The 57,024-nt window shown below is 61.9% G+C and carries 49 protein-coding genes and 4 tRNA genes (2 of these 53 cut by a window edge); 27 read left to right on the plus strand and 26 right to left on the minus strand.

Features of this window, described 5'->3' with window-relative positions:
* The 9 genes from AC1RBA_RS23345 to ahpF form a co-directional block, all read left to right on the plus strand.
* Positions 1-1,088: the 3' portion of a sugar ABC transporter ATP-binding protein gene (locus tag AC1RBA_RS23345; RefSeq protein WP_492419937.1), read on the plus strand. The gene continues 466 nt to the left of window position 1, outside the view; 1,088 of the gene's 1,554 nt are visible here — the last part of the coding sequence; its start codon lies beyond the left edge, outside the window; its stop codon occupies positions 1,086-1,088.
* Positions 1,089-1,105: 17 nt separating this feature from the next.
* A complete protein-coding gene (locus AC1RBA_RS23350) occupies positions 1,106-2,077 on the plus strand; it encodes an ABC transporter permease (RefSeq protein ID WP_070219453.1) in 972 nt (323 codons plus the stop codon).
* Between the two features lie 9 nt (positions 2,078-2,086).
* A complete protein-coding gene (locus AC1RBA_RS23355) occupies positions 2,087-3,145 on the plus strand; it encodes a LacI family DNA-binding transcriptional regulator (protein ID WP_492419938.1) in 1,059 nt (352 codons plus the stop codon).
* A complete protein-coding gene (gene rbsK, locus AC1RBA_RS23360; protein ID WP_492419939.1) occupies positions 3,142-4,050 on the plus strand; it encodes a ribokinase in 909 nt (302 codons plus the stop codon). Before AC1RBA_RS23355 ends, rbsK begins: the two co-directional genes overlap by 4 nt.
* A gap of 13 nt (positions 4,051-4,063) precedes the next feature.
* The gene (rbsD, locus tag AC1RBA_RS23365) at positions 4,064-4,456 is read left to right on the plus strand and encodes a D-ribose pyranase (protein ID WP_099666108.1); all 393 of its coding nucleotides are present in this window, start codon (positions 4,064-4,066) and stop codon (positions 4,454-4,456) included.
* A 133-nt stretch (positions 4,457-4,589) separates the two neighbouring features.
* Positions 4,590-7,433 carry an EAL domain-containing protein gene (locus AC1RBA_RS23370; RefSeq protein WP_492419940.1) on the plus strand — a complete coding sequence of 948 codons (2,844 nt, stop codon included), beginning with the start codon at positions 4,590-4,592 and terminating at the stop codon, positions 7,431-7,433.
* A gap of 168 nt (positions 7,434-7,601) precedes the next feature.
* Positions 7,602-8,000, plus strand: coding sequence for a DUF3597 domain-containing protein (locus AC1RBA_RS23375; protein ID WP_070219448.1), 399 nt, complete (start codon positions 7,602-7,604; stop codon positions 7,998-8,000).
* Between the two features lie 194 nt (positions 8,001-8,194).
* Positions 8,195-8,758 (plus strand): alkyl hydroperoxide reductase subunit C, encoded by a 564-nt coding sequence (gene ahpC, locus AC1RBA_RS23380; RefSeq protein ID WP_070219447.1) that lies wholly within the window; start codon positions 8,195-8,197, stop codon positions 8,756-8,758.
* A 98-nt stretch (positions 8,759-8,856) separates the two neighbouring features.
* A complete protein-coding gene (ahpF, locus tag AC1RBA_RS23385; RefSeq protein ID WP_070288837.1) occupies positions 8,857-10,452 on the plus strand; it encodes an alkyl hydroperoxide reductase subunit F in 1,596 nt (531 codons plus the stop codon).
* A gap of 68 nt (positions 10,453-10,520) precedes the next feature.
* Here ahpF and AC1RBA_RS23390 read toward each other — a convergent pair whose 3' ends face one another.
* The 8 genes from AC1RBA_RS23390 to AC1RBA_RS23425 all read right to left on the minus strand — a co-directional run bounded on the left by AC1RBA_RS23390 (position 10,521) and on the right by AC1RBA_RS23425 (position 15,750).
* A complete protein-coding gene (locus tag AC1RBA_RS23390) occupies positions 10,521-10,868 on the minus strand; it encodes a CzcE family metal-binding protein (protein ID WP_492419941.1) in 348 nt (115 codons plus the stop codon).
* Positions 10,869-11,001: 133 nt separating this feature from the next.
* Positions 11,002-11,628 (minus strand): ABC transporter ATP-binding protein, encoded by a 627-nt coding sequence (locus tag AC1RBA_RS23395; protein WP_070288839.1) that lies wholly within the window; start codon positions 11,626-11,628, stop codon positions 11,002-11,004.
* On the minus strand, positions 11,619-12,716 hold the full coding sequence (locus tag AC1RBA_RS23400; RefSeq protein ID WP_492419942.1) for a hypothetical protein: 1,098 nt from the start codon (positions 12,714-12,716) through the stop codon (positions 11,619-11,621). The genes AC1RBA_RS23395 and AC1RBA_RS23400 overlap by 10 nt, the downstream gene beginning before the upstream one ends.
* A gap of 162 nt (positions 12,717-12,878) precedes the next feature.
* Positions 12,879-12,955: transfer RNA gene (locus AC1RBA_RS23405), tRNA-Asp, on the minus strand.
* A gap of 57 nt (positions 12,956-13,012) precedes the next feature.
* A tRNA-Val gene (locus AC1RBA_RS23410) sits at positions 13,013-13,088 on the minus strand.
* A 217-nt stretch (positions 13,089-13,305) separates the two neighbouring features.
* Positions 13,306-13,382, minus strand: a tRNA-Asp gene (locus AC1RBA_RS23415).
* Between the two features lie 54 nt (positions 13,383-13,436).
* A tRNA-Val gene (locus AC1RBA_RS23420) sits at positions 13,437-13,512 on the minus strand.
* Positions 13,513-13,611: 99 nt separating this feature from the next.
* Positions 13,612-15,750 (minus strand): S9 family peptidase, encoded by a 2,139-nt coding sequence (locus AC1RBA_RS23425; RefSeq protein WP_492419943.1) that lies wholly within the window; start codon positions 15,748-15,750, stop codon positions 13,612-13,614.
* 162 nt (positions 15,751-15,912) lie between these two features.
* Between AC1RBA_RS23425 and dinB the strand changes: the two genes are divergently transcribed.
* Positions 15,913-17,067 carry a DNA polymerase IV gene (dinB, locus tag AC1RBA_RS23430; RefSeq protein WP_492419986.1) on the plus strand — a complete coding sequence of 385 codons (1,155 nt, stop codon included), beginning with the start codon at positions 15,913-15,915 and terminating at the stop codon, positions 17,065-17,067.
* Positions 17,068-17,184: 117 nt separating this feature from the next.
* Positions 17,185-18,081, plus strand: a complete 897-nt coding sequence (locus tag AC1RBA_RS23435) for a recombination-associated protein RdgC (protein ID WP_070291887.1) — start codon at positions 17,185-17,187, stop codon at positions 18,079-18,081.
* Between the two features lie 133 nt (positions 18,082-18,214).
* On the opposite strand, the gene AC1RBA_RS23440 is transcribed toward AC1RBA_RS23435, so the two are convergent.
* The 3 genes from AC1RBA_RS23440 to AC1RBA_RS23450 form a co-directional block, all read right to left on the minus strand.
* Positions 18,215-20,938, minus strand: a complete 2,724-nt coding sequence (locus tag AC1RBA_RS23440) for a TonB-dependent receptor (protein ID WP_070224810.1) — start codon at positions 20,936-20,938, stop codon at positions 18,215-18,217.
* A 476-nt stretch (positions 20,939-21,414) separates the two neighbouring features.
* Positions 21,415-22,092: a PEPxxWA-CTERM sorting domain-containing protein gene (locus tag AC1RBA_RS23445; RefSeq protein WP_070291889.1), complete on the minus strand. Its 678-nt coding sequence runs from the start codon at positions 22,090-22,092 to the stop codon at positions 21,415-21,417.
* 202 nt (positions 22,093-22,294) lie between these two features.
* A complete protein-coding gene (locus AC1RBA_RS23450) occupies positions 22,295-22,780 on the minus strand; it encodes an asparaginase domain-containing protein (protein ID WP_034781194.1) in 486 nt (161 codons plus the stop codon).
* Between the two features lie 178 nt (positions 22,781-22,958).
* On the opposite strand from AC1RBA_RS23450, the gene AC1RBA_RS23455 reads away from it, so the two are divergent.
* On the plus strand, positions 22,959-23,732 hold the full coding sequence (locus AC1RBA_RS23455) for a DUF3022 domain-containing protein (protein WP_230506458.1): 774 nt from the start codon (positions 22,959-22,961) through the stop codon (positions 23,730-23,732).
* On the opposite strand, the gene AC1RBA_RS23460 is transcribed toward AC1RBA_RS23455, so the two are convergent.
* Entirely contained in the window at positions 23,720-24,733 is a 1,014-nt protein-coding gene (locus tag AC1RBA_RS23460; RefSeq protein ID WP_492419944.1) for a D-2-hydroxyacid dehydrogenase family protein, read from the minus strand. The genes AC1RBA_RS23455 and AC1RBA_RS23460 overlap by 13 nt on opposite strands.
* A 357-nt stretch (positions 24,734-25,090) precedes the next feature.
* Here AC1RBA_RS23460 and AC1RBA_RS23465 point away from each other — a divergent pair, with 357 nt between their 5' ends.
* Positions 25,091-26,962: a phosphoenolpyruvate carboxykinase (GTP) gene (locus tag AC1RBA_RS23465; protein WP_492419945.1), complete on the plus strand. Its 1,872-nt coding sequence runs from the start codon at positions 25,091-25,093 to the stop codon at positions 26,960-26,962.
* Between the two features lie 150 nt (positions 26,963-27,112).
* Positions 27,113-27,679, plus strand: coding sequence for a hypothetical protein (locus AC1RBA_RS23470; RefSeq protein WP_139143177.1), 567 nt, complete (start codon positions 27,113-27,115; stop codon positions 27,677-27,679).
* 67 nt (positions 27,680-27,746) lie between these two features.
* Here the strand turns inward: AC1RBA_RS23470 and uvrA are convergent, their stop codons facing one another.
* Complete coding sequence (uvrA, locus tag AC1RBA_RS23475) at positions 27,747-30,596, minus strand: excinuclease ABC subunit UvrA (protein ID WP_121670684.1); 2,850 nt, start codon at positions 30,594-30,596, stop codon at positions 27,747-27,749.
* A gap of 381 nt (positions 30,597-30,977) precedes the next feature.
* Between uvrA and ssb the strand changes: the two genes are divergently transcribed.
* A complete protein-coding gene (gene ssb / locus AC1RBA_RS23480; RefSeq protein ID WP_034754418.1) occupies positions 30,978-31,493 on the plus strand; it encodes a single-stranded DNA-binding protein in 516 nt (171 codons plus the stop codon).
* Between the two features lie 194 nt (positions 31,494-31,687).
* Positions 31,688-32,167, plus strand: coding sequence for a DUF1203 domain-containing protein (locus AC1RBA_RS23485; protein ID WP_492419946.1), 480 nt, complete (start codon positions 31,688-31,690; stop codon positions 32,165-32,167).
* Here the strand turns inward: AC1RBA_RS23485 and AC1RBA_RS23490 are convergent.
* Complete coding sequence (locus tag AC1RBA_RS23490; protein ID WP_070291905.1) at positions 32,164-32,580, minus strand: hypothetical protein; 417 nt, start codon at positions 32,578-32,580, stop codon at positions 32,164-32,166. The two genes, AC1RBA_RS23485 and AC1RBA_RS23490, sit on opposite strands and share 4 nt — an antisense overlap.
* Before the next feature lie 288 nt (positions 32,581-32,868).
* Between AC1RBA_RS23490 and AC1RBA_RS23495 the strand changes: the two genes are divergently transcribed.
* The gene (locus tag AC1RBA_RS23495; RefSeq protein WP_070291911.1) at positions 32,869-33,648 is read left to right on the plus strand and encodes an acetoin reductase; all 780 of its coding nucleotides are present in this window, start codon (positions 32,869-32,871) and stop codon (positions 33,646-33,648) included.
* Positions 33,649-33,800: 152 nt separating this feature from the next.
* Complete coding sequence (locus AC1RBA_RS23500) at positions 33,801-34,307, plus strand: GNAT family N-acetyltransferase (RefSeq protein WP_141749994.1); 507 nt, start codon at positions 33,801-33,803, stop codon at positions 34,305-34,307.
* A 6-nt stretch (positions 34,308-34,313) separates the two neighbouring features.
* On the opposite strand, the gene AC1RBA_RS23505 is transcribed toward AC1RBA_RS23500, so the two are convergent.
* The gene (locus AC1RBA_RS23505) at positions 34,314-35,162 is read right to left on the minus strand and encodes a porin family protein (RefSeq protein ID WP_083287919.1); all 849 of its coding nucleotides are present in this window, start codon (positions 35,160-35,162) and stop codon (positions 34,314-34,316) included.
* A 165-nt stretch (positions 35,163-35,327) separates the two neighbouring features.
* Here AC1RBA_RS23505 and AC1RBA_RS23510 point away from each other — a divergent pair, with 165 nt between their 5' ends.
* The gene (locus tag AC1RBA_RS23510; RefSeq protein WP_230506450.1) at positions 35,328-35,894 is read left to right on the plus strand and encodes a GNAT family N-acetyltransferase; all 567 of its coding nucleotides are present in this window, start codon (positions 35,328-35,330) and stop codon (positions 35,892-35,894) included.
* Positions 35,891-36,628 (plus strand): metallophosphoesterase family protein, encoded by a 738-nt coding sequence (locus AC1RBA_RS23515; protein WP_492419947.1) that lies wholly within the window; start codon positions 35,891-35,893, stop codon positions 36,626-36,628. The genes AC1RBA_RS23510 and AC1RBA_RS23515 overlap by 4 nt, the downstream gene beginning before the upstream one ends.
* On the opposite strand, the gene AC1RBA_RS23520 is transcribed toward AC1RBA_RS23515, so the two are convergent.
* From AC1RBA_RS23520 to AC1RBA_RS23540, 5 genes are all read right to left on the minus strand, one after another.
* Entirely contained in the window at positions 36,629-37,972 is a 1,344-nt protein-coding gene (locus tag AC1RBA_RS23520) for a sigma-54-dependent transcriptional regulator (protein ID WP_070291921.1), read from the minus strand.
* Positions 37,965-39,872, minus strand: a complete 1,908-nt coding sequence (locus AC1RBA_RS23525) for a sensor histidine kinase (RefSeq protein WP_230506448.1) — start codon at positions 39,870-39,872, stop codon at positions 37,965-37,967. Before AC1RBA_RS23525 ends, AC1RBA_RS23520 begins: the two co-directional genes overlap by 8 nt.
* Before the next feature lie 245 nt (positions 39,873-40,117).
* Entirely contained in the window at positions 40,118-41,110 is a 993-nt protein-coding gene (locus AC1RBA_RS23530; RefSeq protein WP_070291925.1) for a porin, read from the minus strand.
* Between the two features lie 108 nt (positions 41,111-41,218).
* Positions 41,219-42,532 (minus strand): dicarboxylate/amino acid:cation symporter, encoded by a 1,314-nt coding sequence (locus AC1RBA_RS23535; protein WP_070224793.1) that lies wholly within the window; start codon positions 42,530-42,532, stop codon positions 41,219-41,221.
* A 384-nt stretch (positions 42,533-42,916) separates the two neighbouring features.
* Entirely contained in the window at positions 42,917-45,247 is a 2,331-nt protein-coding gene (locus AC1RBA_RS23540) for a catecholate siderophore receptor Fiu (protein WP_492419948.1), read from the minus strand.
* A gap of 296 nt (positions 45,248-45,543) precedes the next feature.
* Between AC1RBA_RS23540 and nudC the strand changes: the two genes are divergently transcribed.
* Both nudC and folE read left to right on the plus strand, forming a co-directional pair.
* Positions 45,544-46,383, plus strand: a complete 840-nt coding sequence (gene nudC, locus AC1RBA_RS23545; RefSeq protein WP_492419949.1) for an NAD(+) diphosphatase — start codon at positions 45,544-45,546, stop codon at positions 46,381-46,383.
* 74 nt (positions 46,384-46,457) lie between these two features.
* Positions 46,458-47,024 carry a GTP cyclohydrolase I FolE gene (folE, locus tag AC1RBA_RS23550; protein ID WP_034781250.1) on the plus strand — a complete coding sequence of 189 codons (567 nt, stop codon included), beginning with the start codon at positions 46,458-46,460 and terminating at the stop codon, positions 47,022-47,024.
* 45 nt (positions 47,025-47,069) lie between these two features.
* Here the strand turns inward: folE and AC1RBA_RS23555 are convergent, their stop codons facing one another.
* Positions 47,070-47,888, minus strand: a complete 819-nt coding sequence (locus AC1RBA_RS23555; RefSeq protein ID WP_070224821.1) for an AraC family transcriptional regulator — start codon at positions 47,886-47,888, stop codon at positions 47,070-47,072.
* A gap of 194 nt (positions 47,889-48,082) precedes the next feature.
* Here AC1RBA_RS23555 and AC1RBA_RS23560 point away from each other — a divergent pair, with 194 nt between their 5' ends.
* Positions 48,083-48,490 carry a hypothetical protein gene (locus tag AC1RBA_RS23560; protein ID WP_492419950.1) on the plus strand — a complete coding sequence of 136 codons (408 nt, stop codon included), beginning with the start codon at positions 48,083-48,085 and terminating at the stop codon, positions 48,488-48,490.
* A 130-nt stretch (positions 48,491-48,620) separates the two neighbouring features.
* Here AC1RBA_RS23560 and AC1RBA_RS23565 read toward each other — a convergent pair whose 3' ends face one another.
* Positions 48,621-48,986: a hypothetical protein gene (locus AC1RBA_RS23565; protein ID WP_034781254.1), complete on the minus strand. Its 366-nt coding sequence runs from the start codon at positions 48,984-48,986 to the stop codon at positions 48,621-48,623.
* 325 nt (positions 48,987-49,311) lie between these two features.
* Here AC1RBA_RS23565 and AC1RBA_RS23570 point away from each other — a divergent pair, with 325 nt between their 5' ends.
* Entirely contained in the window at positions 49,312-50,958 is a 1,647-nt protein-coding gene (locus AC1RBA_RS23570) for a methyl-accepting chemotaxis protein (RefSeq protein ID WP_230506444.1), read from the plus strand.
* Between the two features lie 4 nt (positions 50,959-50,962).
* On the opposite strand, the gene AC1RBA_RS23575 is transcribed toward AC1RBA_RS23570, so the two are convergent.
* Positions 50,963-51,388: a hypothetical protein gene (locus AC1RBA_RS23575; protein WP_070224787.1), complete on the minus strand. Its 426-nt coding sequence runs from the start codon at positions 51,386-51,388 to the stop codon at positions 50,963-50,965.
* 189 nt (positions 51,389-51,577) lie between these two features.
* Between AC1RBA_RS23575 and AC1RBA_RS23580 the strand changes: the two genes are divergently transcribed.
* Entirely contained in the window at positions 51,578-52,276 is a 699-nt protein-coding gene (locus AC1RBA_RS23580; RefSeq protein ID WP_070291933.1) for a glutathione binding-like protein, read from the plus strand.
* 3 nt (positions 52,277-52,279) lie between these two features.
* Here the strand turns inward: AC1RBA_RS23580 and uraH are convergent, their stop codons facing one another.
* Together uraH and AC1RBA_RS23590 are read right to left on the minus strand one after the other, a co-directional pair.
* Positions 52,280-52,687: a hydroxyisourate hydrolase gene (gene uraH / locus AC1RBA_RS23585; protein WP_121670675.1), complete on the minus strand. Its 408-nt coding sequence runs from the start codon at positions 52,685-52,687 to the stop codon at positions 52,280-52,282.
* A gap of 11 nt (positions 52,688-52,698) precedes the next feature.
* Positions 52,699-53,193: a GlcG/HbpS family heme-binding protein gene (locus AC1RBA_RS23590; protein ID WP_070224784.1), complete on the minus strand. Its 495-nt coding sequence runs from the start codon at positions 53,191-53,193 to the stop codon at positions 52,699-52,701.
* Between the two features lie 138 nt (positions 53,194-53,331).
* Here AC1RBA_RS23590 and AC1RBA_RS23595 point away from each other — a divergent pair, with 138 nt between their 5' ends.
* Both AC1RBA_RS23595 and AC1RBA_RS23600 read left to right on the plus strand, forming a co-directional pair.
* A complete protein-coding gene (locus tag AC1RBA_RS23595; protein WP_492419951.1) occupies positions 53,332-54,042 on the plus strand; it encodes a heavy metal response regulator transcription factor in 711 nt (236 codons plus the stop codon).
* The gene (locus tag AC1RBA_RS23600) at positions 54,039-55,439 is read left to right on the plus strand and encodes a heavy metal sensor histidine kinase (RefSeq protein WP_492419952.1); all 1,401 of its coding nucleotides are present in this window, start codon (positions 54,039-54,041) and stop codon (positions 55,437-55,439) included. Before AC1RBA_RS23595 ends, AC1RBA_RS23600 begins: the two co-directional genes overlap by 4 nt.
* A gap of 355 nt (positions 55,440-55,794) precedes the next feature.
* Here the strand turns inward: AC1RBA_RS23600 and AC1RBA_RS23605 are convergent, their stop codons facing one another.
* Positions 55,795-57,024: the final stretch of a DEAD/DEAH box helicase gene (locus AC1RBA_RS23605; protein ID WP_492419953.1), read on the minus strand. 1,995 nt of this gene lie beyond the right edge of the window; 1,230 of the gene's 3,225 nt are visible here — the last part of the coding sequence; its start codon lies beyond the right edge, outside the window — the gene reads right to left on this strand; it ends in the stop codon at positions 55,795-55,797.

Consider the following 57,024-nt stretch of genomic DNA (forward strand, 5'->3'; position numbering starts at 1 on the left):
ACCAGCAGATGATCGAAATCGCGCGCAATTTAATTGGCGCCTGCCGTTTGCTGGTGTTAGATGAGCCGACGGCCATGCTGACGCACCGCGAAGTGGAATTGCTGTTCCTGCAAATCGAACGCCTGAAGGCCGACGGCGTGTGCATCATCTACATTTCCCACCGCCTGGAAGAACTCAAGCGCGTGGCCGACCGCATCGCCGTGCTGCGCGATGGCCAGCTCGTGTGCGACGACGATATCGCCGGCCACTCCGCCGCCGACCTGGTCAGCCTGATGGTGGGCCGCTCGGCCGACGATGCCGTCGACCTGAGCGGGCGCACCATCGGCGCGCCGTTGCTGCGCGTGCGGGGCTTGGCGCGCGGCAAGGTGGTCAACCCGACATCGTTCGACTTGCGCGCCGGCGAAATCCTCGGCATCGCCGGGCTGATCGGCTCGGGCCGCACGGAATTGCTGCGTTTGATCTTCGGCGCCGACCGCGCCGATGCCGGTGACGTGTTCCTCGGCGACAGCGAGGTGCCCGCCGCCTTGCACTCGCCGCAGGCGGCCGTGAAAGCCGGCATCGCCATGATCACGGAAGACCGCAAGGGCCAGGGTTTGTTGCTGCGCCAGTCGATCGCCGTCAACACGACCCTGGCCTCGCTCGACACGGTCAGTGGCGCTGGCTGGCTCAACGACGCGGCCGAAGCGACGGTGGCCGACGACTATATTCAGCGCCTGGGCATCCGTTCGCGCAACAGCGCGCAAACGGTGGCCGAGCTGTCCGGCGGCAACCAGCAAAAGGTCGTGATCGCCCGCTGGCTGTACCGCGATTGCCCCGTGATGCTGTTCGACGAGCCCACGCGCGGCATCGATATCGGCGCCAAGTTTGATATTTATCAGGTGCTGGCCGAACAGGCGCGCCAGGGCAAGGGCCTCGTCATCGTCTCGAGCGACTTGCGCGAACTGATGCTGATCTGCGACCGCATCGCCGTCATGAGCGCCGGCAGCATCGTCGACACCTTCGAGCGCGGCGCCTGGAGCCAGGACGCGCTGCTGTCGGCCGCCTTCTCCGGCTATTTGACCCCCAACTCCACTCCAGCTGCGGCCTGATCGCCGGAAAGATTCCCATGACCACCCACTCCTCTCCTTCGTATCTGCAGCGCAGCCTGGCCGACCTGAAAAACTATGCGGGCCTGATCGGCGCTTTGCTGGCCATGTGCGTGCTGTTCTCGTTTGCCAGCGAAAACTTTTTTACTTTGGCCACCTTGAGTACCCTGTCGAATAACATCCCGACCCTGGTCGTGATGGCGGTCGGCATGACGTTCGTGCTGATCATCGGCGGCATCGATTTGTCCGTCGGTTCCGTGATGGCGCTGGCCGCGTCCGTGCTGTCGCTGGCCGTCGTGCACTGGGGTTGGCCCGTGTGGAGCGCGGCCCTGCTGGGCATGTTCGTCGCCGCCCTGTGCGGCGCGACGACGGGCCTCATTTCCGTCGGCTGGCGCATCCCCTCGTTCATCGTGTCCTTGGGCGTGCTGGAAATGGCGCGCGGCATGGCTTATCAGGTGACCAATTCGCGCACGGAATACATCGGCAGCGCCGTGGACGGCATCAGCTCGCCGATTGCGTTTGGCCTGTCGCCCGCCTTCATCGCCTCGATCGCCATCGTCGTCATCGGCCACCTGGTGCTCACGCGCACGGTGCTGGGACGCCACTGGATCGGCATCGGCACGAATGAAGAAGCCGTGCGTTTGTCCGGCATCAACACAAAACCGTCGAAAGTGCTGGTCTTTGCCTTGATGGGCTTTCTTGCCGGCGTGGGCGCGCTGTTCCAGGTGTCGCGCCTGGAAGCGGCCGACCCGAACGGCGGCGTGGGCATGGAATTGCAGGTGATCGCCGCCGTCGTGATCGGCGGCACGAGCCTGATGGGCGGACGCGGTTCCGTCATCAGCACGTTTATCGGCGTATTGATCATTTCCGTGCTGGAAGCGGGCCTGGCGCAGGTGGGCGTGTCGGAACCCGTGAAACGCATCGTCACGGGCCTGGTGATCGTCGCCGCCGTGGTGCTCGACACTTACCGCCGCCGCGGCGAGCGTTCATAATACCGGCCCATGGCAACCATCAAGCAAGTGGCGCAGGCGGCGGGGGTATCGTTTACCACCGTCTCGCACGTCCTCAACAATACCCGCCCCGTCAGCGACGAGGCGCGCCGCGCCGTGCTGGCGGCGGCGGAGGCACTGCATTACGTGCCCAGCGCGCTGGCGCGCTCCTTGCGCAGCCGCAGCACGGGCACCATCGGCCTGATCATTCCGAACAATACGAACCCGTATTTCTCGGAAGTGGCGCGCGGCATCGAGGACAGCTGCTATGCTGCCGGCTACAGCGTGATTTTGTGCAATTCCGATGACGATCCCGCCAAGCAGCGCGACTACCTGAACGTGCTCTTGACCAAGCGCTGCGACGGCCTGATTTTGTCCGCGCTGGCCGACAGCGATGGCGAATTGCTGCGCAAGATGAAGGTGCCGGCCGTGCTGCTCGACCGCGCGCCCAGCGACCTGGCCATCGATGCGGTGGCCGTCGACAACCGCGCCGGGGGAGCCCTGGCCGCGCGCCATTTGCTGGAGCTGGGGCGCCGGCGCCTTGCCTGCATCGCCGGTCCCCGCGAAGTGAGCATTTCCAATGAGCGCATCGCCGGCGCGCGCAGCGCCATGGCGGACGCGGGCGTGGTCCTGGCCGACGCCCTGTGCGTGCATGGCGATTTTACGAGCGCGGGCGGTTATGCGGCCGCGCTGGACTTGCTGGCGTTGCCCCAAGGCCAGCGCCCCGATGCCCTGTTCTGCTGCAATGATTTGATGGCCTTTGGCGCCCTGCGCGCCGCCGCCGAGCGTGGCATTGCCGTGCCGGCGGAACTGGCCGTCGTCGGCTTCGACGATATCGACCTGGCCAGCTTCGTGCATCCGGCCTTGAGCAGCGTGGCGCAGAACACGCGCGAGCTGGGCCACATCACGGCGGCCTGTCTGCTGGCGCGCATCGCCGACCCCGCCTTGCCGCGCCAGCAGCGCAGCATCGCCCCCGAGCTGCACGTGCGCGGCTCCAGCGTGGCCGCCACCGTACCTTCTGCTGTACCTACTTCTTCTCCTGCAACTGAACTGATGGGAATGACATCATGATCGTGGTTATCGGCAGCATCAATATGGACCTGGTCTTGCGCGTGCCGCGCATGCCCCTCCCCGGCGAAACCCTGACGGGCGGCGCGTTTAGAACTATTCCTGGCGGCAAGGGCGCCAACCAGGCCGTGGCCTGCGCGCGCCTGAGCGGCAAGGTGGCGGGCGCCCAGCAAGTGGCCATGGTCGGCTGCGTGGGCGACGACGCCTTCGGCGCGACGTTGCGCGCGGCCCTCGTGGGCGACGGCATCATCGACAGCCACATCACGACCTTGCCCGGCGTGGCGTCCGGCATCGCCTCGATCCTCGTCGACGACAACGGCCAGAACAGCATCGTGATCGCCGGCGGCGCCAACGATCTGCTCAGCCCCGCGCATATCGACGCGGCGAAAGAGCTGATCGAGCAGGCGGACATCGTCGTGCTGCAGCTGGAAACGCCGATGGCCACCGTCGTGCACGCGATCAAACTGGCCCGCTCGCTGGGCAAGACCGTGGTGCTGAACCCGGCCCCGGCGGCCAGCTTGCCGCAAGGCGTGCTGGAACTGGTCGACTACCTGATTCCGAATGAAATCGAAGCGGCCATGCTGGCCGGCGTCAGCCCGGAAGGCGCCGATGCCCAAGCGCTGGCGGCCGCGCTGCAAAAGCTGGGCAGCGACAATGTCATCATCACCTTGGGTTCCAAGGGCGTGCACGCGGCCCTGTATGGCGGCGATTACACCTTTCCGGCCGAAGCGGTGCAAGCGGTCGACACGACGGCCGCCGGCGACACCTTCATTGGCGGTTTTGTGGCGGGCCTGGCGTCCGGCATGGACGAGGCGGAAGCGATTCAACAAGGCCAGCGCGCGGCTGCCTGGAGCGTCACCAAGCCCGGCGCGCAAACCTCGATCCCCCACTTGCACGAGCTGTTCTAACGACACCACGCCCATGAAAAAATCACCGTTGCTCAATATTGCGCTGTCGCAATTGATCGCGTCGCTCGGTCATGGCGACATGCTCGTCATCGGCGACGCGGGCTTGCCGTCGCAGCCTGGCGTGCCCCTGATCGACCTGGCCCTGACGCGCGGCATTCCCGGCTTCATCGATACCGTCAATACGGTATTGACTGAAATGCAGGTGGAATACCATTTGCTCGCCAGCGAGTTGCCGCAGCATAATCCGGCCATGGCGGCCCAAGTGGCGGCCTTGTCCCTGCCCGATGCGCGCCAGGTGACGCACGAGGAGTTCAAGCAATTGAGCAAGGGCGCGCGCGCCATCGTGCGCACGGGCGAGTGCAGTCCGTATGCCAACATCATTTTGGTCGCCGGCGTCGTGTTCTAGCGCAAACAAAGGCGAATTGTTTGCCAAAAACATCAACGCTATTGTTCTCACTGAAATAATTATCCAATGGCAAAAGGGGCGGCTACAATAGCCTTACCCCTGCCAGCTCGGCAGCTTCCTGTGGTGTTCCGCCATGCCGATGAAAGCCCCCGATGCTTTCCGCTTTGTCTTGCCGCTCGCCGGCAGGCTGGCGCGCGGCTGGCGCGGCCTGTTCTTCCTGCTGCTGTGCCTGGCCACACAAGCCCGGGCGCTGGAACCCGTCTCCCTGCAGCTCAATTTCACGCACCAGTTCCAGTTCGCCGGCTATTACGCGGCCATCGAGCAAGGCTATTACCGCGAGGCGGGCCTCGACGTGACGCTGCTCGAAGGCAGCGGCGCGCCGCGCGCCGAGGCGGCCGTGCTGGCGGGCCATGCCGAATATGGCGTGGGCAACAGCACCTTGTTGCTCAGCCGCCTGGCCGGTAAACCCGTGGTGGCGCTGGCCGTGGTGTTCCAGCATTCGCCCAGCGTGCTGCTGATGCGCCAGCAAGGCGGCGCGCCCGACGTGCGCAAGCTGGCGGGGGCGCCCGTGATGATAGGCGCGCCCGCCGACGTGGCGTCCGCATCCGATGAAGTGTCGCTGTTCCTGCGGAAAATGGGCGTCGCGCCGCAGCAGATGCGCCACTTGCCGCCCAGCTACCGGGTCGAGGATTTGATCGAGGGCAAAGTCGATGCGATTGCCGCGTATTCCACCAACGAACCGGACTATCTGGACCGGGCGGGATTTCCCTATTACCAGTTTACGCCGCGCACGGCCGGCATCGATTTCTACGGCGACAACCTGTTTACCAGCGAGCGCGAACTGCGCCGCCATCCCGAGCGCGTAAAAGCGTTCCGCGCGGCCAGTTTGCGCGGCTGGCAATACGCGATGGCGCACCGCGAGGAAATGGCGCAATTGATCCATGTTAAATACAGCCAGCGCCACGACCGCGCGCACCTGCTGTACGAGGCGCAGCAAATGGATTTACTGCTGCAGCCTACGCTGGTGGAGCCGGGCTACATGAATCCCCAGCGCTGGCAGCATATCGCCGATACGTATGCCGCCATGGGCGTGCTGCCGCGCAATGCCACGGACAGCCGCGCCTACCAGGGTTTTTTGTATCGCCCCGTGCCAGGCGCGGACCTGGGCTGGCTGTACCTGTCGCTGGGCGTGGCGGGCAGCCTGTTGGCCGTGTCGGCCGCCTTTCATTTCAGCAATCTGGCGCGTGAGCGCCGCCGCACCGAGGACACCATCCGGCAAGGGGAATTGCGCTTTCGCACCATGTTCGAGCAGGCGCCCATGGGCATCGCCCTGATCGATACCGTGAGCGGACAGTTTCTGGATATCAATCCGCGCTATCTGGCCATCGCCGGGCGCACGCTGGAGCACATGAAGCAGACGAGCTGGATGGAAATCAGCCATCCCGACGACGTGGCGGGCGAGCAGGCGCACGTGGTGCAGCTGCTGGCGCGGCGCATGCAGGGTTTTCGCCACGCCAAGCGCATCGTGCGTCCCGATGGCGGCGTGGTGTGGGTCGACGCCTCGGTGACGGCCATCGCCACGGCGCGCCATGGCGGCCCGCAGCACCTGTGCATGCTGGAAGACGTGACGGACAAGCGGCAAACGGAAGCGCTGATCTGGCAGCAAGCCAATTTCGATACCCTGACGCAATTGCCGAACCGCCGCATGTTCCACGAGCGCCTGCGCCTGGCGCTGGCCCAGGGGCGGCGCGACGCAAGCCGCGTGGCCATCCTGTTTATCGACCTCGACCACTTCAAGGAAGTCAACGACACCCTCGGCCACCACCAGGGCGATATCTTGCTGATCGAAGCGGCGCGGCGCATCCGCGTGGGCGTGCGCGAGACGGATACGGTGGCGCGCCTGGGCGGCGATGAATTCACGGTGATCCTGTCCGACCTCGACGACCTGCAGCAAGTCGACCGCATCGCGCGGCAAATCCTCGACGGCTTGCTGGCGCCGTTCCTGCTGGGACAGGAGCAGGCCTTCGTCTCCGCCTCGATCGGCATCACCCTGTATCCGGACGACGCGGGCACGATCGAGGACTTGCTCAAGCATGCGGACCAGGCCATGTATGTGTCGAAAGGCGCGGGGCGCAACCGCTACAGTTATTTCACGCCGGCCATGCAGGTGGCGGCCGTCAACCGCATGCGCATGGGGGCGGACTTGCGCGCGGCCCTGCACGAACAGCAGATGCAGCTGCATTACCAGCCCATCGTCGAGCTGCGTAGCGGCAAACTGGCCAAAGCGGAAGCCTTGCTGCGCTGGCACCATCCGCAGCGGGGCGTCGTGTGCCCGCCCGATTTCCTGGCGCTGGCCGAGAGCAGCGGCTTGATTGTGGAGATCGGCGACTGGGTGCTGCGCACGGCGGCCGCGCAACTGCTGCGCTGGCGCGCGCAGGGCCAGGCCATCGGCTTGCCGGGGCTGCAGCTGTGCCTGAACCAGTCGTCGCTGGAATTGCAGCGCGAAGTCGAGGCGCCCGGCACCTGGCTGCGCCAGCTGCTGGCGCTCGATGTGCCGCCTTCGGCCATCGTGCTCGACATGCGCGAAGATGTGCTTTTACCTAGCGGCAATAGCATGGCGCCACGCCTGCAGCACTTGCGCGAGGCGGGCTTGCAGATCGCCCTCGACGACTTTGGCAGCGGCCATGCCTCGCTGACGCAATTGCAGCAGTGCGGCATCGATTACCTGAAGCTCGACGGCGTGCTGGTGCGCAAGCTGGCGCCCGGCGCCAGCGAACTGGTGCTGTGCGAAGCCATCGTCACCATGGCCCACAAGCTGGGTTTGCAAGTCATCGCCGAAGGGGTGGAGACCGAAGAGCAGCGCGCGCTGCTGCTGGAGATCGGCTGCGATTTTGCGCAAGGCGAGCTGTTTGCGCCGCCGCTGGCCATCGACGCGTTCGACGCGCTGCTGCACGCCCGGCGGCCTTTGCATCCTTGAAACGGGCGCGTCCGCCACCAGATTTCACGCAAGCCTGCGGGACGGGGCTCCCGGCCCGAACGGGCTTATACTCGACGGGCTGGCGCCTGCGCCCGGCATTGCTGTCACGGGTCCTGGACCTGGTGCGCAGGCAAACCTTCTTCCATTCACTCAACTCGAGGTGACCTCATGGGCATTTTCAGCAATATCTATAACAAAATCTTCCACCATTCATCCGACGCTGCCCCGGCAGCCACGCCGGCTGCCGCTACCGAAGCGCCAGCGGCAGCCGCACCGGCGGCAGCGCCTGCACCGGCCGCCGCCGTGCCGGTCGTCGACGTGGAAGTGGTGCTGGTCGACCTGGCCAGCAAGAACGCGGAAAAACTCAATTGGCGCACGTCCATCGTCGACCTGATGAAACTGCTTCAACTCGACAGCAGCCTGGCCGCGCGCAAGGAACTGGCGCAAGAGCTGCACTTCACGGGCGACACCAACGATTCGGCCAGCATGAATATCTGGCTGCACCGCCAGGTGATGATCAAGCTGGCGGAAAACGGCGGCAAGGTACCGGAAGAGTTAAAGAACTAGGAGTGAAACACCTGGCGGCGGCAGGGGTATCCACTGTCACCGCTATCCAATCCTGTGGGAACTGCCTATCATGGAGTTCCCATGGCGTCATGATAGCTAAAACTAATTGAAACTATTGTGACAATCAATTTTGAATATGGGTTAAAACCCCTTACACTAGAGTCTTACTGATTCACCACACGAGAGGAAATGACATGTCGCTGATCAATACCCAAGTTAAACCATTCAAGGCAACCGCATACCACAATGGCAAATTCGTCGACCTGACGGAAGCGTCGCTGAAAGGCAAGTGGTCGGTATTCGTCTTCTACCCAGCCGACTTCACCTTCGTTTGCCCAACCGAACTGGAAGATCTGGCCGATCACCACGCCGAGTTCCAGAAGCTGGGCGTCGATGTCTACGGCATCTCGACCGATACCCACTTCGCGCACAAAGCCTGGCACGACACCTCGGACGCGATCAAGAAAGTGCAATACGCACTGATCGGCGACCCGACCGGCGCCCTGTCGCGCAACTTCGAAGTCATGATCGAAGAAGAAGGCCTGGCACTGCGCGGCACCTTCGTCATCAATCCGGACGGCTTCATCAAAGTGCTGGAAGTGCATGACAACGGCATCGGCCGTGACGCATCGGAACTGTTGCGCAAAGTCAAAGCCGCCCAGTACGTGGCGAATCACCCAGGCGAAGTGTGCCCGGCAAAATGGACGGAAGGCGCCGCAACGCTGACCCCATCGCTGGACCTGGTCGGCAAGATCTAAGTCTCGATGCACGACGTAGCAAACAAGTAGTTACCGCGATGCCGGACCGGGCGTCCGGCCCGGCATTCGCCTAAATATTTGTAAAGGAAGAAAAAATCATGTTAGATGCAACCCTCAAAACCCAACTGAAATCCTACCTGGAAAAAGTGGTGTATCCGCTTGAGCTGGTCGCTTCTCTCGATGACAGCGCAAAAGCCCGCGAGATGAAGGAATTGCTCCAGGAGATAGTCCTGTTGAGCGACAAGATCACGCTGGTCGAGCGCCTTGACGCTGGCGTACGGACCCCGTCGTTCAGCATCAACCGTACCGGCTCCGACATCGGCGTGCGTTTCGCCGGTGTGCCGCTGGGCCACGAATTTACCTCGCTGGTGCTGGCGCTGCTGCAAGTGGGCGGCCACACCATCAAGTTCGACGATGCCGTGATCGAGCAGATCCGCAACCTCGACGGCGATTACGAGTTTGAAACGTTTATTTCGCTCTCCTGCCATAACTGCCCGGAAGTGGTGCAGGCCTTGAATGCCATGGCCGTGATCAACCCGCGCATCAAGGTCACCACCATCGATGGCGGGGTGTTCCCGCAAGAAGTGGAAGAACGCCAGATCATGGCCGTGCCGATGATGTTCCTCAATGGCCAGCATTTCGGCCAGGGACGCACGAATGTCGAGGAAATCCTCGCCAAGCTCGACACCAATGCCGGCGCCCGCCAGGCGGCAGCGTTGAGCAAGAAAGACGTGTTTGACGTGCTGATCGTTGGCGGCGGCCCAGCCGGCGCGGCAGCGGCGATCTACGCGGCCCGCAAGGGCATCAACACGGGCGTGCTGGCCGAGCGTTTCGGCGGCCAGGTGCTCGATACCCTGGCGATCGAGAATTTTATTTCCGTCAAGGAAACCGATGGTCCGAAGTTCGCCGTGGCGCTGGAACAGCACGTCAAGGAATACGACGTCGATATCATGAACACGCAGCGCGCCGCGAAATTGACTCCAGGCAAGCTGATCGAGATTGAAACGGCGAATGGCGCCGTGCTCAAAGCCAAGACCGTCATCCTGGCCACCGGCGCCCGCTGGCGCGAAATCAATGTGCCGGGCGAGAAGGAATACCGCAACCACGGTGTCGCCTACTGCCCGCACTGCGATGGTCCCTTGTTCAAGGGCAAGCGCGTGGCCGTGATCGGCGGCGGCAACTCGGGCGTGGAAGCGGCGATCGACCTGGCCGGCCTCGTGAAACACGTGACCCTGATCGAGTTCGGCGCAGAACTGCGCGCCGATGCGGTGCTCCAGCGCAAGCTGCACAGCCTGCCCAACGTGACCGTGATCACCTCGGCGCAAACCACCGAAATCCACGGCGACGGCAAGATCGTCAATGGCCTCAGCTACACGGACCGTATCAGCGGTACGTCGAACAAGGTCGAGCTGGAAGGCGTCTTCGTGCAGATCGGCCTGGTGCCGAACACGGAGTGGCTCAAAGGCACGGTCGCCCTGTCGCGCCACGGCGAAATCGAAGTCGATGCCCGCGGCCAGACCTCGATCCCCGGCGTGTTCGCGGCCGGCGACGTCACCACGGTGCCGTACAAGCAGATCATCATCGCCACCGGCGAAGGCGCCAAGGCAGCTTTGTCCGCCTTTGACCACCTGATCCGCTCGGATGACGAGGAAGTGGTCGACGAGTCCGCAGCGAAAGAAGCATTGACGGCGTAACTCTTCACGCTGAAAAAAAACCGGAACGGCCGCGAGGCCCTTCCGGTTTTTTTATGCGTTAAAGAAACTTAGCTGCCCGCGTACAGCGGGTTGGCGGCGACATACACCTGCACGCCATCGACGGGCATGTCTTTCGGCGCGATCTCGGCCAGGGCGAATGTCGTTTGATGGTTAAAAGTTTGCACGTGCCACGTAAAACGCTGGCCGGCGCGCGCGATGGTGACGGTTTCGCCGTGCGTGACGTTGATGTGGCGCGTGTCGGGCTGCAGTTCGATGCTGCGCTGGGCGGCGGCGTGGGGCGCGCTGCTGCCATAGTCGGCGGCCGTGCCCGTGGGGCCGGCGGCGAGGGCCGAGGCGGTGCAGGTGGTGATAGCGGCGCACAGGATGGCCAGGGCGCTGCGGTGGATGTTCAACATGATTTCTCCAAGAATAAGCCGGGCGCGGTGAATAACCGTGCCGTGTTGTTGTCGTGGCTGCACCGGGATCGCCGGTTTTTGCAACACGGCATCCTAAGCGGTTCTTGCCGATCTGCAAAGCTGTATTTCCTGTCTATATTTCCACCGTCGCCGCCAGCGGCACGTCCGGCGCCAGATGGCTGGTCAGCACGATGCACTGGCGCGCCAGGCGGGCCGGGTCGGCCAGTCGCTGGCGCAAGTACGCCATGGCGGCCGCGTCGAGGCCATTGAACGGCTCATCGATCAGCAGCAGGCGCACGGGCAAGGCCAGTGCCAGGGCCAGCTGCAGTTTTTTATGCTGGCCCAGGGACAGGGCGGTGATGCTTTGCTGTAAGGTCTGCAGCAGGGAAAATGCGCTCAGTTCGTCGTTCAGCAGGGCCTGGTCGCTGCCCGGGTACAGGGCCAGGTGCAGGTCGAGAAACTCGTGCACTTGCAGCCAGGGCAGGGCGGGCGCATCGCCGCCGCAATAGAAGGCCTGGGCGCGGTAGGCCAGCGGCATGAAGCCGCTGTCGATTTCGTTCAGGCGGATGGCGCCGCGCGCGGGCAGCAGGGCGCCGCCCGCCAGCTTCAGCAAGGTCGTCTTGCCGGCGCCGTTCGCGCCGCGCAGCCAGGTGACGCCGGGGCCGAATTGCCGGTTGAACCCCTGGAACACGCTGTGCGTGGGGAAGTGAAAATCGAGGTGCTCGATATACAGCACGGAAGAAGGCAGGTTCAATTCCATAATTCGCTTCCGATGGCGCTCAAGGCAAGGATGGACAGGACGACGAGGGCGACCCTGCCGCGCGCCGTCAGGCGGGGCAGGCCGACGATGGCCAGCAGGGCGACACTGGCGGTGAGGGCATACACGCTGGTGACGCGCTGTTGCAAGGCGGCGGGATCGGTGGCGTACAGCAAGACAGCACCGGCCAGCAGCACGGCGAAGGCGGGCAGCAGGCTGGCCGCGCAGGCCAGGCGCAGCAAGGGCGCGCTGGCCAGCGGCCAGGCGTTCAGCGCTGGGCGCAGCACGGCGATCTGCTCGCGCACGGCCTTGTCGCCCCGGTCCGTCACAATGACCAGGCTGGCGCTGGCCAGCAAACCGAGCAGCGGCGCGGGCAGCAGGGGCGCGCGCAGCAGCCAGGCCAGCATGCTGGCGCCCGCCGTGGCCAGCAAGACGCTTTGCTGCAGGCCGATCACATTCTCATTGCGCCAGAACGGCAGCCAGAACAGCTGGCGCCACAGGAACAGGATAGGCCAGCGGGGCCGTTGCGGCACATAGGCCGTCATCGTGGGCGGGCGCGCCCTTTGTGCGGGGCGCGGCGCGCGCAGGCGTTGCGCCACGATGAGCGTCGTCAGCAGCCAGGCCAGCAGCCAGGCACCGGCGGTGGCGGCAATGCCGGCCGCCGCAATGGGGCGCAGCCACGGCGGCGACTGCAGCAGCCAGATGCCGGCCGAGACGGCATACGCAAGGTCCAGCGGCAGCATCAGCAGGCCGGCGACGGCGATATCGGCTTGCCAGCGCAGGCGCGGCGGCAAGGGGAGCTGGCGCAGCCAGACGGCGGTACTTGCCGGCAGCAGCCGTTTGCGCAGCAGCCAGGCGGGCAGGCAAGTGAGGACCGTCTGCGTGACGATGATACTCAGTGCGGCGGGCCAGGGCTGGCTCACGGCGAGAAAGCCGGGCAGGGCGATGACGCTGAGCAGGCCCAGCAGGACGGGACCGGCCAGGAAAAAGAAGATTTCCATGGAACTCGTCAGGCTGGCGGCAAATTGCAGCAAAGCATGATGGGCCAGGCGCAGCCGCAGGGCGATATAGGGAGGAGTACTACGGGGCAAGCGCATGCGGGCAGGGGCGGAGTCAGGGTAGCGCTGATTCTAACAGCCGGGGTCAGACCCCCGGGCAAGTTAGCTTTGGGGTTGACGTTGGTGGTGTTGTGGGTCTGACCCCACAATGGGAAAAGCCCTTCGGTTCCAGGAACCAAAGGGCTTTTCTTTTATTGGCGGAGCGGACGGGACTCGAACCCGCGACCCCCGACGTGACAGGCCGGTATTCTAACCAACTGAACTACCACTCCAAGCTCGTATGATCTGTGTTGCTGATCCATGAAGCACTGGATAATTTTCTGTATTGGTGGTGGGTGCTGAGAGGCTCGAACTCCCGACCTACGCCTTGTAAGGGCGCCGCTCTACCAACTGAGCTAAGCACCCGCATACCCAGAAAACTATCCCGACGTTTGTCACCACGTCTGGAAGAGGCACTATTATAGGGGGCGCTTTCGCCCTTGTGCAACTATTCTTGAGGGGGAATGGCAGTTTTTTTGCTGAAAAGCGCAAAAATGTTCAGGGGAGCGGGTAATGACGTGTTTTTGGCTTCTGAAATGGGAAAAGCCCTTCGGTTCCAGGAACCAAAGGGCTTTTCTTTTATTGGCGGAGCGGACGGGACTCGAACCCGCGACCCCCGACGTGACAGGCCGGTATTCTAACCAACTGAACTACCACTCCAAGCTCGTATGATCTTTGTTGCTGATCCATGAAGCACTGGACAGTTTTCTGATTTGGTGGGTGCTGAGAGGCTCGAACTCCCGACCTACGCCTTGTAAGGGCGCCGCTCTACCAACTGAGCTAAGCACCCGTTGCTTGTCTCAGAAAACCATCCCGACGTTTGTCACCACGTCTGGAAGAGGCGCTATTATAGGATGGCTAAAATCCTTCTGCAAGCGCTTTTTTCACATTATTGCGTGATGTTCCACTGCGACAGCATCCAGGCCATGTTGAAGGCGTTTTCGGCAATCGCGTTGTAGCGGCCCGACGCGCCGCCGTGGCCGGCGCCCATATTCGTTTTCAGCAGCAATGGATTGCCGTCCGTTTTATACGCGCGCAGCTTGGCCACGTATTTTGCCGGTTCCCAGTACATGACCTGGCTGTCGTTCAGGCCCGTCGTCACCAGCATGGCGGGATAATTCTTGCGCGCGATGTTGTCGTAGGGCGAGTAGCTGAGCATGTAGTCGTAGGCCGCCTTCTGGTTCGGGTCGCCCCATTCCAGGTATTCGCCCGTCGTCAGGGGCAGGCTGGCGTCCATCATGGTGTTCATCACGTCGACGAATGGTACGGCCGCGTGCACGGCGTGGAACAGCTCGGGACGCATGTTGACGACGGCGCCCATCAGCAAGCCGCCGGCGCTGCCGCCCTGGATGATCAGGCGGTTCGGGCTCGTCCATTTTTCGCGCACCAGGTAGTCGGCGCTGTCGATGAAGTCATGGAAGGTGTTTTTCTTCTTCATCAGCATGCCGTCTTCATGCCACGCTTCGCCCATGTCGGTGCCGCCGCGGATATGCGCTTGCGCATAGATGACACCGCGTTCCAGCAGGCTGATGCGGCTGATGGCAAAACTGGCTTCCGTCGAGATGCCATACGAGCCATACGAATACAGCAGCAGCGGCGCGGAACCGTCGAGCTTGACGCCCTTCTTGTAGACGACCCACAGCGGCACTTGCACGCCATCGCGCGCTGTCACCCACAGACGCTGCGTCGTGTAGCGGCTGCCGTCAAAGCCGCCGACGATTTCCTGCTGCTTCAGCACCGTGCGCTGGCCATCCTTCATGCCGACATCGATGATGGTGGGCGGCGTGACGGGCGACTGGTACGACATGCGAAATTGCGTGGCCGAAAACTCGGGTGTGCCGACGGACGTGGCCAGGTAGACGGGGTCGTCGAACTGCACGGTTTTCCAGTTCTTTTGCGCAAAATCAAGGATGCGCGCGCGGTTCAGGGCGCGCGCCTTTTCCATCACCACCAGATAGCCCTGGAAGACGTCGATGGACTGGATCACGGCATCCTTGTTGTGCGGCACGACGGGTTTCCAGTGTTTCGGCTGCGGGGTGCTCAATGGCGCGCTGACGACGCGGAAATTCTTCGCATCCTTGTTGGTCAGGATGTACAGCTGGCCGTCGCGGTGTTCGACGACGTAGCGGTGGCCTTTTTCGCGTTTCAGTACGCTCTGGAAACTGCCTTGCGGCTGGCTCGTTGGCAACAGCAGCACTTCGCTCGTATCCGTGCTGCGCGCCGTGAGCACAAAGTAGCGCTGGTCGCGCGTGCGGCTCACGCCGATGGCGAATTGCTCTACCGGCTCGTGATAGACCTGCTGCGGCATGCCGCCCAAGGCCAGGCGGAACAAGCGGTCAGCGCGCTTGGTGGTGGCTTCTTCCTGCGTCAGCATCAGGGTGGCGTTGTCGGCCGCCCAGGCCAGGGATGTGACGCGCGGCATGCTGTCGCCCAGCAACTTGCCTGTCTTCAAATCCTTGACATGCAGCGCGTACTGGCGGAAACCCGTCGTGTCGGTGGTGTAGGCCAGCAATTGTTCGTTCGGGCTGATGGCAAACGCGCGCACGGCAAAAAATTTGTGGCCTTCGGCCAGTTGATTCTGATCCAGCAAGATTTCTTCAAGCGCCTGCGCATCGTAGGCGCCGCTGGTGCCGACGGGGCGGCGGCAGTGAATCGGATACTGCTTGCCCGCTTCCGTGCGCGTGTAATAGTAGAAATTGCCCTGGCGCGCAGGCACGGACAGGTCCACTTCCTGCATGCGTCCCTTGATTTCCGCAGTCAGCTTGTCGGCCAGCGGCTGGATCGGGGCCGTGACGGCCGCCGTATAGGCGTTTTCCGCATTCAGGTAGTCGATCACGGCAGGATTGGTCTTCTTTTGCAGCCAGCGGTAGTCGTCCGTAACCACGGTGCCGTGGCGCGTTTCCTGCCAGGCCGTCTTGGTGGCGATGGGGGCGGTGGCGTCGGCGGCCAGCGCGGATGCCGCCAGCGTGGACAGCAGGATGGATGAGCAGACGGCCAGGCGGCGCAAAGCTTGATGTGCTGTAGACAAGGCAACTCCTTTTATAGTCGTGTCAGGATTGTAATCTTGCTATTGAGAAAAGCAACTGCGGAGCGCGTGCGTTTCAACTTGCATCCATGGGCATTTCCAGCGATACTGTATATAACTACAGTATCCCGCCGCGAGGTGTCCTTGACCACATCTGCCCCTACATTGCCTGAACCGCGCCGCTGGATAGCCCATCTGGACATGGATGCCTTTTTCGCCTCCGTGGAACTGTTGAAATATCCGGAATTGCGCGGCGAAGCCGTCGTCATCGGCGGCGGGCGCTTGCAGCAACCGGTGCTGCAGGAAGACGGCACGCGGAAATTCGCGCGCATGCGCGACTACGTGGGGCGCGGCGTCGTCACCACGTCGACCTATGCGGCGCGCAAGTTTGGCGTGTTTTCCGCCATGGGCATCATGAAGGCGGCGAAACTGGCGCCCGACAGCATCCTGCTGCCGGCCGATTTCGAGGCTTACCGCGAGTATTCGGCCCGCTTCAAGCAGGCAGTGGCCCAGCTGTGCCCCATCATCCAGAACGTGGGCATCGATGAAATCTATGTCGACCTGACCGAATACGGCGAGCAGGCACCGGCCATGGCGGCGCGACTGAAGGCGGCCGTGTTCGAGGCGACGGGCCTGTCGTGCTCGATCGGCCTGGCGCCGAACAAATTGTTGGCAAAAATCTGTTCCGATCTGGAAAAGCCCGACGGCCTGACCATTTTGTCGCCCGAGGATGTGGAAACGCGGGTCTGGCCCTTGCCGGCGAAAAAGATCAACGGCATCGGCCCGAAAGCCACGGCCAAGCTGGAAGCGCTGGGCATTATTACCATCGGCGAGCTGGCGCGGGCCGACATGGCCATGCTGCGCACGCAGTTCGGCGACCTGTACACGGGCTGGCTGCGCCAGGCGGCGCTGGGCATCGACGAGCGGCCCGTGCAGACGAGCCGGGAAACCAAGTCCGTCAGCCGCGAAACGACGTTCGAGCGCGACTTGCAGGTGGTGCGCGACCGCGCCACGCTGTCGGAAAAGCTGGAAAGCCTGTGCACGCGCGTGGCGGGCGACCTCGACAAGCAGTCGCTGGCGGGGCGCACGGTGGGCATCAAGCTGCGCTTCGAGGATTTCAGCACGGTCACGCGCGACATCACCCTGCCCAGTGCCACGGCGGACGCCGCCGCCATCCTGCGCGCCAGCCGCGACTGCTTGCGGCGCGTGCCATTTGACAAGAAAATCCGCCTGCTGGGCGTGCGCATCTCGACCTTGTCCGATCCGGCCGTCGTGACGCGGCAGGCGCCAGCCCAGGCGGAGCTGTTTCCCGCCCTGTAGCGGCATTCCCCATACATCAACAACCCGCGCCAGTCCGCGTTTTTGACGGCATTCCCGTGTCGAAAGTGTAGAATGGCGTTCCCCTGGCACTACTGAAACAAACGGAAGACAAAAACTATGTGGTTCAAGAATCTTCAGATTTACCGCCTGCCCGCACCGTGGGCTTACACGCCAGAACAACTGGAAGAGGCCTTGTCCTCGAACAAATTTACGCCGGCGACCAGCATGGATCTGATGCGCCAGGGCTGGGATACGCCACGCCCGAACGGCGGCCTGGTCCACGTGGTCAACAAGCAGATGCTGATCTTGCTGGGCACGGAAAAGAAACTGCTGCCGGCCACCGTCATCAACCAGGTGGCCAAGGCCCGTGCCGCCGAGATGGAAGAAGCGCAAGGCTTTGCGCCTGGTAAAAAGGCCATGAAGGAATTGAAGGAACGCGTGGCCGACGAGCTGCTGCCGCGCGCCTTCAGCATCCGCAGCAATGTCTGGACGTGGATCGACCCCGTCAATGGCTGGCTGGTGGTCGATGCCGCCAGCCCGGCGAAAGCCGATGAAGTCATCAAGCTGCTGCTGAAAGCCGTCGATAAACTGCCGCTGGAAAGCCTGCGCGTGCAGCGCTCGCCCGTGGCGGTGATGACGGAGTGGCTGCAGGCGGACGACGCGCCGTCCGGCTTCACGGTCGACATGGATACGGAATTGCGCGCCACGGGCGAGAGCAAGGCCACCGTGCGCTACGTGCGCCACACCCTGGAAGCGGACGACGTGCGCCGCCACATCGCGGCCGGCAAGCAGTGCACGCGTCTGGCCATGACGTGGAACGACAAGATCTCGTTCGTGCTGACGGAGTCCTTGGCCATCAAGAGCGTCAAGCCGCTCGACGTGATCAAGGAAACGGAATCGAGCACGAAGAACGACGAAGAGCGTTTCGACGGCGACGTGATGCTGATGACGGGCGAGCTCTCCAAGCTGATGGCCGACGTGGTCGAAGCATTGGGCGGCGAAGCGACGGCGTAACAGCCGTCATGCTGGTACGAAAAGGAGCTGCGGCTCCTTTTTTTTCGCCTGTGCAATTTGCCGGCGCATAAAAAAAGCGCCTTGCACGGTGAAGTGCAAGGCGCTTTCGGACAAGCTAATTCAACACGTCAAATTAGAACTTGTAGTTGCCGGTGACGTAGAACGAACGCATCATCGGATCGGCGTAGCGTGGGTCGAAACCGATCTGGTGGCCCGACGAAGCGCGCAGCGACAGCGGCGGTGCACGGTCGAACAGGTTTTTGATGCCTGCGCGGATCGTGGTTTGCTTGTCAAAGGCGAAACGTGCTTGCCAGTCGAACGTCGTGTACGACGGTACTTGCAGGCGGAAGTTTTTCTCTTCTTTTTGGGTCGCCAGGTTGTACACGGTAGCGGGAGCATCGGTGTAGCCGTTACGGTAGTTGACCGTGACCGTGTTGCTCAGGCGGCCCGTGTCCAGAGTCGTCGTCAGCTTCATCAGGTTGCGGAACGTGACTTCGTTGGTGTCGCCGAAGAAGTTCATGTTGCTGGTGAACACATTGTCGCTACCGGCTTTGGTGTAGTTGGCGTGCAACATGTGCGTACCGCTCAATTGGGCGGTCAGCTTGCCGAAAGAAAACTTGTGGTTGGCGGACAGATCCCAGTCGATACCACGGTATTCCTTCTTGCCGATGTTGACCGACAGTTTCTTGAACGCGTAGTAAGCGATGCCGGTCGATGGTTCGATGTATTCACCGAAGCTCGATGCATACTTGACCGGATCGGCAAATGCTTGCTCTTCGGATACTTCCGACACGGCATTGCGCAATTTCACATCCCACAGGTCGGCGCCGAACGAGAATGCCGAGCTAGGCTCGACACGGAAGCCCAGGGTGAACTGCTTCGATTTTTCCGATTGCAGATCCGGGTTGCCTTGCGATACCGCGTTGTATTGCGTTGCTTCCGCGCGGCACAGTGCGTTACCTGGGTATGGGCAGTCAAATTTCTTGGCGGTAAAGCCGGCGTTGACCAGTGGCTGAGCGATGTCCAGCATGCTTGGCGCCTTGAAGCCCGTGCCGTAGGAACCGCGGATCAGCACGGTCTGTACCGGCTGCCAGCGTGCCGATACCTTGTAGGTATTGGCGCTGTCTTTTTTGCCGACAGTTTTGTTGTTCAGCTTGTCATCGATCGCCTTGACAGCATCGTAACGGCCGCCGACGGTCATTTCGAACGACTTGGTCAGCGGTGCCAGCAACTCGACGAAGGCGCCGTAGGTGTCGCGGCTCATGTCGTAGGCTGGCTTGGTGTTGAAGCTGTAGATGTCGTCGCCGGTGGCGCCTGGCGATTGCTCATACGTATAGGTGCGGTAGTCGCCACCGATACCGAGGCTGGCCTTGCCGCCTGGCAGGCTGAACAATTCACGCGAGCCGTGCGTGTCGATGCCGCGCATCGTGGTCGATGCGGTGCGCACGGAGCCGACGAATTGCGCGCCAGCGACCTGTGCTTGCACGGATGGCTTTTGTGTCGCAGCAAAAGGATTGAAGTCCGGATTGGCCAGGATATTCTTGAATTCCTGGCTCTTCTGGTAACCGCCCGTGTAGCGCTCGTCGATCGAGTTTTGCGACCAGGTCAGGCCGCTTTCGAAGTTCCACGCGCCCAGTTCGCCTTCCACACCGACGACCATGTGTTTGGTTTCGGTGATGGTGTTGCTGGCACGCAGGCCGAAGTCGGTGCTGCGGTAGTTGGCCGTCACGGATTTGACGTCGGCACGTTGCGCTGGCGTCAGGTAGGGCGACACATAGGTGTTGTACAGCGCGCTGTCCTTGGCGATTGCGATCGGGATCGGATTGGCGGCGATACGCGCCGTCAGGTCGTAGCGCGAGTAGGCCAGTTCGGCGAATGCATTCAGGTTGTCGTTCAGCTTGTACGTCGCTTTGGAAAACAGGCTGTCGCGTTTCGATTGCGGCACGATTTCCACGGTGGAACCCGTGTCGAAGCCGCAAGCGCGTGCATTGGCGGTGGTGACGTCGAAACCTTCAGGGCAATTGCCATTTTTAGCCAGGTAAGGCGAAAACGCGGTCGATGGCGCACCGCTCTTGTAGGCAACCGTGGCGCCTGCTGGCGAAGCCGATGTGCTGGTGCGGTCCCAGATGTAGTTATTGCCGTTGCGGCTGAACGGCACGTACGAGGTAGCGGCGAACGTGCGGTCGGTGGCGCGCAGTTTCGATTGCTCGTCATGGCGGTACGACAACAGCACGTTGAAACGGTCTTCGTCCAGGTCGCCGAAACCGTAGGTGACGCTGGTGTTCCAGGCGTTGCCGCCCTTGTCTTCCGGACCGCCGTAGGTGGCTTCCAGGGTGGCGCCTTGCTGGTTTTTCTTCAGGATGAAGTTCAGTACGCCGGCGATGGCGTCCGAGCCGTACAGTGCCGAAGCGCCGTCGGTCAGGATTTCGACGCGTTCAACGGCGCTCATCGGAATGGCGTTCAGGTTGACCGTGGTGCCGGAACCTTGTGGCGCGATGCGGCGGCCGTTCAACAGCACCAGGGTGTAGGTTTCGCCGATACCGTGCAGCGAAGCACTGGTATTGCCGCCCGAGTCGGAACCGGCGGCGACGGCGCCGATGGTGAAGCCTTGCATCGCCGGCAGGGCCTGGATCAGGTCGGCAACCGAAGTGGCACCCGATTTGGCGATCGCTTCTTGCGACAGGCGCTGTACAGGCAAGGCGCCTTCGACAGCGATACGCTTGATGCTCGAACCGGTAATTTCAACTTTTTGAATTGCTTCGTCCGCCATGGATTGGCCGGAGAACAAAACGCTGCCTGCCAGGACGGTCAGGGCCAGGCGTACGCTGCGTACGCCAATCTTTTCTTTAAATGCCATTGTAACAATTACTCCGTAGTAGTTTTAATAACGACAAGCAGTACACGAGCACCGTTCTGGTCATCGGGTAGATGCCCAGCGGTGCTCGTGTACGGTAGGCGGAACCACGTCGGTGGGAGGTGGAAGACTACTTAGCGCAATATTGTTATAAATGCACTTTTGACTTGTCGAGGCAAACATTATGTCGTCTCAGCAAGAAAAAATGCACCTCAACCGTGTCGGATTTGGCAATAAATTCGAGATACTGAAGAATATTTGATTTAAATGTTAAATATAGATTTTATATTTATAAATATCTGCGTTTTTAAAAATGATCAATGGCGTTTTTTTGCAACATAAAATTATTGTATTGGCAATTCGATGTTTTGCCAGCAATAATTAGATGAAAAATGTTGTATTGCAGAATTTATGCAAAGTAAAAAAATGTAAAAAAAGCCCGCTGAAAGCGGGCTTGTCGAGGTGCTGCAGAGTGGAAATCAGGCGCTGTGCTTGCCTGTTTTTCTGCGGCGTGCCATGAAGCCGACCAGGCCGAGACCGGCCAGCAGCATGGCGTATGTTTCCGGTTCAGGCACTGCGGCCACCGGTGAAGCGAAAGTACCGGTAAAGGTAGAGTAATTGCCATACTGGTTGCTGGCAGATTGTGCAGTAGCGGCGCCATAGCCGAAATAGGTGCTGATGCCGACCGTGTTGGCGCCGACGGCAACATTGCTCAGGGTAATGCTGAAGTTGGCGGTCGAGCCTGGCGTGTACACGGACTGCGTATATTGGCCCCACCAGGTGTAGGCCGCGTAGCCCGATGGCGCCACCAGGTTTTGCGAGCCGTCGCCGCCCAGATCGAGCTGGGCGCTGGCACCTTGCGACCAGAAGCCGGGGGCGCCGTTCAGTGGTGCAGGGGCGGTGGAACCGACCAGCGTGGCGGAGACAGGAACGAAAATCGTGAAACCGTCCAGGCCCGTCTGGCCGCCGATGCCCTGGTTATTGTTCAAGACGCTGTAATCGAAGGTCCACGTGTTCGCGCCTGCGGCCGTGGCCGATGCCGTTACCGTATATTCATTGGTGAGGCTGGTCGTCGCGTGGGCGGTGCCGCTCAGCGCAAACGCGGCGGCAATGGCGCCCAGTTGGAACAGTTGTACAGCCGATTTGCGCTTGGTCATGAGGAATTCCCGAAAAAGGGTTAGTCGATGAGCCAAATATAGCATTGAAGCATGAGAAATAATTGTAATTATGAACAAATATATTGCTTTTTTTGCTTGCAATATTTCCACGCGGGAATTAATGTGGGTATTCCTTATCCTCGTAGAAATATTGCCATGCCATTTTGTTGTTGCGCTGCGACGTTGCCGCAGTGCAATTGCATCACAGCGGCTGGAACACCCCGGCGGCGCGGTTCTTTTGCACATTGTCCCATGCAAATATCTGGCCATTCATGGCCACGTAGACGCCGGCTGGCAAGGTTTGCGCCACGCCGCAGGCAAAGCCCAGGTTGAACAGGGCATCGGAGTTGTCGATTTCGTAGGGAATCATGGCGCCCGTCAAAATGACCGTTTGCTGCAGATTCGCCGCGCCCAGCACTTGCGCCGTTTCGCGCATGGTGTCGGTGCCGTGGATGATGACGATGGCTTTTTCTTGTGCCGCGCGGCACGAGGCGAGCACGCGCTGGCGGTCCGCATCCTGCATGTCGAGCGAGTCCAGCAGTGGCAATTGCTCCAGCGCCACGGGCGCCGTCATGCGCGCGCGGGCAATCGCTGCCGGCAAATGACTGTCGGAAAAGCCCAGGGTACCGTTCAATTCGTTGTAGTGCTTGTCGAAAGTGCCGCCGGTGGCGAGTATGCGCAATGTCATGATGTGGTCACGATGTCAGTGGAGAATGACGCGCATGATATCGTGGATTGCCGCCCTTGCGTGAATGACGCTGCGGATGGGACGGCGTGCTTGCCGCCTGCGCTTGCGCCGCATCTGGAAAATTTGGCCATCTGTGAGTACACTGGTTTCTTTGTTTGCCAGCCACCCCCGACTCCGTATGAAAGCGCTCGCTCCCGGCACCGTCATTTTTCACCGCCACCGCGGTTACGGGGTGATCACGTCCGTCAATTTGCTGACGGGCTGGATCGCCGCCCGTTTCGGCAGCGAAGCGCGGACCCTGGACCTGAACCTGTCGACCGACGACGTGCAGTTTGCCGATGGCGAAGCGATCCTGTTTCGCCGCGCGCCGCCCGACCGCATGCCGCATGCGCGCCTGATGGCCATGGTGCGCGCACTGCACCAGGCCGGCTATCAAAAACTGTATCTGTATTCCTGGCCCAAGCCATCCGGGCTGCACTGGCGCTGGCATTTGTTTACGGGGCCGCGCGACTGGATGCAGCGTCCCTGGCGCGAAGGCTGGTATGGCTCGGGCGCCGATTACAACGTCAATCCCGTGATGGGCTGGGGAGACTCTCCCGGCGCTTCCACTGGCGAGCTGATCGATGCCCTGGCCCGTTTCGATCCGCAAGGCCTGGCGCAGGCGCTGGGGCGCGACGACGACCATAGCGAGTGGTTTGGCCGCGTCTGCGACGCTTTATTACCCGATTACATGTACAGCCTGGACATGCAGCGCGCGCCAGGCGAGCCCTTGCAAGACATGCCGCCCGTGCCGGTGGTCGCCGTGCGCGCCGGCGTGGCGCCGTACAGTGGACCTGACATCGCCTGGCCGCCCGGCTGGACCGGCCTGTGGCGCGGCCGGCACGTGCTGTCGGCGCCCGCCATCCGCATCACGGGCGAGCCCGACCTGATCAAGGGCTTTCAGCGCTCCTGAGGGGCTTGGCGCGCATGCTGCAATGCTTCGGGATTGAGCAGGCGCGTGCATTGATTCTGCGTAAAATCGACGATGTTTTGCAAGGCGTAGCGGAAATACAGCTCATAGCTGTCACGCTCGACGTAGCCCAGGTGTGGCGTGGCCAGTACGTTCGGCAGCAGCAGTAGCGGCGAGCCTGGCGGCAGCGGCTCGTCCGTAAACACGTCGAGCGCGGCGGCGCCCGGATGCCCTTGTGGCAACGCCGCTTCCAGCGCGCCCTCGGCCACCAGCTCGGCGCGGCTCGTGTTGACGAACAGGGACGTCGGCTTCATGCGCGCCAGATCCTCGCTTGTGACCAGGCCGCGTGTCTTGTCGGACAGGCGCAGATGCAAGCTCAGCACGTCGGCCTGTTCAAAGAACGCCGCGCGCGAGACCGCCGCCGTGTCGCCGGCCGCCACGGCCGCTGCGCGGCTCGCTTCGCTGCCCCACACGAGGATGGTCATGCCGAAGGCGCGGCCATAGCCGGCGATCAATTGGCCGATCTTGCCGTAACCCCAGATCGCCAGGGTGCGCCCTTTCAATACCGTCCCGAGCGTGTTGTGCTTTGGCTCCAGCGACGACGTCTGCCACAGCCCCTCCTGCAAATGTTGCGCGTACGGCACGATCTTGCGCTGCGCCGCCATGATCAGCGCCCATGTCAGTTCGGCCGGCGCCGTGGGCGAGCCGATGCCTTCCGCGATGGCGATGCCCAGCTCGGTGGCGGCCGCCACATCGATGTGTCCGCTGACCTTGCCCGTTTGCGAAATCAGTTTCAGGTTCGGCAGTTTCGACAGCAAGGCACGGTTGAAACTGCTGCGTTCGCGGATCAGCACCAGCGCGTCGAACGGCGCCAGGCGGATCGCCAGCTGGCCCAGGCCCCGCGCCGTATTGCTGAACACTTTGACCTCGTGGCCGTCGAGCAATTGGAAACAATCGAGGCCGCGCACGGCATCCTGGTAATCATCGAGTATGGCAATTTTCATGGTGGATGGCCGATTTTAGTAAGGATTTGGTAGGGAAATAACAGGATACGGGAAATGCTGAATAGCCTACTACATTAGTCAAGCTATTCTCCTACATTTTTGCGAGAATAGCCGTTACGCGGGTGTACAATCGCCGGCACTTTTGAAGCTTCGTGATTATAGTGATAGCGCAAACTGTTCCTGCAGCCCGGGAGCATGATCCAGGTAAATGCCGCTGGCGCGAACGCCGCGGCGGACACGACACCAGAGCCCTGCCCGCGTGAACACACCGCCCGCAGTGAGCCGCAGCCACCTCTCAACGATGCTGCCTGTCTTGCCGGAACGACCAGAATTTCTTTTATTGGTATTGGAGGTAATATGAATCAGCCCGTCATGGGTGGCGTCGCCGCACTCAACGTCCCAGCTTATATTAAACAACAGAAACTGATCAACTGGGTGGCCGACATTGCCGCGCTGACCAAGCCAGACCGCATCTACTGGTGCGATGGTTCGCAGGAAGAGTACGAGCGCCTGTGCGCCGAGATGGTTGCCAGCGGCACCATGAAAAAACTCAATGCCGACAAGCGCCCGAATTCCTACCTGGCCTGCTCCGATCCGAGCGACGTGGCCCGCGTCGAAGACCGCACGTATATTTGCTCGGCAACGAAAGAAGCGGCCGGCCCGACGAATAACTGGACCGAGCCTGGCGAAATGCGCCACACCCTGAATGGCCTGTTCGACGGCTGCATGCGCGGCCGCACCATGTACGTCGTGCCATTCTCGATGGGCCCGCTGGGTTCGCCGATCGCCCACATCGGCGTGGAACTGTCCGATTCGCCGTATGTCGCCGTCAACATGAAGATCATGACCCGCATGGGCCGTGCCGTGTACGATGTGCTGGGCACCGATGGCGAATTCGTGCCGTGCGTGCACAGCGTGGGCGCGCCGCTGGCGGCCGGCCAGGCCGACGTGAAATGGCCGTGCAACAGCACCAAATACATCGTGCATTTCCCGGAAACGCGCGAAATCTGGTCCTTCGGTTCCGGCTACGGCGGCAACGCCTTGCTGGGCAAGAAATGTTTCGCCCTGCGCATCGCCTCGAACATGGGCTACCAGGAAGCGCAAGCATCGGACAACAACCCGGGCTGGCTGGCCGAACACATGCTGATCCTCGGCGTGGAATCGCCGGAAGGCAAGAAGCATTACGTCGCGGCAGCATTCCCGTCGGCTTGCGGCAAGACCAACTTCGCCATGCTGATCCCGCCGGCAAGTTTTAACGGTTGGAAAGTAACCACCATCGGCGACGATATCGCCTGGATCAAGCCGGGCGCCGATGGCCGTTTGTACGCGATCAACCCGGAAGCCGGCTACTTCGGCGTGGCACCGGGCACCAACGAAAAAACCAACTACAACTGCATGGCCTCCATGCGCGACAACACGATTTTCACCAACGTGGCGCTGACGGACGATGGCGATGTGTGGTGGGAAGGCTTGAGCAAGGAAGCGCCTAGCCACCTGATCGACTGGCAGGGCAAGGACTGGACGCCGGCGTCCGGCACCAAGGCCGCGCACCCGAACGCACGCTTCACGGTTGCGGCAACGCAAAATCCCGTGATCGACGCGGCCTGGGACGATCCGGCCGGCGTGCCGATCTCCGCCTTCATCTTCGGCGGCCGCCGCTCGACCACCGTGCCGCTCGTCACCGAAGCGCGCAACTGGGTCGAAGGCGTGTACATGGCTGCCACCATGGGTTCGGAAACGACGGCTGCAGCCGTGGGCCAGATGGGCGTCGTGCGCCGCGATCCGTTTGCCATGTTGCCGTTTATCGGCTATAACATGAGCGATTACTTCCAGCACTGGCTGGACATGGGTGTCAAGGTGGGCAAAGTCAACGCGGCGGCCCTGCCGAAGATCTACTGCGTCAACTGGTTCCGCACGGACGAGGCAGGCAAGTTCGTCTGGCCTGGCTTTGGCGACAACATGCGCGTGCTGAAATGGATGCTTGAGCGCATCGAAGGCAAGGCGGGCGGCGTGGAAAACCTGTTCGGCACGACACCGCAGTATGGCGATCTGAACTGGGATGGCTTGCCATTCACGCAACAACAATTCGACACCATCACCTCGATCGACAAGGCCGCGTGGGTGGAAGAATTGAAATTGCATACGGAATTGTTTGAAAAACTCGCGTATCATCTGCCGCAAGAATTGGCAGATCACAAGGCTGCGCTGGAAAAGCGTCTGGCTGAGTAAGCGTTTAGTAGTGGGGGAGAAACACGCCGGCAAAGACTGGCGTGCGATAAACGACACGCCGGCAATGACTGGGGTGCTATCAAAAGAGAAACGGCGCGGATTGCATGAGCAATCCGCGCCGTTTTTTATTGCCGGTATAATAATTTCGATATGGAAATTATTGCTGTCATGCCTGCCCAAAAAATGAAAAACACGCTCATCATTATTAGTACCTTGGCTGCCTGCCTGCTCGGCAGCGGCGCTCATGCCGACCACCGCCAGGATTGTGAAAGTGCGGACTATGCCAAGCGATATGACGACACATTTGCTGCAGGCATGAAGAACAATGTCGAGCGCCTCAGGCAGCAGCAGGCCGGACATCAAAAAAAGCTGGACGGCATGGTGGCTGCCTTGAAACAACGCGGCGTGTGGTCGGACGACGACTCCGTGACGTTCTTTACGAATATATGGGCGGATGAGAGCGGGAAGGCTGTGGAGGCTGGCCGGAAGAAGGCGACCGAGCGATGGAAGATTCAAGTGCTGACGGTGCAGTCCTGGGATGCCACCATGAGCGACCACCCAGCGCAGAAGACGCGCGGCATGTGTTTGCTTGCTCCCCGTGTACTTGATGAGGCCATTGTCTTTTATGATGCGCTGGAAAAGGTCTGGAGCTATATGGAAATGAAAGTTGCGGAAGTAGCCAAGGACAAAAACGTGACCCTGCCGGCATTGCCGTAGACTCGGGAATAAAAAACGGCGCGGATTGCATGAGCAATCCGCGCCGTTTTTTATTGCGCTGCTGTTGTTACTGCTTGAGCAGCGGTCCCAGGTACTTGCCTGTCACGCTGGCCGGGTTGACGGCCACGTCTTCCGGTGTGCCCGTGGCGATGATCTGCCCGCCGCCGGCGCCGCCTTCGGGACCCAGGTCGACGATCCAGTCGGCCGTCTTGATGACGTCCAGGTTGTGCTCGATGATGACGAGCGTGTTGCCCTGGTCGCGCAGGCGGTGGATGACTTTCAGCAGCAAGTCGATGTCGTGGAAGTGCAAGCCCGTCGTCGGTTCATCGAGGATGTACAGGGTGCGGCCCGTGTCGCGCTTGGACAGTTCCAGCGACAATTTCACACGCTGCGCTTCGCCGCCGGACAGGGTGGTAGCGCTCTGGCCCAGCTTGATGTAGCCGAGGCCCACGTCGAGCAGGGTTTGCAGCTTGCGCGCGATCAAGGGGACCGGTTTGAAGAATGCATGCGCCTCTTCCACCGTCATGCCCAGCACTTCCGTGATGTTCTTGCCCTTGTATTGCACTTCCAGCGTTTCGCGGTTGTAGCGCTTGCCGTGGCAGACGTCGCACGGCACGTAGACGTCGGGCAGGAAGTGCATCTCGACCTTGATCACGCCATCGCCCTGGCACGCTTCGCAGCGTCCGCCCTTCACGTTGAACGAGAAGCGGCCCGCGCTGTAGCCGCGTTCCTTGGCCGTCGGCACGGTGGAGAACAAGTCGCGGATCGGCGTAAACAAGCCGGTATACGTGGCGGGATTCGAGCGCGGCGTGCGGCCGATCGGTGCCTGGTCGACGGAAATGACCTTGTCGAAGTGTTCCAGGCCGCTGATCGATTCGTGCGGCGCCGGTTCCGTCTGCGAACCATACAGATGGCGCGACAGGGCCGGATACAGGGTATCGTTGACCAGCGAGGACTTGCCCGAGCCGGACACACCCGTGACGCACGTCATCAGGCCCACCGGCAAGCTCAGCGAGACCTTTTTCAGGTTGTTGCCCGTCGCGCCAGTAATCACCAGCTGCTTTTCCGGGTTGCTCGCATGGCGCTTGGCTGGCACGGCGATCTTCAGCTTGCCGTTCAGGTACTGCGCCGTCAGCGACTTCTTGTTCTTGAGAATGTCGGACAAGGTGCCTTCGGCGATGATCTCGCCGCCGTGCACGCCCGCGCCGATGCCCATGTCGACGATGTAGTCGGCCGTGCGGATAGCGTCTTCGTCATGCTCGACCACCAGCACGCTGTTGCCGATGTCGCGCAAGTGTTTCAAGGTTTCGATCAGGCGGTCATTATCGCGCTGGTGCAAGCCGATCGACGGCTCATCGAGCACATACATGACACCCGTCAAACCGGAGCCGATTTGCGACGCGAGGCGGATGCGTTGTGCTTCGCCGCCGGACAGCGTATCGGCGCTGCGGTCCAGGGACAGGTAATCGAGGCCCACGTTGTTGAGGAATTTCAGGCGCGAAATAATTTCCTTGACCACGCGGTCGGCGATCTCTTTCTTGGCGCCCGTCAGTTTCAGCTTTTCAAAGAATTCCAGGGTCTCGCGCAGCGGTTTTCCCGCCACTTCATAGATGGCGCGCTGCTGCTTGCCGGTGCCGACCTTGACGAAGCGCGCTTCCACGCGCAGGCGCGCCCCATCGCAGGACGGGCAGCATTTTTCATTGATAAACTTGGCCAATTCTTCCTTGACGGCCATCGAATCCGTCTCGCGGTAGCGGCGCTGCAAATTATTGACCACGCCTTCGAACGTGTGTTCCTTGATGACGGTGCGGCCCCGTTCGTTGACATAGGTAAACGGAATCACTTGCTTGCCGGAACCGTACAGCACGGCTTGCTGGGAATTCAAGTCCAGCTGCTCGAACGGCATGTCCAAGTCGAACTCGTAATACGCGGCCAGGTTCGACAGCATCTGGAAGTAAAACTGGTTGCGGCGGTCCCAGCCCTTGACGGCGCCCGAGGCGAGCGACAGGTTCGGGAACGCGACGATGCGTTTCGGGTCAAAGAATTCAATGTGTCCCAGGCCGTCGCATTCGGGGCAGGCACCCATGGGGTTGTTGAACGAGAACAAGCGCGGTTCCAGTTCCTGCAGGGAATAGCCACACACATTGCAGGCGAACTTGTTCGAGTAAACATGTTCCTGGGCGGTATCCATTTCGTAGGCAATGGCGCGGCCATCGGCCAGGCGCAGGGCTGTTTCGAAACTTTCCGCCAGGCGCTGCTTGATCTCCTGGTTCACCTTGACGCGGTCGATGACGACGTCGATCGTGTGTTTTTCCGTTTTCTTTAATTTCGGGAGGTCATCGACTTCATAGATCTTGGCCGCATGCGTGCCGCTCTGCACGCGAAAGCGCACGAAGCCCTGCGCCTGCATCTGCTCGAACAGATCCACGTGCTCGCCCTTGCGGTTGGCGACGACGGGCGCCAGTATCATCAGCTTGGTGTCTTCCGGCATGGCCAGCACGGCATCGACCATTTGCGATACGGACTGGGCGGCCAGTGCGTTTTCCGGATGGTCGGGGCAGTACGGCGTGCCCACGCGCGCATACAGCAGGCGCAGATAATCGTGGATTTCCGTCACGGTGCCCACCGTCGAGCGCGGGTTGTGCGACGTTGCCTTCTGTTCGATGGAGATGGCGGGGGATAGCCCCTCGATCAGGTCGACATCGGGCTTTTCCATCAGTTGCAGGAACTGGCGCGCATACGCCGACAGCGACTCGACATAGCGACGCTGGCCTTCCGCGTACAGGGTGTCGAAGGCCAGCGACGACTTGCCGGAGCCGGACAAGCCGGTAATCACGATCAGCTTATTGCGCGGCAAATCGAGATTGATATTCTTGAGGTTATGCGTGCGAGCGCCGCGAATGCGGATCTGTTCCATGTGATTGCCTTGCTTTCAGTGAGTGGTGCGGCCGGCGCATTGTGCCTGGGTGCAGATGAGGAGCCACAACGGGTCAACCTGTAACTATAGCCGGGTTTTGCTCTGCATGCCTGAGGCGTCCATGGGCGGATTGCGCCGCCGGGCGAACGTGCCCTGACAAAGTTTGATGCAGATGCGTACTGACGTTTGAATACTGTATATAATACCAGTATTCAAGTTTCTTGTTTTCCTCTGCCGTGAAAAAAACGTGCTGCCGCACGGGAGATGGCGTCCGCCAGAAAGCGGGTGCTTTGCGTCGCGTGGTCGCTTATAATCCTCGTTTAGTACACTAAACTAACGCGCGGGACACCGGCTCCCGCTGCAGTTCATCAGGAGTTATTCATGGCATCAGTCAACAAAGTCATCATCGTCGGCAATCTGGGCCGTGACCCGGAAATCCGCTACATGCCTAGCGGCGACGCGATCGCCAACATCGCCGTGGCCACTTCGTACAAATCGAAGGACCGCAACACGGGCGAACAAAAAGAATTGACAGAGTGGCACCGTATCTCGTTCTTCGGCCGCCTGGCGGAAATCGTCGGCCAATACCTGAAAAAAGGCTCGTCCGTCTACGTCGAAGGCCGTCTGCAAACCCGTAAATACACGGACAAGGACGGCGTCGAGAAGTACGCAACCGACATCATCGCGGAACAGATGCAAATGCTGGGCGGCCGTTCCGGCATGGGCGGCGACGCCGGCGGTGGCGATGACAGCTACGGTGGTGGCGGTGGCGGCGGTTACGACGCCCCGGCCCCGCGCCAGGCGCCTGCCCCGCGTCCAGCTCCGGCACCGGCGCCACGCCCGGCACCGAAGCCAGCGCCGAACTTCTCGGATATGGATGACGACATTCCGTTCTAAGCACGCCGTTCTGACGCCTGGCGTCAGACACTGTCGATAAAGAGCCTGCTTCATCCGTGAAGCAGGCTTTTTTTATGGGCACGGGCTGTAGACGGCGATGCGGGGGCGCATGCTGACATTCGATCGCAAGAAGCGGATGGCGGCGCTGTCCCGATGCTGGTCTGATGGTGTTTTTGACGACGCCGGAGAACAGCATGGATTTTCGCATTACGGGGCTGTCGCCCGAGCCTTTTCTACCCTTTTTTTTCCTATCCGATGCCGAGCTGGCGGCGCTCGGCATGCGGCGTTACCTGGTCGACCAATACCCCGGATTTCCTGACCGTATAACGCTGGAGGACGCCCCGCTGGGCGAGACCGTGCTGTTGGTGAACCATGTGTGCCAGCCCGCCATGACGCCTTACCGGGCTTGCCACGCCATTTTTGTGCGCGAGGGCGCCACGCAAGTGTACGATGCCATCAATCAAGTACCGGAATCGATGCGGCGGCGTTTGTTGTCGCTGCGTGCCTATTGCGCCGACGGCATGATGCTCGATGCCGATGTGGTGGAAGGCACCGCCATCGAGGCCGTCATTGCACGACTATTCGGCAATGCGGACGTCAGTTATATCCACGTCCACAATGCCAAGCGGGGCTGTTATGCGGCCCGCATCGACCGCGCGGACTCCCTTGCCTAATCGCGCAAGCCCATCTCCAGACTGTAGCTGGCTACCGCATTCCTGCGCGCCGCGTTGCGCATCAAATACACCTGCACCGTGTACTCGCCATCGGCTGGCAGTTTCGCCTGGTAACTGTTGCCGCTGGTCGAGCCGATGAACAGGGCTTCCTCCTGGCCGGCCTGGCGGATGTTGAAGTAATTCGACGCCTGATTGGTTTTCAGCTTGACGCTGAGGGTCTGGCCGGCCTTGCCTGTCAGCGTATATTCGGCCGTGGCGTAGCCCTTGATCTTGCCTTTCACGCTGCGCGCGGCTTTGCCTGCCGTCAATTCCACTGTTTCCTTGTGGACAGGGTCGGCGCTCCAGGCGGGCGTGGCAAACACGAGGGCCGCCAGCAGCAGGCCGGGGCAAAGGGACAGGTGACGACGCAGCATATGGCATTTCCTTTGAACGTGGATGAATAAGCAGACGGTGGCGATGCCGTCCATGTTACGCCAGCGGTTGCCATGCGCCTGTACGGCAGCGCGCGTATGGCCAGTTCGAGGACGGTTTTTTCACCTTTCTTGACCTATGTAGTTTTTCTGGCCGCGCACGTTTCAAGATGCGGCGAAATACGATTTTCGGGTAGGCTGAAGCGTCTCTTCGATGCGGAACTGGCTGCGGGCGCCGCTGCGCCGGACCGGTTTTGCAGCTCTTCTTCCCTGTATTGAAAGGAACGCAGAATGGGTATTTCCGGAAAAGTCGCGCTGGTCACAGGTGCCGCGCAAGGTATCGGCAAGGCCATCGCCTTGCGCCTGGCCAAGGATGGCGCCGATATCGCGCTGGTCGACCTGCACCAGGAAAAGCTGGACGCGGCCGCCGCCGAAGTGCGCGCGCTGGGGCGCCGCGCCATCACCTTCATTGCCGACGTGTCGCAGCTCGATCAGGTGAGCGCGGCGGTGGCGTTTGCCGAACAGGAACTGGGCGGCTTCGACATCATCGTCAACAACGCCGGCATCGCGCAAGTGCAGCCGCTGCTCGACGTCACGCCGGAAGAGGTCGACCGCATCATGCGCATCAATGTGCAAGGGACGCTCTGGGGCATCCAGGCGGCCGCCAAGACCTTCAAGAAGCGCAAGCAGAAGGGCAAGATCATCAATGCCTGCTCCATCGCCGGGCATGACGGCTTTGCTCTGCTGGGCGTGTATTGCGCCACCAAGTTTGCCGTGCGCGCGCTGACGCAGGCGGCGGCCAAGGAACTGGCGGCCGACGGCATCACCGTCAACGCGTATTGCCCTGGCGTCGTCGGCACGGACATGTGGGTCGAGATCGACAAGCGCATGGCCGAAGTGACAGGCGCCGAGCTGGGTGCGACGTATAAAAAATTTGTGGACGGCATCGCGCTGGGACGCGCCGAGACGCCCGATGACGTGGCGGGACTCGTTTCCTTCCTGGCAGGGCCTGACGCCGATTACATGACGGGCCAGGCGCCGCTGATCGATGGTGGTCTCGTGTACCGTTGAGGTATTGACCGCGCAGAAAAAACAGCCCGCGCTGTCACCGATAGCGCGGCCTGTTGGCGTGGCAATGCAGCGCTGGAATGCAGCAGGGGGATGAGTGACCCGGTGCTACACTCGCTATTTTCAGCGACGCCAGGCGTCGGAAAGACGGGACCATGCCAGTCGCACAGAACATGATATTACGCGCCGTTGCGCCCGGCGAAGAAGGGGTGCTGGCGCGGCTGTTCCAGCTGTACTGCTATGAGAATACCGCCTGGAGCGGTGAAGACGTGCTGGCCGACGGTCGCTACGATGTGTGCGATGCCGGGCTGGCCGAGTATGTGCATGCGCCCGCGCATACTGCCGTCTGGATCGAGGTCGATGGTGCGCTGGCGGGCTTTTTCATCACGGAGCCTGGCGTGGCGGGCAAGCTGCCGGTGCAGGAGTTCAGCGACTTCTTTATTTTGAAGAAGTACCGGCGCCGGGGCGTGGCGCTGGAAGTGGTACGCCGCGTGCTGCTGGGCAGCGAGCAGACGTGGCTGGTGGCGATGTTCCGCGCCGATGCCGCTGCCTGCGCGTTCTGGCGGCAGGCATTTGCGCGCCTGCCGTTTGCCAGGATCGAGGCGTACGAGGACCCGGACTTGCCGCAGTTCCAGCTGACTTTGCTGAAACCGGCGGCCTGAGCCGGTTTAGAAGCGTACTTTCACATATGCTGACGGTCCCGTCAGGCGGATGTTCAGGTCGGCATCGCGTTCGCTGTCGCGGTGCAGCTTGATTTTCGAGATGCCGTAGTCGGCCACGAAACCGATATTCTTGAACGGGAACCACTCCACGCCGATATTGCCGCCGTAGATGTGGCCGTTGATGCGCCCGCCATTTTTCTTGATGCCCGACGCTTCCGCATACATGCGCAAATCCGGCGTGAAGGCATGGCGCCAGCCCACTTCCAGCAGCGGCGCAAACGCGTGCTCGCCGATGGAATCGCGCGCCGTGGCCGTTTCGCCATTGACGACGCCGGTGGCCGTGCCGTTCAGGTTGGCATGATAATAGGCGGCGCCCAGACCGATGCCCAAGGTGTCGTTGCCGCTGCCGAGCCACCATTTATAGGCCAGCTTGGCCAGGTCCAGCTTCAGATCGGCATTTGCCGTGGCCGTTCCCGTGACGGGCTGGCCATTGATGACGGTCTCGCCCGTCAGGCTTGGCGTGTAGGATTTGTCGTAGCGGTAGTAGTCGAATGCCAGGCCATGGCGGTCGCCGATCAGCAAGTCCGCCTTGATGCGCGGGATGGTCGTATGGCTTTGCTTCGATTCGGGCGCGTCGATGCGGCCAAATTGCGTGTCGGCGCCGATATTGATGCGCGGATCGGCGGAAAACGCCCCCACCGAGATGCTGACACGGTCCAGCGTGGGCGATGGCTCGGCCCGTGCAGTGGCGGCCGCCGTGGCAATGCCCAGCACGCCCAGCATCATGGCGCCGCGCAAGGCGAGGTGGTGCGGGCGTGGTGGGGACAGGCGGGTGGACACGGACATGACAGACATGGGGTAACTCCTCAAAATAAAGTGAAAACTGTCGCGACGTTTTGGGCAACAGTGCAATGAGGAAATGGTAGCAATTGTTACTTTTGAATTACGTAGCCGCACGGCGCAAATTACCGTCGGATTTGTCCTACCGTATGTAAGTCCTGGTTAGAGGAGAGGAAAACGATGCAAGCAATCATCGAGCTGGCGACACCGCGTTTGCTGCTGCGCCAATGGCGCGACAGCGACTTGGCGCCATTCGCGGCGCTGAATGCCGATCCCCGCGTGATGGCATATTTCCCGGCCGCCCTGTCGCGCGACGCCAGCGACGCCATGGCGCGGCGCTGCAGCGGATTGATCGCCGGGCGGGGCTGGGGTTTATGGGCGGTAACCTTGCGTGAAAACAATGCCTTCATCGGCATGACGGGGCTGCATAGCCCCGACGCGCAATTGCCGTGCTCGCCATGCGTGGAAATCGGCTGGCGTCTGGCGTTCGATTACTGGGGACAAGGTTACGCGCAGGAAGCGGCGCACGCCGCCCTGCAGGTTGGTTTCGAGCGTTTGCAACTGCCGGAGATCGTCTCGTTCACGGCCTTGCCCAACGTGCGCTCGAGCACCCTGATGGCGCGCCTGGGCATGCGCCGCGATGCTGCTACCTTCGAGCATCCGGCCCTGCCGCCAGGACACGCATTGCGCACCCATTGCCTGTATCGTCTGACGCGCGCAGAATGGGGCGCACAGGAGGGAACATGAGAATCGCCGCCATTTCCGATATCCACGGCAACCTCGATGCGCTGGAGGCCGTGCTGGACGACATCGCCCGGCGTGACGTGGACGTGACCGTCAATCTGGGCGATATCGTCTCGGGCCATCTGCAGCCGCGCGCCACGGCGGCGCGCCTGATGGGGCTCGGCTTGCCCACCATCCGCGGCAACCACGAGCGCCAATTGTTCGGCGACCCGGCCCGCATGGGCGTGTCCGACGCTTTTGCGCGCGCGCAACTGCTGCCGGAGCAACTGGACTGGATCGCGGCGCTGCCCGCCACCTTGCGCTTGCGCAAAGACGTGCTGCTCGTGCATGGCACGCCGACAAGCGATCTCGTGTATTTTCTCGACAGCGTCACGCCGCAAGGCAGCCGCGCCGCCACGCCGCAGGAGGTGGCCGAACGCGCCGGCGCGGCCGACGCGGCCTTGATCCTGTGCGGCCACACGCACATGCCGCGCCAGGTGCGCCTGGCCGATGGACGGCTGATCGTCAATCCGGGCAGCGTCGGCTTGCAGGCCTACGACGACGACCACGGCTATCCGCACGTGATGGAAAACGGCACGCCGCACGCGCGCTATGCCATCGCGGAACAGGGCGCCGATGGCGCCTGGACGGCGCACTTTCACGCCGTCGCGTACGACTGGGAAACGGCGGCCCGGCTGGCGCTGGCCAACGGCCGGCCCGACTGGGTCACGCCCTTGCGCACGGGCCGGGTCGGTTGATCAGCGGAACTCCTCGGCCACCAGGTTGTACTTCTGCATCTTGTGATACAGGGTCTGTTTTGGCAAGCCCAGCACGGCGCTCACTTCGCTGACGTTGCCCGAATATGCGCGCAGTTCCTGTTCGATCAGTGCGCGTTCGAAGCCGTTCACTTGCTCCGCCAGCGACAACGGGCTGGGCTGGGCGCTCGCCAGCAGGCTCGAGGCGCCGCCGGCGATGCCGAGCACGAAGCGGTCGGCGATATTGCGCAATTCGCGCACATTGCCGGGCCAGGAATGGGCCATCAGGTTGCGCATCTGGGCGCTCGAGACGACGGGCGCGGCGCGGTTGTAGCGGGCGGCGGCAGCCAGCACGAAGTGTTCGAACAGGATGGGAATATCCTCGCGCCGCTCGCGCAGCGGCGGCAGGTGCAGCACGATCAGATTCAAACGGTAGTACAGATCGCTGCGGAATTTCTGCTGCTGCGACAAGTCTTCCAGGTCCAGCTTGGCCGCCGCGATGACGCGCACGTCGACGGGTGTGGGCACGTTCGAACCCAGGCGTTCGATATAGCGTTCCTGCAGCACGCGCAGCAATTTCACTTGCAGGGACAGGGGCAGGCTTTCGATTTCATCGAGGAAGAACGTGCCCTGATCCGCGTGCTCGATCTTGCCCACCTGCCGCTTGGCCGCGCCCGTAAATGCGCCCGGTTCGTGGCCGAAGACTTCGCTTTCGAATATGCTTTCAGGAATCGCACCGCAGTTGACGGCGACGAAGTTGTGCTTGCGGCGGTGGCTGAAGTCGTGCAGGCAGCGGGCCACCATTTCCTTGCCCGTGCCCGTATCGCCATAGATCAGCACGTCGGCCGGTTCGTCTGCTACGTCGAGTATCAAACGCCGTATGTCGCGCATCGCCACGGAATTGCCCAATAAACGTGCTTCGATGCCGCCGCCGTCCTCGAGCTGGCGGCGCAGGCTGTGCACTTCCAGGGTCAGGCGCCGGGTTTCCAGCGCGCGCAGGATGACGTCGACCAGCTGGTCGGACGAATACGGTTTTTCGATGAAATCGTAGGCGCCCGTGCGCATGGCGTGCACGGCCATGGTGATGTCGCCGTGGCCCGTGACGAGGATCACGGGCAGGTTGGCGTCGAGCGTCTTGACCGCTTGCAGCAATTCCAGGCCGCTCATGCCGGGCAGGCGCACGTCGCTCACAACGATGCCGGGGAAATCGGGCGTCAGCAGTTTATAGGCCAGTTCGGCCGAGTGGAAGGCCAGCACGTCCAGGCCGGCCAGTTGCAATGCCTGCTCGCTGCCTTCGCGTACGGTGGGGTCGTCTTCGACCAGCAAGACCTTCAAGCCGTCAAACATGTTTTTCCTCCTGCGTTGCAATCTGTAGTTCGATGGTGAAGATGGCGCCGCCGCCGGGGGCGTTTTCGGCGCGCAGCACGCCGCCGAACTGGCGCGTGATCTGTTCGGAAATGGCCAGTCCCAGTCCCAGGCCCAGCCCTTGCGGTTTGGTCGTGAAGAACGGTTCGAACAGGTGTTCATACACTTCCGTCGACAGGCCCGGCCCTGTGTCGGCCACGTGGATCAGCACGTGCTCGGGCGTGCATTCGACGGCCACGCGCAGGCTGCGCACCTCGCTGCCGTTCATGGCGTCGAGCGCATTGGCGTACAGGTTCACCAGCACCTGCTCCAGGCGGTTGCTTTCGCACATGGCGAAGATATCCTCGGGCGGCAGTTGCAAAGTAAAACGCACATTTTCCACCTGCAGCCTGCGCTCGACGAGGAACAGGGCGTTGCTGATCGCCGTGGGGATCGAGACGGAAGTCAGGCTGGTCGTCGATTTGCGCGCAAAGATCTTCAATTGGCCCGTAATGGTTCCCATCCGGGCCGCAATTTGCGAGATCTTCGCCAGGTTGCGCCGCGCATCGTCGAGCCGCCCCCGCTCGAGCAGAATGACGGCATTGTCGGACATGGTGCGCAGCGCCGTCAGCGGCTGGTTCAGTTCATGCGTGATGCTGGCCGACATCTGTCCCAGTACGGCCATCTTGCCTGCTTGGAAAAGTTCATTCTGCGTGATGTGGAGTTTCTGTTCGGCCTTGCTGCGCACCTCGATTTCCTGGCTCAGGCTTTGCGTCATGGCGTTGAGTTCCGAGGTGCGCTCCTCGACCATGGCTTCCAGGTTGTCGTAGGCATGCTGCAAGTCTTCGCGGGCGCGCAGTTTTTGCGCCACGGCCGCGCGGCGCTGGCGCAGGTAAAAGAACAGCAGCATGAAAAAGCCCAGCAGCACGCACGAGAAGGCGGCCGCCGCGCGCGCACTGGCTTTCGCCTGCGCCAGGTCGGACAGGTAAATGAAGGTCCAGCCTTGTGGCGACTTGAGCTTGATCTGCGTCATGACGCTCGAGCTGGTCTTCGGTGGCGTGTCGGCGTGTTCCTGCTCGCGCACGCTGATCACGCGCGCGCCATTGCCCAGCTGGCGGTCGGAAACGAAAGGGATGGCTTCCAGCTGCTTCGAGTAATACTGGCGCGTGCGGTTGAGTTCTTCGACGATGGCGGGCGACAGCGGCGCCAGGGTCTTGTACTTCCAGTCCGCCATGGAACTGAGGAAGATCACGCCGTGCTCGTCGGCCAGCATGACCTTGTCGGCGCCCTGTACCCAGCGTTTTTCCAGGGTTTCCAGGTTCACCTTCACCGTCGCCAGGCCCAGCATGTGGCCATTCTGGTAGATGCCGTGGGCAAAGAAGTAACCGGGCTCCAGCCGCGTCGTGCCCACGCCATAAAAGCGGCCCGGCGTGCCGCGCAAGGCATCCTGGGCGTAGGGGCGGAACGAGATGTTGTCGCCAATAAAGCTGTCCGGCCCCTGCCAGTTGCTGGCCGCCCGCGTGTTGCCGTCGAGGTTGCTGATGAAAATGGTCGAGGATTTCGCCTGGGCATTCATCTGCTCGAGGTAATGGTTGACGGTGTCGACCAGCACCGGGTCTTCCGGGTGCTGCAGCAGGCGGATCACGTCGCGGTTCAGTTCCAGGGTCTTGGGCAGGAAGTCGTATTTCTCCAGCGCGTTTTCCAGGCTGCTCACATACACTTCGAGGCGCTGCGCGCCGCTTGCCTGCAGCTTGCCGATGGCGATGCGTTCCGTCCAGAAATACACGAGCCAGACGGTGGCCAGGCAGGCGGCCAGCACCACGCCCCAGGCCAGCGTTTCGCGGCCCGACCGTTGCGACAGGCGCTGGCGCCAGGAAAGGGTGGGTTTGTTACTGCTATTCATAAAATCAGCTGCCAACTTGCAAGAACCCACAGTATCGCATCTTGATGTGTCTCAACATAAAAAAAAGCCGCCGGACATGCATCCGGCGGCCTGCGCATTTACGCATTTATTTCACGGACCTTTCGACGTCCGACAAAATCGTAGCGAGCGGCAGTGATTTGTGGCCGAGAAGCGCAACCGTACTTTAGTACGGTGAGCATCGCCGGCCGCAAAGCGCGCCGCGCAGTAGATTTTGGCCGACGTCCTTAGAACGTATGACGCATACCGAGGTTGAAACCGCTGTTGCCGGTGCCATTGTCGGTGGCGTTGCCGACGACGAAGGTGGCGCCGTTCTTGTTGCTGATGTGGCCATAGCCGGTGTACAGGTCGGTGCGCTTGGACAGGGAGTAGAACGCGCCGATGGCCCACTGCTGGGCATCACGGTTCAGGTTGCTCTTGTCGTTGTGGCGGATGTACGAGGCGACCAGCTTGGTGGCGCCGAACGGGGCGCTGAAGCCGACGAGGATGTCGTTGCTCTTGCTGTTGTCGAGGGCACGGTTGTCGGCGTAGCCGAAGTTGCCTTGCAGCACGCCAAAGTCGTAGCGCGTGGCCAGCAGGGTGTTGCGCGTTTGCTGGGTCGCCAGCGCATTTTCCTTGCGGTGGTGCGTCAGGGTCACGTTCAGCGGGCCATCGATGTAGTGCACGGCGCCGCCCATGCTGCGGTTTTTCGCGTTGTCGCCGGCCACTTCGCCAAAGCCGTACGCCAGGTCGGCCGACAGTTTGCTCCAGGTCGGCGTGCTGTATTGCACCATGTTATCGACGCGGATATTCGTCACCATCAGGTTCGACGCCGTGCCGGCCAGGCCGATGACAAACGGATCGGCCACGTCGCGCAGGGCCAGGTAGTACGGCGAGTACTGGCGGCCCAGGGTGACGGCGCCGGCGCTGCCGGTCAGGCCGACATACGCCTGACGGCCGAACAGCAGGCCGCCCTGGCCCGAGGTGCCGGTATCGATATTGAAACCGCTTTCCAGCACGAAGGTGGCGGCCAGGCCGCCGCCCAGGTCTTCCTTGCCTTTGAAGCCGATGCGCGAGCCCGAGGCGACGCCGGAAGCGACGCGGTTCAGGCGGTCTCCGGCCGCATCCTTGTCGAACACCAGGCCGGCGTCAGCCACGCCGTAGACGGTCACGCTCGATTGGGCCATGGCGCCGGTGGAGGCTGCGCCGAGGGTCAGCAGGGTAAACAGGACTTTTTTCATGAAAATCTCTCTAATAAGTTGGAATGACTACTGATCGCACTACCTGACTGCTTGTTACTCAACATGGACAACAAATAAATAGCCCGCTTGTGGCGGGCCATGGCGCTATCAGGCTTTGCTAGCGTGATCCGCTTCGCCCCAATGGCTTTCCGTGTTCTGGTTGGCCGCGTTGGCCGCGGCTGCTTCTTCCTCGGTGGCCAGGCCACCTTCCCACTTGGCGACGACAGCCGTGGCGACGGCATTGCCGACCGCGTTGGTGGCCGAACGGCCCATGTCGAGGAATTGGTCGACGCCCATCAGCAGCAGCAGGCCCGCTTCCGGAATATTGAACTGGTTCAGGGTAGCGGCAATCACCACCAGCGAGGCGCGCGGCACGCCGGCCATGCCTTTCGAGGTCAGCATCAGCAGCAGCAGCATGGTGATCTGCGTGCCGATCGACAGGTCGATACCGTAGGCTTGCGCGATGAACAGCACGGCGAAGGTGCAGTACATCATCGAGCCGTCCAGATTGAAGGAGTATCCCATCGGCAACACGAAGCTGGAAATCTTGCGGTCCACGCCGAACTGGTCGAGCGCCGTCAGCAGTTTTGGATAGGCCGCTTCCGAGCTGGCCGTCGAGAATGCCAGCAGGAATGGTTCGCGGATCAGGCCGACGAGCTTGAAGATGCGCGGGCCGATGACGACGAAGCCGGCGCCGATCAGCAGGGCCCACAGGCACATCAGGCCCAGGTAGAAGCCGCCCATGAACTTGGCAAACGTGACCAGCACGCCCAGGCCGTGCGTGGTGATGACGGAAGCCATTGCAGCGAACACGGCCAGCGGGGCCAGGTTCATGATGGTGCCGGTGATGCGCAGCATGACTTGCGCCAGCTGGTCGACGACGGCCGTCAGGGTCTTGCCCGATTCGCCCAGGCCGGCCAGTGCGCCGCCGAAGAAGATCGAGAACACCAGCACTTGCAGGATTTCATTGTTGGCCATGGCCTCGATCGGCGACTTCGGCACCAGGTGCGTGAAGAAATCTTTCAAGGTGAAGGCGGCCGTTTTCAGATTCGTTGAAGCGTGTACGTCCGGCAATGGCAAGCCCAGGTTGGTACCGAGCTGCATCAGGTTCGACAGCACCATGCCCAGCGCCAGCGAGACCAGCGAGGCGACGACGAACCAGCACATGGCTTTCAGGCCGATGCGGCCGGCCGTCTTGCCGTCGCCCATGTGGGCGATGCCGACCGTCAGGGTGGAGAACACCAGCAGCGCAATGATCATCTTGATCAGGCGCAGGAAGACGTCGGTGACGATGGAAATATTGCCAGCGATTTGCTTGCTCATGTCCGCATCGGGGAAAGCGGAATGGCATCCATAACCGACGGCAATGCCGAGGATCATGGCAATCAGGATGTACAGGGTTAATGGCCGTTTCTTTTTCATTATGACTCCTCCGGTGAAACGCCGCTGTGAGCGGATTATTGATTGCGAGCAACTCAAGCTTGGAGTCAATATTTCTCAAAAACAAGCCCTTGCGTGCCAGCGATTATTTGCAGCAAAACCTGTACATAGCAAAGGATATGCCTGAAATGGGAATTTGGAACCTAACTTCTTAAGTTGTTGATTTGAGGAAGCTTTTTTGTTGCTTAGATGTTGCAACTTTGCACGTTTGCGCGAAATATTGGACGCGCAAGCGCATCGCTGTATGACTTTTCATACGCTAGTCGCGGCAGGGCGGCGGTGCGCCAAAAAGACAAGATTATCAGGACAATAAAAAAGCCCCTCCGAAGAGGGGCTTGATGTGACGCGATGCGTGTTCTCTAGATGTTAGAACTTGATATTCGCCGTCAGGCTGAACGAACGGGGCTGGCCCGGCGTGTAGCGGAAGCCGGACTTGTTGATGGCCGCCACATAGGTCTTGTCGGCCAGATTGTAGGCGTTCAACTGCAAGTCGAGGTTCTTGTTGACGGTGTAGGTTGCCATGGCGTCGAAGACCCAGTAGGCATCCACGCGGGCCGGCGTGCCGACGGCGCCATCGGTGCCGCGCAGCATTTCACCCACGTAACGTGCGCCGCCGCCGATCTTCAGGCCGAAGGGCAGGGTGTACGAGGTCCAGCCCGTGAACGCCTGTTTCGGCGTGTAGCTGAGGTTATTGATGCCGCTGGCCGTGACGACCTTGCCCGACTCGACCTTGGTATTCATGCGCGTGTAGCCGGCGCTGACCAGCCAGTTCGGCATGATCTCGCCCACCATGCCCATTTCGACGCCCTGCACGCGTTTCTTGCCATTCTGATAGTAGATCAGGTCGACGGGATCTTGCTCTACTTCATTTTTCACGTCCGTCTGGTAGACGGCGGCCGACAACGACAGTTTTTGTTTCAGGAAATCCCATTTGGTGCCGATTTCCTTGGTGGTGGTTTCCTGCGGATCATACATCGGATTTTGCGCGCTGCTGGCGCCCGTGCTCAGCGTGAAGTTGGTGCCCGGCGGCGCCTTCGAGGTGGCCCACAGCGCATACACGCTGCTGTCCGGCGTCGGCTTGTACAGGGCCGAGATCTTGCCGTTGGCGAAGGTGTCGTTCAGGGTGATGTGAACAGGAATAGGCGTGCCTACCGGCAGTTTTTGCACCTGGCCTGCGGCGACGGCCGTCTGCAGGGTGACGGAGTCATAGCTGGTGTTGAAATGGTCGAAGCGCACGCCGCCGTTGAAGATCCATTTGTCGCCGAACTTGATGGTGTCGAAGACATAGGCGCTTTGCGTGTTGACTTCGCCTTGGCTGTAGGCGCCGCTGCGCACGGGCTGGTAGCCGGTGACGGGGTCGCGCGGGTTCGGATGGTACAGATTGGCGTCCGGCATGGTGCCCAGGCTGGCAGGCACATAGCTGTAGTTGGTCTGCTTTTCGCTGGTGAATTCGGCGCCGGCCACCACGGAGTGCTTGAGCACGCCCGTATCGAATTGCGCGCTGACCACGGTCTGGTTGGTCAGAATCGTGTTTTCCTGATCCTTGACGGTGCGCAGCGAGCGCGCCAGGGTCCAGGTCGACGGATCGGTGGCCACCGGCGTCTTCAGGTTGGCGGTGCTGCCCATGAAGGCCGTCAACAGGTAATCCTGCTTGGTCTTGCCGTAGCGCGTGGTGTTCTGAATCTGCACGTTGGGCAAGAAATCGTGATCGATGCGCAAGGTAGCCATATCGGCCTTGACCTTGTCGTGGTCCGCGGTGGAACCGTAGAAATTCTTTGGATCGACCTTGGCGGCGCTATTCAGGAAGGTGCGGATGACCTTGTTCGTCGGCGTGATACTGTCCGGCGTGCTGTAGCCGGGCAGGCCGATGGTGGGCACGAAGCCGTCGGGCACGTTATTTTGATCTACGTGCAGGTAGCTGGCCGTGATGCGCGTCGGCTTGCCGATGCCGAAGGTGACGGTAGGCGCGAAGGCCCAGCGCTTGTTCTTGACTTCGTCGCGCGCCGGATTGCCGCTGTCCTGCGTCATCAGGTTCAGGCGGAAAGCCGTGCCGGAATCGGCGTCGATGATGCGGTTCCAGTCGGCCGTGGCGCGTTTCTGCTTGCCGCTGCCGGCCGTCAGCAGCGAATTGAACTTGTTTTCCATGGTGGCCGTCTTGCTGACCAGGTTGATCGAACCGGTCGGCGAACCGCGGCCGCTGTCCGTGCCCGCCGGGCCCTTCAATACGTCGATCTGTTCGATGTTGAAGACGTCGCGCGAGATGGAGCCCACGTCGCGCACGCCATCGACATAGATGCTGCCCGAGGCATCGAAGCCGCGCATGTAGACCGCGTCGCCCGTGTTCGTGTTGCCGTTTTCGCCGAGGAAGAAGGTACCGACGCCAGGCGTGTTGCGCAGCGCATCCGTCAGGGTCAGCGCGCCTTGCTGTTCGATCAATTCCTTCTTGATCACGACGATGGTTTGCGCCGTGTTGACGAGATCTTCCGTGTATTTCGGCGACGAGGCTTTTTCGGCCTTGAAATCATTTTCCTTCGAGCCCACGACCTTGATTTCGTTCAGGGTTTGCTGCGATGCCGGGGCACTTTGGCCGGCGGGGTCGGCCGCCTGGGCGGCGACGGGCAGCAGCATCACGGCCAGGGCGGCGCCGATGTGCTGGTTGAAACGGGTTGGGGCGTGTTTGCGGCTCTTGATTGCCATCTTGCTCTCTCGATAAGGTCAGGGTAGTGGTTCCTGGCTGGCTCTGCGCCGCAGTGCTTGGGCACGCGGGCAAGTGGCTGGCGATGGAGACGGAATAGGCGGTATTGTAATAACTGGGCGCTATTTCGTAAATGAGAATCGTTATCAGTATCGTTTACGCAACGGATTGGACTTAGCGCAAAAAAAACACGCGCATGGCTCATGAATGCTTGCTTTGCAGCCCGGGCGCTGCTATGCGCGCAAGCGTTTGGCAGCGGGAGTATGATGAGCAACCTTTACAAATTTCTTCCCAGCACATGCTGCACACTCCCCCTGCCTTCGTCCCCCTGATCGACACGCCCGAACCGGCCCCGGCCGCCACCGAGACGCTGACATTCGTCTTTCACCGCGGGCGCCTGCTGTTGCGTATGCCCGGGCTGACCCTGCCCACTGCCACCGAGGTGGCCGTGCTCGATATCGACCTGAGCCGCGCCCAGCCCGTGGGCTGGTGGCAGGGCCGCTATTGCCAGACGGTCTGGACGGATGCGGAGTTGTTGCCCGCCGATAGCGGCTTGGCGTATCACGGCATGCGTTCGCTGTTCAACGCCGTCGATGATGACTTCCTGGGCCTGGCCAGCCGCGCCGTGCAGTTGGCCGAATGGGCGCGCACGCACCGCCATTGCGGCGTGTGCGCCACGCCCATGCAGCGCACGCGCGGCGAACGCTGCTTTACGTGCGCCGCCTGCGGCATGCTCGCGTACCCGCGCATTTCGCCCGCCATGATGGTGCTCATCCGCAAGGGCGACCAGGTGTTGCTGGCGATGCATAAAAATTCGCCATCGCAGCGCTTCAGCCCGCTGGCCGGTTTCCTGGAAGCGGGCGAATCGATCGAGGAAGCCGTGCACCGCGAGGTGATGGAAGAGGTGGGCTTGCGCGTGCATAACTTGCAGTACTTCATGAGCCAGTCCTGGCCGTTTCCCCATTCGCTGATGATCGCGTTTACAGCCGATTATCTCGATGGCGAGATCCGCCTCGACGAGAACGAGATCGCCGAGGCGCGCTGGTTCGGCCCCGGCGATGCGTGGCCGGAGGCGAGTTCGAGCGTGTCGATTTCCGCGCTGCTGGTCGGCGCGCACCGGCCGCCGGCGCAGTCGTAAAGCTGGGGCTGCTCAGGCAGCCTGCCGCATTTTCTATATACTGGCGGCAATTGAAAATTTTAGGGTGGTTTAGCATGTCTCAAGAAGAATTCTCCGAAAACGACTGGCGCCGGCTGATCAGCAGCCTTGGTGAAGATCCGCAGCGTCCTGGCTTGCTGGAAACGCCGGCGCGCGTGGCCAAGGCGTGGAAGCACTGGACGTCCGGTTATGGCCAGGACCCGGTGGACTTGCTGAAAGCCTTTGAAGATGGCGCGGAACAGTACAACGAGCTGATCGTCGTGCGCGGCATCCCCGTCTACAGCCACTGCGAACACCACTTGGCGCCGTTCTTCGGCAAGGCCACCATCGGTTACGTGCCCAACGGCAAGATCGTCGGCCTGTCGAAACTGACGCGCCTCGTCGATTGCTTCTCCAAGCGCCTGCAAGTGCAGGAACGCATGACGATGCAGATCGCCAATGCGCTGATGGAAGTGCTGGAACCGAAATCGGTGGGCGTGGTCGTGCGCTGCCGTCACCTGTGCATGGAAAGCCGCGGCATCCGCACGCCGGGCGAAGAAACCATCACCTCGGCCATGCTGGGCGAGATGCAGCCGAACCTGGCGCTGCGCACGGAATTTCTGGCCCTGGCGCGCGAAGTCTGATTTTCGGCGACGATGCGGGACGAAGGCGGCATATGCCGCCTTTTTTCATGCGCGCCCGGATTCCCGTTCCGCCAGGTAGCGGGCCGGCGGCTTGCCCACAGCCTTGCGGAACATGGTGACAAAACCGCTGGTATTTTCATAACCGAGTTCCAGCGCCACCGCTTTCACGCTGTGGCCTTGCGCCAGTCGTTGCAAGGCCAGGATCACGTGCAGTTGCCGGCGCCAGCGGCCCACGCTCATGCCCATTTCCTCCAGCGACTGCCGGGTCATGCTGCGCTCGCTCATGCCGATGCGGCTGGCCCACTCGGCCAGGGTGCTTTTATCGGCTGGCTGCGCGAGCAGCAGGGCGGCCAGGCGGCGCAGACGCGCATCGCGCGGCATTGGCAAATGCAAGTCTTCCACGGGCGCGACCGCCAATTCGTCGAGCAGGGTGGCCACCAGGCGTTCCTGCGCGCCCTGCAGCGCGATCAGGGTGGGAAAACCGGCCGCCTTGGTGATGAGTTCGCGCAACAGGGGCGAGACAGCCACGGTGCAGCAGATGGCCGGCAAGGCCGGCGCCGTGGCCGGCTCGATAAACAGGCAGTAGCACTCGGCCTCGCCCACGCCCTGCGCCGAATGCATCAGGCCGCCCGGTATCCACACGGCGCACTGGGGCGGCACGATCCACACTCCACTTTCTACTTCGCAATGGATCACGCCCCGCGTGGCGTACAGCAGCTGCCCCTTGCGGTGCTGGTGCGGCGCCTGCTCCGCATCCTCTGGCACGCTGGCTAGGCCCACGGCCAGCAAGGGGCGCAGCACGCCGTCGACGTCGAAATCGAGGATGGAGGCATCGTCGTCCAGACCCAGGTGGGCCGTCAGCATGCTGGGCAAAAGGGGATGGGGCATGGGATGACTTTGGCTGGATTGAATAATATTGTGGCTATTGTATGCAATGACGTCGGGCGCCGTCATCGGTATCGTATGGCTATCCGCAGCCCCGCTTCAACGGCAACCGCCGCCGCCCGTGTTCTGATGAAGGTGAGGAGAAACGGCAACCCCCTTGAAGGAGTCCCCCCATGCAACTCGATATCACCGATTTCCCCCTCGTCTGGATGCGCCGCGACAACGCCGCCAGCGGCCCCGACGATGCCTTGTTCCGCCAGTTCGAGGACTTGCTGGCGCGCCAGCAAGCGTTTGTCATCCTCAGCGAAGAAGGCCTGGACGAGGATGGGCATGACCATCCGCAGGAAGAGCGCAAGCGCGCCGTGCTGTGGATGAAACGGCACAAGGCTGCCCTGCGTGCGTATATCCAGGGCATGGTGCTGGTCGAACCGAGCGCCGCCAAGCGCCTGGCCGGCAAGGCTTTCGCCGTCATGTTCGGCCAGTTCTGGGGCTACCCTTTACACTTTGGCACCAGCCGCGACGACGCGCTCGACATCGCCCAACATTTGCTCAGGGCCTGGCTGCCTCCAAGGGAAAACTAACAACGCCAAGAGCACCTGACAAAACCGTAGCGAGCGGCAGTGATTTGTGGCCAAGAAGCGCAACCGTAATTCTAGTACGGTGAGCATCGCAGGCGCAAAGCGCGCCGCGCAGCAGGTTTGGTCAGGTGTTTTAGTAGCGGTAGTCGTTGACGAAGTGTTTTGTAAAGTTGTACTTGCTGCCGCCGTCGAGCAAGTCGACCAGGCGTTTCGGCGCCGAGGCCGACATGAAGGCGTCGGCCGCGCCGCCCGTGCTGCGGAACTTCATGCCCGGGCTGAGAATCTGGTTGGCGCCGATCTTCAGGTGCTGGAAGCTTTTCGTTTTTTCATTGTTGAGGATGAAGTGCAATTCCTGCTTGAAGGTCAGGAAGGGGATCTTCAGCCACCAGCCTTCGTCCGTGCCATAGCTGGCGACGCTGGCAAAATGCGTGTTCTTGTCCGTCAGCGTGGGTTTGCCCAGGCGGTCGTTGATGCGTTTCATGGCTTCATTCTTGGTCATGCTGTGCTTTCGTGATTCAATCGATCTGGCGTGCATTTTGACACACGCCCGCCACCTCCGCCTGCCTTGACGCTGCCTATCCACAGCCTTTTTTGCTGCAATGCAATATCGCAACGCAACATCAATTCTCATCAATTGTCGCAACGCATTAACAACACCGGGCAAAAATCATTGCCTCCCGGCATTGTAAATATCGGTCGTTCGAGCGTATGCTGGAGACGTCTGAACGGTGCCGCCAGAGCACCGTCGCCGCCGCATTCCGGGCTTGCCCAGCTGGAAGCGGGCCACGCCCCATCGCCGCACAATAGAGAGTCGGAGACACAGCATGAAGAAATTGACGTTCCAGCAGAAGTTATGGATTCCCCTGATTTGCAGCCTGTTGTGCATCACCGTTATTTTTGTCTACAACGCGCTGGAAATTCGCAAGATCCGCATCGAAGAGCGCAGCGCCGACCTGAGCAATGCCGCCGACCTGGGCCTGGGCGCCGTCAAGATGTTCGGCGACCTGGCCGCCAGCGGTGCCTTGACCAAGGAAGAAGCGCAAAAGCAGGCCACGGCCGTCATCAAGAGCATGCGTTTCGGCGAGACCGGTTATTTGTCCATCATCGATCTCGATGCCGTCGTGGTGATGAATCCCGCCGCGCCGCAAACCAACGGCAAGAACATGTCGGATTTCAAAGATGCCAACGGCACCTATCTGTACCGCGACATCGTTGCCGTCGGCAAGAGCGATGCGGGCAAGGGCTTCGTCCATTATTATTTCCCCCGCCCGGGCCAGAAGACGCCCGAACCGAAGATGAGCCGCGTGGTGGCCTACAAGCCGTGGGCCTGGACCCTGGTGGTGGGCGTGTACATGGATGATATCGATGCGGCCTTCCGCCAGTCGCTGCTCACCTCGCTGGGCGTGCTGGTGCTGGTGTGCGGCCTGCTGGCCGCCGTCGTCGTCGTGATCAACCGCAGCCTGCGCCATGCGCTGGGCGGCGATCCCGAGTATGCGGCCGACGTGGCGGAAAAGATCGCGAATAACGATTTGAGCGGCGTCGTGCGCACGCATGCCAGCGACCGCCACAGCGTGCTGTACGCGATGAAAACCATGCAGGCCAACCTGGTCGACGCGATCAGCGAAATCCGCCACAGTGCCGAGACGATCGCGACGGCATCGAGCGAGATTGCCAGCGGCAATATGGACTTGTCGGCGCGCACGGAAATGCAAGCCAGTTCGCTGGAAGAAACGGCGGCCTCAATGGAGGAATTAACCTCGACCGTGACGCAAAACGCGGGCAATGCCGTGCAGGCGAATGAACTGGCGCAGTCCGCTTCCGCCGTGGCCCGCCAGGGCGGCGCCGTGGTGGCGCAAGTGATCGGTACCATGGACACCATCAACGCGTCGTCGCGCAAGATTGTCGACATCATCGGCGTCATTGACGGCATCGCTTTCCAGACGAATATCCTGGCCTTGAACGCGGCCGTGGAAGCGGCGCGCGCGGGTGAACAGGGACGCGGCTTCGCCGTCGTGGCGTCGGAAGTGCGCAATCTGGCGCAACGATCCGCAGGCGCGGCGAAGGAAATCAAGGAACTGATCGGCGCTTCCGTCGACAGCATCGCGGCCGGCAGCACGCTCGTCGCACAGGCGGGCACGACCATGGATCAGGTGGTGGCCAGCGTGTCGCGCGTGACCGACATCATGGCCGACATCACGGCCGCCTCGCACGAGCAAAGCACGGGCATCGGCCACGTCAACCAGGCGATCACGGAGATGGACAGCGTGACGCAGCAAAATGCGGCACTGGTGGAAGAAGCGGCGGCAGCGGCGTCGAGCATGCAAGACCAGGCGGCCGTGCTGGCGCAACTGGTGGCGCGCTTCAAACTGTCGGCGCAGGAACCGGGAACATCGCCGCGTCTGACGGCAAGCTCGGCTGGCGCACCGCGCGCCGTGGCGAAAAAGCCCCTGCGCAGCCTGGCGGCGCGCTAAGTTCCTATTGGGCTGGCGCCGCCGCTTGCGGCGCCGGCTCGAATTCCAGCTTGTCATCGACGACCACGAATTGCCCGACCGGCTGGCCCAGGTCGGCTTTCGGGTCGTTTTCCATTTCCGTCAGCTCATTGCAGGTATTCGTTTCCGCCTGCCACAGCTGCTTGCCCATGCGGATATTCCACAGGCCATCGCCGGCCGCAAACAGCTCGACCTTGATGTCGGCCGGCGCATCGGTGGACAGCGTATGCAGGCGCTGGCATTGCGGCAGGTTGGTGGCCATCAGCTGCACTTCCACGGTATCTTGCCAAAAATAACGTTGCTGGCGGCGCACGGTCAGGGAATGGTCCTGGCCGTCGAACATGTAGATGGCGAAGTCCTGGACACAGCCTGACAGCAGGACGGACAGCGTGACGATCAGGAGTTTGCGCATGGTCGGCTTTCTTTGTTTGTGCTCTGGAATGTCGGGATGCCTGCGTGACGGTGCCAGTGGGTGCTTGCCCAGCCTGGACGCCGTCTTGTTTTTCGCTTACGTGGCATTATATCCATGCATATCAGTTGCGGCGCGACAATAGTTCTGCCAAGTTCGCCTGCCCCTACTCATCTACCTGGAAAGACCACGATGATCGACCTGTATTACTGGACCACGCCCAACGGGCACAAAGTGACGATGTTCCTGGAAGAAGCGGGCATCCCCTACAACATCATTCCCGTGCATATCGGCAAGGGCGAGCAGTTCAAGCCCGAGTTTCTCGCCATCGCGCCGAACAACCGCATCCCCGCCATCGTCGACCAGGCGCCGGCGGATGGCGGTGAACCGCTCTCCCTGTTCGAATCGGGCGCGATTTTGCAATACCTGGCCGAGAAAAGCGGGCAATTCCTGCCGGCCGACGTGCGGGGACGTGCCGAGGTCATGCAATGGCTGTTCTGGCAAATGGGCGGCCTTGGCCCCATGGCCGGGCAAAACCACCATTTCGTGCAATATGCGCCCGAACCGATCGATTACGCCATCACGCGCTACGTCAATGAAACGAACCGGCTATACGGCGTGCTGAACAAGCGCCTGGCGGACCGCGCATTCGTGGCCGGCGACACGTATTCCATCGCCGACATGGCGATCTACCCGTGGATCGTGCCGCACGAACGCCAGCGCCAGAAGCTGGAAGACTTCCCGCACCTGGCGCGCTGGTTCGCGGCCATCGCCGCCCGTCCCGCCACCGTGCGCGCGTATGCGCGGGCAGCCGAAATCAATGTGCAGCCCACCGTCAGCGGCGACGCGAAAAGCGTGCTGTTCGGGCAGACGGCGAAGACGCTGGGCTAAGCTTCAGTTTCCGCGGTAGGTGGAAAAGCCGAAAGGGCTGAGCAGCAAGGGAATGTGATAGTGCTGCTCGGTCTTTTCCACGTGGAATTGCACGGGGATTTCCGGGAAGAATGTTTCCTGTTTCAGCCGCGCATAGTGTTCGCCAGTTTTAAACACGATGCGGTAGTCGCCCGCCTGCATGGGTTGATTTTCCGGATACATGGCCGCGATGCGTCCTTGCGCGTTCGTCACGGCGCTGCCCAACTGTTGCCAAGCATCCCCTTTTTTCTGCTCCAGCGTGACCGTCACGCCCGCGGTCGGCTGGCCGCTCTGCAGGTCGAGGATGTGCACGCTCAAGGGATTGGCGGCCAGCGCCATGCTGGACAGGCTGGCGAAAGCCAGGGTGGCGGTGATTTTTTTCAGATAGGTCATTGTTGTTGCTTTCACAGGGTGGGGGAATCGAGTTCAGGAATGGCGGCCAGGGCGGCATGGGCGCAGGCGCGGTCTTGCAGGGCGCCACCGCCGCCGGCCACTCCGATGGCGCCGACGACTTCGCCCTTGGCGCGCAAAGGCAGGCCGCCGCCCAGCAGCAACAGTTCCGGCACGGTCGTCAAATTGGCCATGTCGGGATTGCCGCGCGCGGCCACGGCCAGCGCCTGGGTATCGTTTTTCGTCGACAGGGCCGTGTAGGCCTTGCGCCGGCTGGCGTCCGTGTTGTGCGGCCCGACGCCATCGGCGCGCTGCACGGTCACGACATTGCCGCCACGGTCGAGTACGCTGACGACAATATGCCGGCCTTGCGCCTGGCACGCGGCGATGGCCGCATTCGCCAGCTTGTTGGCCATTGCCAGAGAAAGATCATCGACCTGGCGCAGCTGGGCGTGGGCGGGGCTGGCCAGCAGGTACAGCAGGGTACTGCCGAGTAACAGGGTTTTCATGTGGCTGTCCGTTGATAAGGTGGCGCCAGTATGGTCAGTGTTGCCCTACGAGAAGATGATCGCCGCATGACATTTTTATCATCCGCGGTGCCCGGCGCGCGGCGTAGAATGGTCTTATATTCCCCTTAGAAAGCTGCCATGCGCATCCTGGTCATTGAAGACGAACCGAAGACGGGCGACTATCTGCTGCGCGGCCTGGCCGAGTCCGGCTTCATGGTGAGCCTGGCGCGCAATGGCCGCGATGGCTTGCACATGGCAAGTACGGAGTCACCCGATCTGATCGTGCTCGACGTGATGCTGCCCATCATGGACGGCTGGCAAGTCTTGCGTGCGCTGCGCCTGCAAGAGGGCGGCGCGGACGTGCCCGTGATTTTCCTCACGGCGCGCGACGAAGTGCAGGACCGTGTGAAAGGGCTGGAACTGGGCGCCGACGATTACCTGGTGAAACCATTTGCCTTTGCCGAACTGGTGGCGCGCATCCGCACCCTGCTGCGGCGCGGGCCACCGCGTGAAGACGACGTCATCCGCATCGGCGACATGGAAATCGACGTGATGAAACGCAAGGTCAGCCGGCAAGGCCGGCGCATCGCCCTGACGGCCAAGGAATTCGGTTTGCTGCATTTATTGGCGCGGCGCCAGGGCGAAGTGCTGTCGCGTTCCATCATCGCCTCGCAAGTGTGGGACATCAATTTCGAGAGCGACACCAATGTCATCGACGCGGCCATCCGACGCCTGCGCAGCAAGCTCGACGATCCGTTCGAACCCAAGCTGATCCACACCTTGCGGGGCATGGGCTATGTCTGCGAATTGCGCGCGCCCACGGTGCCTGACAACGGCGCCGCCGCATGAAGCTGGCGGAACTGCGGCGCTCGCTGACCCTGCGCGTGACGCTCGTCTTCGTGCTGATCGTGGCGCTCGTGTCGGCCGGGCTGGGCATGCATCTGTACCGTTCCTTTGTGGCGGAAATCGAGCGCCGCGACGACATTTTGTTGCTGGGAAAACTGCGGCAGATCCAGCAGTTGCTGGGCAATGCCGGCACCCTCGATATCATCCGCGAGCGGCCCCAGTATTTCCGCGACACCATGAGCGGCCAAGAGAATTCCCTGGTGCGCATCGTGCGCGCCGATGGCACGCGTTTGATCGATGTCAATCCGAACGGCGAGAACGTCGCGCATGCTGTTCCCGTGGCCGTCGATGCGCCCGTGACGGCCAGCGACATCGTCAGCTGGACCAGCCGCGACGGCTATCCGGCCCGGGTCGTGGCGGCCAGCGCCCGCATCGGCGATCCGGCGCAGATGGCCGATATTGCCGTCGCCCGGGTCTACGGCGACCGCACGGCCATGTTCGCCGCCTACCGCTGGCAGATCGTCGTCTCCGTGGCCGTCAGCGCACTGGTGGCGGCGATTCTGGCCAGCGTGATGCTGCTGCGGGGATTGCGGCCGCTGCGCAATATCGCCGCCCATGCGGCCCTCGTGCGGCCGGGCAAGCTAGGGCAGCAGCTCGAGGCGCGCGATGCGCCGACGGAACTGTTGCCCCTGATCCAGGCCCTGAACGCCATGCTGGCGCGCCTGCAGGAAGGCTATGCGCGGCTGTCGCAGTTTTCCGCCGACCTCGCGCATGAATTTCGCACGCCCGTCACTAATCTTCTGGGACAAAGCCAGGTCATGCTGGCCCGCCCGCGCAGCGCGCACGAATATGAACAGCTGGTGTCGTCAAATGTGGAAGAGCTGGAACGGCTGTCGCGCATGATCGACAGCATGCTGTTTCTGGCGCGCGCGCAGCAGGATGAAATGGTGCTCGTCAAGCAAGTCTTGCCCGTGCAGGACGAGTTCTTGCGCCTGGCCGATTTCTTCGAAGGCCTGGCCGAAGAGCGCGAGCTGGCGCTGGCCTGCCACGGCAGCGGCACGGTGACGGCCGAGCCGCAACTGCTGCGCCGCGCGCTCGGCAATTTGCTGTCGAACGCCATCCGCCACGCGGCGCCGGGCAGCACGATTTTAATGCGTTCGCACGCGACCAACGAGGGCGTGGAACTGAGCGTGAGCAACCTCGGCCCCGCCATCCCCGCGCGTCATTTGCCGCACCTGTTCGAGCGCTTCTACCGCGCCGACCCGGCCCGCAGCGACTCGGCCGCCTCCACAGGATTAGGGCTGGCCATCGTCACGGCCATCATGCAGTTGCATGGCGGCAGCGCGACGGTCGCATCCGACGCTGCCGCCACGACATTTACCTTGGTTTTCCCGGCGTAATATTGATGGTGGTGGTGTCGGATTACGCGCTTGCGCGCTAATCCGACCTACGTCTTGGTTTTCCCGGTGCAGGAAAGTAGGTCGGATTAGCGGGGCGTAGCCGCGCGTAATCCGACAATAGCGATTCGGCCGCTTCCGCAGGCCTGGGCATGGCCTGCGTCACGGCCATCGTGCAGTTATACGGCGGCAGCGCGAGTGTGGCGTCCGACGCGGCCGCCACGACGTTTACCTTGGTCTTCCCGGCGCAGCAACGTAGGTCGGATTAGCGGGGCGTAGCCGCGCGTAATCCGACAAGAGCGGCCAACAATGTTGTCGGATTACGCGCTGGCGCGCTAATCCGACCTACGCCTGCCAATCAGCCCATCTCCACCAAAAACTCATGCATGCCCGTATGCGGCAACTGTGCACACGCTGGTGCAAAATGCGGCAACTGGCCCCACAGCAGCGGGTTGCCGACGATGTACACATAATGCTGCGCGCGCGTCAGGGCCACGTTGAGCAGGTTCGGCGTACTGGCCGCCCATTGCGCGGCGCCGGCCGTGCTGTCGTCGGCGCCGAGCACCAGCATCACCACGCTTTGTTCCTTGCCCTGGAAGGTATGCACGGTGCCGACCATCTGACTGCTCCACTGGCGCAGTTCGCGCGCCGTCGGCGCCTTGCCGTAGCCGAGGCGGCGGTCCCAGTCCATGTCGACGATGCGCGAACGCAATTCGTTGCGCACGGCCTTGAACGGCGTAATCACATACATGTCCGGCAGCTTGCCATCGCGGCGATACAGTTTCAATAACACTTCCAGCACGAAATCGAGCTGCACGGGCACCACCTGCTTGTAGCTGACGGCGCCGACGGCGTCGATCCAGCGGCTCGGTCCCCGCGTCAGGCCCCGCGCGCCGGCCGGCGGCGTGCGTTCAGCCAGCCCATACACCATCTTGTCTTCGTAGGCGATGCTGTTGGCCAGCGAAAACATCGGTTCCACGCAGCGGCGGTGCACGCGCAGGGGGCTGCCGATCCACAGGGGCTGCGCGCTGCCGGCGCCGACCGTTGCGCCATAGCGGTTGGCCTTGTCGGCCAGGGTCTGCACGGAAACGGAAGTCGGCGCGTAGCTGCCATCCTGCGTATGCGGCGACAGGGCGGACAGGGACTGCACGAGACGGCCCGGCACCGTGAACACGGGTTCGATCTGCAGCGGGTCGCCCACGACGACGGCGCGTTTGGCGCGCCACAGGCTGCCCAGCGCCGCTTGCGGCACGGCCTGGCCCGCTTCATCGATGAACAGCCAGCCCAGCGATTCCGGGCCCATGCCCTGGAACTGGCGCGCGAACGAGGCAAACGTGGTCGACACGACAGGCACCACCATGAACAGGCTGTGCCAGACCATGGCGACGTGCGACTGGTCGTACGCACGCTTGTTTTTCAGCAATTTCGACACGGCCAGCAAGTTGCCGCCAAAGCCGGGTCCGCCTTTTTTTGCCACTTCCGCCAGCCACGCTTCGTGCAGGGCCAGGGCCTTGGCGAACAGGCGCGAGCGCAGGCGCGCCAGCGCCGGTTCATGCCACAGGCCGCCTATCTGCAGGGGGTCGCCGTC

The sequence above is a fragment of the Janthinobacterium sp. GW823-FHT03B06 genome (assembly GCF_058796955.1).

Excerpts from the sequence above, each read along its gene's own strand:
- AC1RBA_RS23350 (WP_070219453.1), top strand. The coding sequence starts at position 1,106 with ATGACCACCCACTCCTCTCCTTCGTATCTGCAGCGCAGCCTGGCCGAC.
- AC1RBA_RS23355 (WP_492419938.1), top strand. The coding sequence starts at position 2,087 with ATGGCAACCATCAAGCAAGTGGCGCAGGCGGCGGGGGTATCGTTTACC.
- rbsK (WP_492419939.1), top strand. The coding sequence starts at position 3,142 with ATGATCGTGGTTATCGGCAGCATCAATATGGACCTGGTCTTGCGCGTG.
- rbsD (WP_099666108.1), top strand. The coding sequence starts at position 4,064 with ATGAAAAAATCACCGTTGCTCAATATTGCGCTGTCGCAATTGATCGCG.
- AC1RBA_RS23370 (WP_492419940.1), top strand. The coding sequence starts at position 4,590 with ATGCCGATGAAAGCCCCCGATGCTTTCCGCTTTGTCTTGCCGCTCGCC.
- AC1RBA_RS23375 (WP_070219448.1), top strand. The coding sequence starts at position 7,602 with ATGGGCATTTTCAGCAATATCTATAACAAAATCTTCCACCATTCATCC.
- ahpC (WP_070219447.1), top strand. The coding sequence starts at position 8,195 with ATGTCGCTGATCAATACCCAAGTTAAACCATTCAAGGCAACCGCATAC.
- ahpF (WP_070288837.1), top strand. The coding sequence starts at position 8,857 with ATGTTAGATGCAACCCTCAAAACCCAACTGAAATCCTACCTGGAAAAA.
- AC1RBA_RS23390 (WP_492419941.1), bottom strand. The coding sequence starts at position 10,868 with ATGTTGAACATCCACCGCAGCGCCCTGGCCATCCTGTGCGCCGCTATC.
- AC1RBA_RS23395 (WP_070288839.1), bottom strand. The coding sequence starts at position 11,628 with ATGGAATTGAACCTGCCTTCTTCCGTGCTGTATATCGAGCACCTCGAT.
- AC1RBA_RS23435 (WP_070291887.1), top strand. The coding sequence starts at position 17,185 with ATGTGGTTCAAGAATCTTCAGATTTACCGCCTGCCCGCACCGTGGGCT.
- AC1RBA_RS23440 (WP_070224810.1), bottom strand. The coding sequence starts at position 20,938 with ATGGCATTTAAAGAAAAGATTGGCGTACGCAGCGTACGCCTGGCCCTG.
- AC1RBA_RS23445 (WP_070291889.1), bottom strand. The coding sequence starts at position 22,092 with ATGACCAAGCGCAAATCGGCTGTACAACTGTTCCAACTGGGCGCCATT.
- AC1RBA_RS23450 (WP_034781194.1), bottom strand. The coding sequence starts at position 22,780 with ATGACATTGCGCATACTCGCCACCGGCGGCACTTTCGACAAGCACTAC.
- AC1RBA_RS23455 (WP_230506458.1), top strand. The coding sequence starts at position 22,959 with ATGAAAGCGCTCGCTCCCGGCACCGTCATTTTTCACCGCCACCGCGGT.
- AC1RBA_RS23460 (WP_492419944.1), bottom strand. The coding sequence starts at position 24,733 with ATGAAAATTGCCATACTCGATGATTACCAGGATGCCGTGCGCGGCCTC.
- AC1RBA_RS23465 (WP_492419945.1), top strand. The coding sequence starts at position 25,091 with ATGAATCAGCCCGTCATGGGTGGCGTCGCCGCACTCAACGTCCCAGCT.
- AC1RBA_RS23470 (WP_139143177.1), top strand. The coding sequence starts at position 27,113 with ATGGAAATTATTGCTGTCATGCCTGCCCAAAAAATGAAAAACACGCTC.
- uvrA (WP_121670684.1), bottom strand. The coding sequence starts at position 30,596 with ATGGAACAGATCCGCATTCGCGGCGCTCGCACGCATAACCTCAAGAAT.
- ssb (WP_034754418.1), top strand. The coding sequence starts at position 30,978 with ATGGCATCAGTCAACAAAGTCATCATCGTCGGCAATCTGGGCCGTGAC.
- AC1RBA_RS23485 (WP_492419946.1), top strand. The coding sequence starts at position 31,688 with ATGGATTTTCGCATTACGGGGCTGTCGCCCGAGCCTTTTCTACCCTTT.
- AC1RBA_RS23490 (WP_070291905.1), bottom strand. The coding sequence starts at position 32,580 with ATGCTGCGTCGTCACCTGTCCCTTTGCCCCGGCCTGCTGCTGGCGGCC.
- AC1RBA_RS23495 (WP_070291911.1), top strand. The coding sequence starts at position 32,869 with ATGGGTATTTCCGGAAAAGTCGCGCTGGTCACAGGTGCCGCGCAAGGT.
- AC1RBA_RS23500 (WP_141749994.1), top strand. The coding sequence starts at position 33,801 with ATGCCAGTCGCACAGAACATGATATTACGCGCCGTTGCGCCCGGCGAA.
- AC1RBA_RS23505 (WP_083287919.1), bottom strand. The coding sequence starts at position 35,162 with ATGTCTGTCATGTCCGTGTCCACCCGCCTGTCCCCACCACGCCCGCAC.
- AC1RBA_RS23510 (WP_230506450.1), top strand. The coding sequence starts at position 35,328 with ATGCAAGCAATCATCGAGCTGGCGACACCGCGTTTGCTGCTGCGCCAA.
- AC1RBA_RS23515 (WP_492419947.1), top strand. The coding sequence starts at position 35,891 with ATGAGAATCGCCGCCATTTCCGATATCCACGGCAACCTCGATGCGCTG.
- AC1RBA_RS23520 (WP_070291921.1), bottom strand. The coding sequence starts at position 37,972 with ATGTTTGACGGCTTGAAGGTCTTGCTGGTCGAAGACGACCCCACCGTA.
- AC1RBA_RS23525 (WP_230506448.1), bottom strand. The coding sequence starts at position 39,872 with ATGAATAGCAGTAACAAACCCACCCTTTCCTGGCGCCAGCGCCTGTCG.
- AC1RBA_RS23530 (WP_070291925.1), bottom strand. The coding sequence starts at position 41,110 with ATGAAAAAAGTCCTGTTTACCCTGCTGACCCTCGGCGCAGCCTCCACC.
- AC1RBA_RS23535 (WP_070224793.1), bottom strand. The coding sequence starts at position 42,532 with ATGAAAAAGAAACGGCCATTAACCCTGTACATCCTGATTGCCATGATC.
- AC1RBA_RS23540 (WP_492419948.1), bottom strand. The coding sequence starts at position 45,247 with ATGGCAATCAAGAGCCGCAAACACGCCCCAACCCGTTTCAACCAGCAC.
- nudC (WP_492419949.1), top strand. The coding sequence starts at position 45,544 with ATGCTGCACACTCCCCCTGCCTTCGTCCCCCTGATCGACACGCCCGAA.
- folE (WP_034781250.1), top strand. The coding sequence starts at position 46,458 with ATGTCTCAAGAAGAATTCTCCGAAAACGACTGGCGCCGGCTGATCAGC.
- AC1RBA_RS23555 (WP_070224821.1), bottom strand. The coding sequence starts at position 47,888 with ATGCTGACGGCCCACCTGGGTCTGGACGACGATGCCTCCATCCTCGAT.
- AC1RBA_RS23560 (WP_492419950.1), top strand. The coding sequence starts at position 48,083 with ATGCAACTCGATATCACCGATTTCCCCCTCGTCTGGATGCGCCGCGAC.
- AC1RBA_RS23565 (WP_034781254.1), bottom strand. The coding sequence starts at position 48,986 with ATGACCAAGAATGAAGCCATGAAACGCATCAACGACCGCCTGGGCAAA.
- AC1RBA_RS23570 (WP_230506444.1), top strand. The coding sequence starts at position 49,312 with ATGAAGAAATTGACGTTCCAGCAGAAGTTATGGATTCCCCTGATTTGC.
- AC1RBA_RS23575 (WP_070224787.1), bottom strand. The coding sequence starts at position 51,388 with ATGCGCAAACTCCTGATCGTCACGCTGTCCGTCCTGCTGTCAGGCTGT.
- AC1RBA_RS23580 (WP_070291933.1), top strand. The coding sequence starts at position 51,578 with ATGATCGACCTGTATTACTGGACCACGCCCAACGGGCACAAAGTGACG.
- uraH (WP_121670675.1), bottom strand. The coding sequence starts at position 52,687 with ATGACCTATCTGAAAAAAATCACCGCCACCCTGGCTTTCGCCAGCCTG.
- AC1RBA_RS23590 (WP_070224784.1), bottom strand. The coding sequence starts at position 53,193 with ATGAAAACCCTGTTACTCGGCAGTACCCTGCTGTACCTGCTGGCCAGC.
- AC1RBA_RS23595 (WP_492419951.1), top strand. The coding sequence starts at position 53,332 with ATGCGCATCCTGGTCATTGAAGACGAACCGAAGACGGGCGACTATCTG.
- AC1RBA_RS23600 (WP_492419952.1), top strand. The coding sequence starts at position 54,039 with ATGAAGCTGGCGGAACTGCGGCGCTCGCTGACCCTGCGCGTGACGCTC.